Source organism: Actinospineispora acaciae DSM 45401, from assembly GCF_000620785.1.
Taxonomy (GTDB): domain Bacteria; phylum Actinomycetota; class Actinomycetes; order Mycobacteriales; family Pseudonocardiaceae; genus Pseudonocardia; species Pseudonocardia acaciae.
The window spans coordinates 1-55562 of record NZ_JIAI01000023.1 but is presented as its reverse complement, the minus strand read 5'-3'; the positions used below and the strand labels follow the sequence as shown (position 1 = coordinate 55562).

The window sequence follows — 55562 nt, the reverse complement described above, 5'->3', positions numbered from 1 at the left end:
GGCGCGCTCAGGCCTGGCCGTGCTGCCGCTGTTCGTGCTGGCCATGGCGTTGGTGCCGGCGGCGGCGAGCGTGGCCACCCTGTTGCTGTGCTGGGAGCTGATGGCGCTGGCCTCGCTGCTGCTCGTGGTGGTCGAGCATCGGCACCGCGCGGAGGTGGCCTCGGCGGGGCGCTGGTACGCGGTGCTCACGCAGCTGGGGTTCGTGGCGGTGCTGATCGGGCTGTTGGTGTTCGCCGCGCACGCGCGGGACGACTCGTTCGCCGCGCTGCGCGCCGCCGCCTCACAGCTGCCCACCGGGGTCACCGCCACGGTGTTCCTGGCCACGCTCGTCGGGTTCGCGTCCAAGGCGGGCATCGTTCCCCTGCACGCCTGGCTGCCGCGCGCGCACCCGGAGGCGCCGAGTCACGTGTCGGCACTGATGTCGGCGGCGATGGTCAACCTCGGGGTGTACGGGATCGTCCGGGTCGGGTTCGACCTGCTCGGGTTCGGTGCGGGTGGCTCCGGCGGCGGCCCTCGGTGGGGCTGGCTGCTGGTGCTCGGGCTGGGCGCGTGCTCGGCGGTGTACGGCATCCTGCAGGCCGCGATGAGCACCGACCTCAAGCGGCTGCTCGGCCAGTCCACCGTGGAGAACATGGGGTTGGTGCTGGTCGGCGTGGGTGCGGCCGGGCTGTTCGGCGCCCAGGGCGAGCGGACCCTGGCCGGGGTGGCGCTGACCGCCGCGCTGCTGCACGTGGCGAACCACGCGGCGTTCAAGACGCTGCTGTTCCTGGCGGCCGGCTCGGTGCTGCGCGGGTCCGGAACGCGTGATCTGGATCAGCTCGGTGGGTTGCGGGCGGGGATGCCGGTGACGACCTGGGCGTTCGGGCTGGGGGCGCTGGCCGCGTCGGCGTTGCCGCCGGGGACGGCGTTCGTGTCGGAGTGGTTGCTGCTGCAGGCGTTGATCCACGGGCTGCCGGCGTCCGGTTCGGTGACGGTGTCTGCGACGGCCACCGCCGCGGCCATTGCGATGCCCGTCGCGGTGGCCGCGGTGGCGCTGACGGCGGGGCTGTCGGTGGCGACGTTCGTGAAGGCGTTCGGGGTCGGGTTCCTGGCCAAGCCGCGCGGGCCGGGCGCGGCCGGGGCGAGCGAGAGCCCGCCCGGCATGCTCGCCGGCATGGCGCTGGCCGGGTTGGCCTGCGTGCTGTTGGCGCTGCTGCCGGGGTCGGTGCTGCCGGCGGTGGGGGTGGCGGGGGCCGTCGCGCTGGGATCCGGCGAGCGGGCGCTGGTGTTCACCGAGACGGTGGCGCCGTCGCTGCCGGGCTCGCTGTCCCCGCTGCTGCTCGCGACGGCTTTGCTGGCGGCGGTGGTCACGGTGGCCGCCGTCGCGCGGGTGGTCGCCGGGCGCGGGCTGCGACGGCGGCGGGCGCGGTTGTGGGACTGCGGCGGCGGGCCGATGTCCGCGCGGATGGAGTACACGGCCACCTCGTTCGGCGAGCCGTTGCAGCGGGTGTTCGACACCGTGCTGCGCCCGGAGCAGCGGGTGGCGGTGACGTGTGATGAACGGTCGCGGTACCTGGTGCGCGGCGTCGAGTTCCGCCGGCGGGTGCCGGATCGGATCGAGCGGCGGCTGTATGGGCCGGTGTTGGCGGCGGTGGCGGTGTGGGGTCGGGTTGGGCGGCGGTTGGCGACCGGGTCGGTGCATCGGTATTTGGGTTATGGCTTCTACACGGTGTGTGCGGCGTTGGTGGTGTTGGCGGTGTTGCGGTGAGTGTGTTGGGGGTCGCCGGTGGGGTGGTGCAGCCGGTGTTGTTGGTGGTGGGGTCGCCGGTGTTGGCCGGTGTGATGCGGCAGGTGCGGGCTCGGTTGGAGGGCCGGGTGGGTGCCGGGGTGGGGCAGCCGTGGCGGGATTTGCGGAAGTTGTTCGGTAAGGAGGCGATCACGCCGCGGGGGACGGGTGAGGTGTTTCGGGCGGCGCCGGTGGTGTTGGTGGCCACGACGTTGGTGGTGGCGGTGGTGGCGCCGTTTGTGACCGCGGAGTCGGCGGTGGGTTCGGTGGCGGACCTGTTTGCGGTGGTGGCGTTGTTGGCGTTGGGCACTGTGGTGTTGGCGTTGGCGGGGTTGGATACCGGGACGGCGTTCGGGGGGATGGGCGCGAGCCGGGAGATGACGATCGTCGCGTTGGTGGAGCCGACGTTGTTGGTGGCGATCTTTGCGTTGTCGGTGCGGGTGGGGTCGACGAACCTGGCCGACATTGTGGCGGCGACGGTGCGGGATCCGTCGCGGGTGGTTTCGCCGGTGTCGTTGTTGGCGGCGGTGGCGTTGGTGGTTGTGGTGGTCGCGGAGACTGGGCGGTTGCCGGTGGACAACCCGTCGACGCATCTGGAGTTGACGATGGTGCACGAGGCGATGGTGTTGGAGTACGCCGGGCCGGACCTGGCGTTGGTGGAGTTGGCCTCGGCGATGCGCCTGGCGGTGTTCCTGGGCTTGCTGGCGAACCTGTTCCTGCCCTGGGGCATCGCCACCACCGCCACCCCGGCCGCGCTGGGGATCGGCGTGCTCGCCCTGGTCGCCAAGGTCGGCCTGCTCGGCACCGCGCTCGCCGCCGCCGAGGTCTTCCTCGCCAAGCAGCGACTCTTCCGCGTCCCCGAGCTCCTGGCCGCCTCCTTCCTGCTCGCCCTCCTAGCCGCCACAACCTCGTACTTCCTGGACTGACCGAATGCTCACGCAGCGGGTTCGTACGTCGCACACGTGCTGTAGCGCATGTGTGACGGACGGAGTGGGTGTGCGAGCGAGGGGAGAGCGGTGACGCATACGCAGGCGCTGGAGGTGGCGAGCGCGGGGTTGCTGGTGACGGCCGTGCTGGTGTTGTGGCGGCGGGAGCTGCCGGTGACCATCCGGGTGTTCGCCGTGCAGGGGGTGGCGTTGGCGCTGCTGGTCGGTGTGCTGGCGGCCGGGCAGGATTCGCCGGAGCTTCTTGCCGTGGCCGTCGGGCTGCTGGTGCTGCGCGCGGGGGTGCTGCCGGCGTTGCTGCGGCGCGCGCTGGCCGGCGCGGGGCAGGAGCGCGCGGAGACCCGGCCGGTGGTGGCGGGGGCGGAGGCGGAGAAAACAGTCGCTGTAGGGACGTCGCTGCTGGTCGCGGCGGCGTTGACGCTGCTGGCGTACGCGATCTCGCAGCCGCTGGTGGCGCTGAACCCGTCGCCGGCGACCAGGGCCATCCCGGTCGGCGTGGCCGTGCTGTTGATCGGGTTCTTCGTGCTGGTGACCCGGCGGCGGGCGGTGTCGCAGCTGGTCGGCTTCCTGCTGATGGACAACGGGATCACCGCCGTCGGTTTCCTGACCATGTCCGGGCTGAGCCTGATCGTCGAGCTGGGGGTGTCGCTGGACGTGCTGCTGGCGGTGCTGGTGCTGCGCATCCTCACCGCCCGGATGCACGAGACGTTCGGCGACACCGACCTCGGCGAGCTACGGGAGCTGCACGACTGATGACAGTGATGTTGACGGTGCTGGCGCCGGTGCTGGGTGCCGCCGCGTACGCCGCGCTCGGCTGGCGCCGGGCCACCGCCTGGATCGGCGCGCTCACCGCCGCGACAGTGCTGGCCGCCGCGATCCACACCGCCGTGGCGGTGACCGGGGACGGCCCGTACCCGGTCCTGGGCGGGATGGTGCGGGTGGACGCGCTGTCCGCGTTCATGCTGGTCGTGATCGGCGCCGTGGCGCTGCTGGCCGCCGTGGCCACCCCCGCCCACTTCGCCACCGAGATCGCCGCCGCCCGCGCCACCCCCCGCACCGCCCGCCGGCACTGCCTGCTGGTCCAGCTGTTCCTGGCCGCGATGGCGTGCGCGGTGCTGGCCTCGAGCCTGGGCGTGCTGTGGGTGGCGGTGGAGGCGACCACCATCTGCACGGCGTTCCTGGTCGGGCAGCGGCGGGTCCGTTCGGCGGTGGAGGCGGCCTGGAAGTACGTGGTGATCTGCTCGGCGGGCATCGCGCTGGCGCTGCTGGGCACGCTGCTGCTGAACTACGCCGCCTCCTACGCGCCGGGCACCGACGGGCTGGACCTGACGGCGCTGGCCGCCGCCGCGCCGGGCCTGGACCCGGGAGTGACCCGGATCGCGGTGTTGCTGCTGCTGGTCGGGTTCGGGACCAAGGCGGGGCTGGCGCCGCTGCACGCCTGGCTGCCGGACGCGCACTCCCAGGCGCCGGCCCCGGTGTCCGCGCTGATGTCCGGGGTGCTGCTCTCGGTGGCGTTCTACGCGATGCTGCGGGTCAAGATGATCGCCGACGGGGCGCTGGGCGTCGGGTTCGCCCGCACCCTGCTGCTGGTGATGGCGCTGGCCTCGCTGCTGGTCGCGGCGTCGCTGATGCTGGCCCAGCGCGACCTCGAGCGGCTGCTGGCCTACTCCAGCATCGAGCACCTCGGCCTGGTCGCGCTCGGTGCCGCGATCGGCGGGCCGGCGGCGCTGGCGGCGGTGCTGCTGCACATCGTGGGCCATGGGATGACCAAGGCCTCGTTGTTCCTCGGCGCCGGGCGGATCCTGCAGCTCACCGGCACCGCGCGGATCGACGGACGTCGCGCATTGGCCGCGCGGGCGCCAGGGCTGGCCGGGTGCGTCGGGCTCGGGGCACTGGCGCTGGTCGGGCTGCCGCCGTTCAGCCTGTTCGCCAGCGAGCTGGGCATCGCCCGCGCCGGGTTCGCCGCCGGGCTGGGCTGGGTGACGGCGGCCGCTCTGCTGTTGATGCTGGTCATCGCCGCCGCGGTGGTCGGCCACCTGAGCCGGGTGCTGCTCGGTGCGCCGGCGCCCGACGGACCCGGTGCGGCCGCCGCCCCGGCGAGGTTGCCGGTGGCGGTCGCGCTCGCGGTGGGCGGCGGCCTGGCGGCCTGCGCGGTGCTCGGCGTGACGGCGGGCCCGCTGGACGTCCTGCTCCGAACCGCCGCCGAGGTCCTGGGAGGAACACCGTGACAACGATCGCGTCCGCGCCACCGACCGCCGCCCGCGTCCTCGGTCCGGACGAGCTGCCCGTACACGCGGCGGAGCTGTTGGCTGACGGTTTCCGGGTGGCGTTGGTGGCCGGGCACGACGACGGCGATGCCGGGTTGCGCGCGGTGTACGTGTTCACCGGCGGCGGGCGGCGGGTGGAGCTGCACGTGCCGCTGCGCCGCGAGGCGCCGGAGGTGCCGAGCCTGGCGGGGGCGTCGTTCGCGGCCGGCCGGTTCGAGCGGGAGATGCGGGACCTGTTCGGGATCGTGCCGGTGGATCATCCGTTGCCGCGTCGGCTGGTGCGGCATTTCCACTGGCCGAGGGGCTGGTATCCGATGTTGGCCGATGCCGGTGCGCCGCCGGAGTTCGGTGATGTGGACGGGCCGTATCCGTTCCGGACGGTGGAGGGGCCGGGGGTGTACGAGATACCGGTCGGCCCCGTGCACGCCGGGATGATCGGGCCGGGACATTTCCGGTTCTCGGTGGTCGGCGAGACGATCCTGAACCTCAAGGCGCGGCTGTGGTTCACCCACCGGGGGGTGGAGAAGCTGTTCGCCGGCCGCCGCCCGGATCAAGGGGTGGAGCTGGCCGAGCGGGTCAGCGGCGACACCTCGGTGGGGCACACGGTGGCGTTCTGCCAGGCGGTGGAGGACGCGCTCGGGATGGCGGTGCCCCCCAACGCGGCCCGGCTGCGCGGGGTGCTGCTGGAGCTGGAGCGGCTGTACAACCACGTCGCCGACATCGGCGCGCTGTGCAACGACGTCGGCCACGGGGTGCTGAACGCCCACGCCCAACGGATCCGCGAGCGACTGCTGCGGGTCAACGACGCGGTGACCGGGCACCGGCTGCTGCGCTGCGCCGTCCACCCCGGCGGCGCCACCCTCACCGCGCTGCCCAACCTGACCTGGCTGACCTCCATCGGCGCCGACATCGCCGAGATCGTCGCGCTCGCCCTGGACAACAGCGTGGTCACCGACCGCTTCACCGGCACCGCCGTACTCACCACCGCCCAGGCCGCCGACCTGGGCACCCTCGGCTACGTCGCGCGCGCCAGCGGCCTGGCCGTCGACGCCCGCCACGACCATCCCACGCTGCCCGACCCGGTGCCGCGCACCCACCACACCCGCACCGACGGCGACGTGCTGTCCCGGTTCCTGGCCCGCGCCGAGGAGATCACCGCCTCCATCACCCTCATCACCACGCTCGTCGCGGCGCTCAACGGCCAGACCAGCGCGACCACCCCGCCACCGGACCGCCCGCCCGGCGGCGAGGCCGGATCCGGCGTGGGAATCGTGGAGGGCTGGCGGGGCACCATCACCCATCGCGTCGAACTGGCCGCCGACGGCACCCTGACCCGGGTCAAGATCGTCGACCCCAGCTTCTTCAACTGGCCGGCCCTGCCCGTCGCGCTGGCCGACACCATCGTCCCGGACTTCCCGCTGACCAACAAAAGCTTCAACCTGTCCTACCCCGGCAACGACCTCTAGAGCCCCGCCGACGGAGGCCGGCACCCCAGACCAACAGCCCGAGCAGCGAGAACGCACCGCCGAGGATGCACACCCCCTCCCAACCGAAGCGCGGATGCACGAGCACCGCGGACAGGCCGCTGCCGACCGCGCCGGCGACGAAGTAGCTGGTGATGTAGGCGGTGTTGACCCTGCTGTGCGCGTCCGGCCGGAGCCGGTAGATCACGCTCTGGTTGCTGAGGTGCGCGCCCTGGCAGCCGAGGTCCATGACCGCGACGCCGATCGCGAGGGCGACGACGTCGTGCCCGCCCGCCCACAGCGCGAGGTACGACACCACGATCACGAACAGGCACCCGCCGGTGGTTGCCCTGGCGTGGCCCCGGTCGGCGAGTCGCCCGGCCACCATGGCCATCCCCGCGCCGGCCACGCCGAGCAGCGCGAACGCCCCGATCGCGGCGTTGTTCCACGAGTAGGGCGGCCTGGCCAGCAGGAACCCGAGGTTGGTCCACAACACACTGAACGAGGCGGAGACCGTCGCGCCGTAGAACATCCGGATGCGCAGCCCGGGTTCCTCACGGACCAGGGTGAGCACCGATGCGAGCAGCTTCGGGTAGGGCAGCGTCGTGGTGGGCGTGACCCTGGGCAACGCGCGGTAGAGCAGCACCCCGACCAGCGCGGTCGCCGCGCCACCGAGGGCGAACACCGCGCGCCAGCCGGCGACCTCGGCCAGCAGCCCGCCGACCGTGCGGGACACCAGGATGCCGATCAGCAGGCCGCTCATCACGGTGCCGACGACCCTGCCGCGCTCCGGCGGTGCGGCCAGGTGGGCGGCGAACGGCACGATGATCTGGACGACGACCGTCGTGACGCCGACGACCAGCGCGGCGGCCTGGAGCACGGCGGGCCCCGGCGCGGTGGCCAGCCCGATCATGCCCGCCGCACAGATGGTGATCAGGACCGCGAGCAGCCGCCGTCGCTCGACGAGGTCGCCGAGCGGTACCAGGGTGGCCAGGCCGAGTGCGTAGCCCACCTGGAAGAGGGTGAGCACGACCCCCATCGCGCCGGTGGAGAGCCGCAGCTCCCGAGCCATCGTCTCTTCCAGCGGCTGGGCGAAGTACAGGTTGGCGATCACGGTGCCGGTCGCCACCGACATCAGCGCGAGCTCGCCGCGCCGGATGCCTGGTGCTCCCTGCACTGACCTTCCACGGCCTCTCGGGCGGGCGGTGACGGCACGTCGTGGCAGAGCCTAGGTGCCCCGGCGGCGACCCGGTTCAGCGACGGATCAGCGTGCGGGTGTTCTCGGCGAGCAGCGGCACGCCCAGCTCGCGTTCGACGTCACCCTTGACCGCCGCGCAGCACGCCTGCGCCCGCTCGGCATCGGCGGCCACGGTCCGGATCACCCCGAAGGTGTCGAAGTTGCCCCGCATCACGTCGACCCGGTCGCCACCGGCCACCCGCACCCACCCCGAGTGCACGCGCGCTAGGTACGCGTCGAACCAGTGCGGCGGCAGGTCGGGGCGGATGGTCCTCGCCGAGGCGGCGGCGAGCAGCGAGTGGGAGGCAGCGGCGTCGAGCGTGAGCGGACCCGCCGGCGCCGGATGGCCGAGGAACAGGTCGACCAGCAGGCCGAAGATGTCCCGCCGGCTCACCGCGTTGATCGTTTCGGGCAGGCTGCCGCCGGCCATGCGCGGGTTGGCCTCGATCAGCCGAAACCCGTTTTCGGTGTGCATGACCTCGACATGGAACACCCCCAGGCTCAGGCCGAGCACCCGGCACACCCGCGCCGCATACGCCCCGAGCTCGTCCTCCTCGGCCGGCCCCAGCCCGGAGGGCACCGAGCACCCGAGCTCCAGGACCGGGTTGTCCACGCCGGTCTTGCGCGCCGCCGACACCAGCGGCACGAACGAGCGCCCGTCCGACGCGACCTCCACGGAGTACAGGTCGCCCACCGCGAGCTCCTCGACCAGGTAGCGGCCGTCGAAGTGGCCGGACATCCCCACCGGCATGGTCCGCAGCTCCTCGGCCGCCCCGGCGAAGTGCCCTCGGACCGCCGCCGGGCCGTCGGCGATGGACGTGGCCGCCTTCCCGACCCCCAACGCAGGTTTGATGATGACCGGATAGCCGATGTCGGTCGCCGCGTCGAGCGCCTCCCGCTCGGAGCGGACCACCGAGAACGCGAGGCTGGGGATGCCCGCCTCGCGCAGCATGGCCCGGCAGCGGCCCTTGTCCCGGGCGGCCGCAACCCCGTCCACCGGCGTGCCCCGGGTTCCGAGGGCATCGGCCAGCGCCGAGGCCAACGGGGCGCCGAACGCCAGCGTCGAGAGCACGGCGTCGACGTCGCCGGGCCGCGCGCCGGCCGCCCGCACGGCCGTCACCAGGTCCTCGGCCCGACGCTCGCCGTGGATTTCGCCCGTGTGGTCGGCCAGCCGCCGGGCCAGCGCCCGCCGGCCGGGCGGCGCGGTGAAGTCGTAGCGCGGCGAGTAGAGGTAGGTCACCGTGTGGCCGGCACGCTTGGCGCAGGCCAGCGCGTGGACGCCCGAACCCGAGGTCTCCGTGAACACCAGATGGCTCACGACCGGCCTACCGCCCCGCCGGCGAGCGCCCGCTCCCACCGCGCCGCACGGGCGAGGTGAAAGTCCTCCTCGTGGTAGAAGTCGTACTCCGCCGGGTGGACCTCGGGAGACCTCGCCACCCACACCACGAACTCGGCGGCCAGCTCCGGCGAGATGGTGCGCATGTGGTCCTTCGGTGACCGGCCGCTCCACTCGCCTTCCCGGTAGGGCGGCAGACCGGCCGACTTCGCGGCGAACGCCGGATCCAACTCGGGGTTGCGACGCAGCTCCCGCTGCAGGTCGGTGTCGACGATGCCGGGATGCACCCGCGCGACCCCGATGTGGGGTGCCGACAGCTCGAACTCGCGGGCCTGGACGAGGGCCAACCTCCCGACGGCCGCCTTGGTCACGCTGTACAGCCCGAGCCCGGCGAACGAGAGCTCCGGCGCCGGGCGGCCCAACGAGGACGTCACGTACACGACCCGGGCCGCGCGCTCCGAGAAGCGTCCCGCCCCGAACACCGCCGCCGTCACCGCGATCGGTGCCTGCACGTTCACCCGGAAAGCATGTTCGACCCGTGCCGGGGAGAGTCCGTCGAGCCAACCGAGGCACGGAACCGCGGCGTTGTTCACCAGCGTCTCGACGGCATAGCCCGGATGCTCGTCGAACCAGCGGACCACATGCCGCTCGATGTTGTCCACGTCCCGCAGGTCCAGTGACAGGTTGTGAAGTTCGTGCACCTGGTCTCGCGTGTTTCGTGGGGCGCCATGAGCCGGTTCTCTCGAGATGTTCAGCACGTCCGTGTCCGCCAGGAACGACCGCACCAGAAACCGGCCGATCCCTCGGCTGCCGCCCGTGACGAGAGTCAGCCGGCTCATGCCCCCACCATGTGCCGTGCTCATCCGACCGCCACTGGTGCGTCGTTCTCGGTTTCGAGAACCGACGGGATGTCGACGCACGTGGGGTGCAGCTCGATCGAGCGCTGGCTCCACCACGGGTTCTTCGCGGCGATCGAGATCAGGTCGCGGCCTTCCACGTCGGCGAGCTTTCCGAGGTAGTAGGCGACGTACACGGCGAAGAAGTGGGCAAAGAAGAAGTTCCTGAAGAAGCTCCCGTGGTCGAGGTCAATCTTCACGAACTCGATGCGGCGGTTCTGCGCCACCGTCGCGTCGCCGAACAGGCCCTCCAGCGTGCGGATCTTCTCACGCGTGTAGTCGTCGGCCTCGGAGTCGGCGAAGACGACGATGGCCTGCTTCTCCGACGGGTTCGAGTAGGCCGCCACCTCGGTGTGGCTGAACTCGTGCAGGAGGTTTCGGTGGGTGGGGACCATGGCGATCTCGTTGAAGAACATGGTCGTCTGCTTGAGCAGGGTCACGTACCAGTCCGCCGTGCCGAGCAGGACGACCCGGCTGCCCCGCAGGCGCTCGGCGACCGCCCCCGCCCGCGCGCGGGTGCCCTCGTGGAACTCGTCCTTCAGGAACCGGACGGCGTCTTCGAGCTCCGTCCGGTACGTCGACCTGGTGATCTTCAACCTGTGGAAGAGGTCGAGGAAGATCGAGAAGAACTGCTGGACGTGGTACAGCGGGTACTCCCGGTCGGCGTGCCGCAGCTTGTACTGGATCAGCGACGTACCGTCCCGCGCGCAGAGCCCAGCGATCTTGCCGCCCCCGGACAGGACGATCAGGTTGCGGTTCCCGGTCATCTCGCGCATGCGCTCGTAGAACAGGCACGGCTCAACCGACCAACCGCTGTAGCACACGATGATCGTCAGGGTGGCCTCGTCCGCCATGGTCGCCGGGTCCACGAACCACTCCAGGTCGTAGTCGTTCACGACCTCCACCTGGACGGGTATGTTCTCCCTCAGGAAGAAGCCCTTCACGATGTCGGAGACGACCGACGAGCAGCCCATTCCATAGAAGACTATCTTCTTGAACTGTCCCGACTCGATTCTGGTCCGAAGATCCTTGTCCAGCCCGTCGAGGTCGTACTCGTGCCCCCACAGGATGCTCTCGAAAAGAGGGGCGCCCAACATTTTGTCGAGACGTCGAAGTCGCGGTTGCATAGAGTATCTCCTGTCCGGCGAGGGATCGGCCCCGTCGTGATACGAAAGATGTTATCCTTGTGTGATTATTCTTTTTGGTCCGCCATTCGCCGGGTGAGGCACTCGTGGGCGGACGCGGTTCAGGCCCGTGCTCGATGAGTCGGCCGCGGGTCCGAACACCCCAGGTGGTGAGATCGCAATACGGTGGACGCATCGCGCCTACACCTACGACCAGCGATCTCTGGCCCGAGCCTAGGCGCGCACACAACGGTTGTGCTCCGCCAACAGTGTGAACGAGCACATGCGGGATTCAAATGGTGTCCTCATGCCCGAAGTCGGCGCGGATGGACGGCGCGGCAATCTCGCTATATATCTCGAGATCGACCCGAGGCGGACGGTTGGGGGGTGCTGTTATAAGAAAGAAATTGGCACTCTGTTCGGCCTCCCCGGCCAAGTATCCCCGCTTCTCTCACTCGAATGGGTGGGAGCGAGGCCCGGGCTCAGAGCGCCTGAAGGTCCGCGCCGACGACGATCGGCCCGTCGTACTCCGTGGCGGCCTCGCCGGCCCACGCCTCGTCCGGGATGGGCGCGTCACCGGGCACGAGGTGGGACAGGACCAGCATCTTCGCGCCGGCCTCGGCGGCGACGCGGCCGGCGTCGGCGGCGCTGGTGTGGGAGCCGAGCAGGTGCTCGCGCAGCCTGGAGCCGTTGGTCCGCGACAGCGGCAGGTCCAGGCTGGGCAGGTGCATCGCCTCGTGGACCAGGACGTCGACGCCCCTGGCCAGGTCGATGAGCGACCGGCACGGCCGGGTGTCGCCGGAGATGACGATCGAGCGGTCCTCGCTGTCGATCCGGTAGGCGTAGGCGTGCATCGGCGGGTGGTCCACGCGCGCGGCGGTGATCCGCACCCGGTCGTCGGTGTGGACCACGCCGTCCGCCGCGACCTCGCGCGGGCGCATGAGGGGCCGCAGCGGCGGCCGGCCCTCGTCGGCGATCCTGGTGTCGATGTCCGTGCCGGCGAAGGCGAGGAACGCGTCCATCATCGCGGCCAGCGGCGGCGGCCCGTAGATGTCGACGGGCGTGGCGAGGTCGGCGCCCCAGGCGAGCTGCAGCACGGTGCCCAGGTCGGCGTTGTGGTCGGAGTGGTGGTGGGTGATCGCGATCGCGCGCAGGCTGGTGAACGCGATCCCGGCCAGGGCCAGCTGCCTGCCCACGCCGTTGCCGCAGTCGATCAGGTAGGTGGCGTCGCCGACGAGGACGGCCTGGGCGGGCGCGCTCCGGCTGCGTTTGGGGGTGGGGCCGCCTCCGGTGCCGAGCAGGACCAGTCGGGTCGACACGGGTGTCCCTCGATTCCTACAGAGTTCCTACAGGGCGCGCTGGAAGTAGGCGCGGGCGCGTTCGCTGCTCGGCCGGTCGAACACGTCCGAGGGGTGCCCGGACTCCACGATCAGGCCGGCGTCGAGGAAGACCACCCGGTCGGCGACCTCGCGCGCGAAGCGGTGCTCGTGGGTGACCACGATCATGGTCATGCCGTCGGCGGCGAGATCGCGCATCACGGCGAGCACCTCGCCGACCAGCTCCGGGTCCAGCGCGGACGTGGGCTCGTCGAACAGCATGAGCTTCGGCCGCATGGCCAGCGCGCGGGCGATCGCCACCCGCTGTTGTTGCCCGCCGGAGAGCATCGCGGGGTACGCGGCCAGCTTGTCGGCCAGCCCGACACGCTCGAGCAGCACCGTGGCGCGCTCGCGGGCGGCCTCGACGCTCTCGTTGTCCACCAGGCAGGGCGCCATCGTGACGTTGTCCAGCACCGTGCGGTGGGGGAACAGGTTGAACTGCTGGAACACCATGCCGATGGCCCGGCGCTGCCGGTCGATCGTGCGCGGCGGCAGCCGGTGCAGCTTCCCGCGCCGGGGCCGGTAGCCCATCAGCTCGCCGCCGACCCAGATCCGGCCGGCGTCGACCGACTCCAGCTGGTTGACGCAGCGCAGCAGGGTGCTCTTGCCCGAGCCGGAGGGGCCGAGCAGGCACACCACCTCGCTGGGCGCCACCTCGAGGTCGATCCCGCGCAGCACCTCGTGCGACCCGAAGCTCTTGCGCACCCCCTCGATGCGCACCATGTCGGCCGTCACCGGCGCTGCCCCCTGGCCAACCGGCGCTCCAGCAGCGCCTGCCCCGCGCTGGACACCGAGGTGATCAGCAGGTACCAGGCGGAGGCCACCACTAGCAGCTCGATGGTGCGCAGGTTCGACGCGGAGATGTTCTGCGCCTGGGTGAGCAGGTCGCCGCCCGCGATGACGGAGACCAGCGAGGTCATCTTGAGCATGTTGACGAACTGCGTGCCCGACGGCGGGACGATCATGCGCAGCGCCTGCGGCAGGACGACCTTGCGGAAGGCCTGCGCGCGGGACATGCCCAGCGCGCGGGCCGCCTCGGTCTGCCCGTGCGGGACGGACAGTACGCCGGCCCGGACGATCTCGGCCATGTAGCCCGCCTCGTTGAGCGCCAGCGCGAGCAGGGACGCCACGAACCCGGTGATCACCGAGTTGGTCTCCCAGGACACCAGCACGTCGCCGGTGACCGGGTTGCCCAGCCCGATCCTCGGGATGAACAGCGCCAGGTTGCCCCAGATCAGGATCTGCACGAGCAGCGGCACGCCCCGGAACACCCACACGTAGGCCCAGCCGATGGCCCGCGACACGGGGTTGTCCGAGAGCCTGCACAGCGCGACGACCACCGACAGCGCGGACCCGATGACCATCGCGGTCACCGCGAGCACCAGGGTGTTCCCGAGCCCTTCGAGGATGGCGTCGGCGGTGAGGTAGCGGCCGATGGTGGCCCTGTCCAGCGCCGGGCTGTGCCACAGCGAGACGGCGGTCCAGGCGGTGGCCCCGAGCACGGCGGCGCCGAACAGCCACCGGCCGACGTGCGGCTCCGGTGCGATCTCGCTGGGCAGCTCCGCCGGCGGGGCACCGGTCGCCGTGGACGCCGGCATCCGCCTCAGCCCGCCGCCCCGTTGACGGTCGGCCGCTCCAGCGCGAGGTCACGCAGGCCGTACTGGTCGAGCAGCCTGGCGTAGGTCCCGTCGGCCCAGAGCTGGGCGAGCGCGCCGAGGACCGTGTCGCGCAGCTGTGCGTTGCCCTTGGCGAAGATCAGGCCCACCGGCTGCTCCAGGTAGCGCTCCGCCGTGGCGGCCTCGAAGGCGGTGCCGCCGTCGGCGTTCTTCGCCAGGTAGAGCATCACCGGGGTGTTGCCGAGGAACGCGGTGTTCTTGCCGGTCTGCACTTGCAGCCGCGCCTCGGGCGGGTTGGCGTACTGGTTGACCGTGATGGCGGGCCTGCCCTGCGCGGCGCAGGTCGCGGACGCCTTCTCCACCAGCCCGATCTGGACCGACCCCCGCACGGCCGCCACGCTGCGCCCGCACAGGTCGGTGAGCACCCGGACTCCCTCCGGGTTGCCCTTCTTCAGCAGGATGGTGGTGCCGTTGCGCAGGTAGTCGACGAAGTCGACAAGGCCCTGGCGTTCCTTGGTGTCGTTGATGATGTCCATCGCCAGGTCGACCTTGCCGGACTGGACGGCCGGGATGAGCCCGGCGAAGGCGTACTGGGCGAAGGTGACCTTGATGCCGAGCTTCGCGCCGAGCGCCTGGGCCAGCTCGTGGTTCAGGCCCTTGACGGTCTTGCCGTCCGTGTCCAGATAGGTCAGCGGCGGCGTGCTGAGCTCGCTGCCGATCACCAGCTCGCCCTTGTCCTTGACGGTTTGCGGCAGGCCGGCCCCACCCTGCCCGGCGGCCGGCGGGTTGCTCGGGGCCGTGGTGACACAGCCGCCCACCAGCCCGACGGCGACCGCGCAGGCCGCGCCGATCAGGAGCCGCCACGTCGAGTAAGGCGCCATGGCCACTCCCGCTCGCTTCGCTGTGCGAAAATCACTTCGGTCTTCGAAGAAGCAATCTGATGCATCTCCCTCGGGTTGTCAAACGCCGGCGAAGGGTGGGACGGGTATGCGGACCGAGCCCGAGCTGTTCGTCCGCTCGCTGGAACGCGGACTGCGGGTGCTGCGCTGCTTCGACGGCAACCCCGCCGACCTCGGGCTGTCCGAGGTGGCCGAGCGCTCCGGCATGCCCCCCGCGGCGGCCCGGCGCTATCTGCACACGCTCGCGGAGCTCGGCTACCTGGGCAGCCGGGACCGGCGGTACTTCCCGCTGCCCCGCCTGCTGGAGCTGGCCTACCCGTACTTCGCGGGCTCGGGGGTGACCCGGGCGGTGGAGGCCGAGCTCGGAACGCTGGCCACCGGGCTGCGGGCGTCCTGCGCACTGACCGTCCTCGACGGCCACGACGCGATGAACGTGTTCTGCGTCAACGAGCCCGAGGGCCTGTCCATCCAGCTCCGGGTCGGCCGCCGGCTGCCCACCTACTGCACGGCGATGGGCCGCGCCCTGCTCTGCGGGCACACCGACGACGAGCTGCGCGGGCATTTCGCCGACAGCGAGCTGGTCGCGCACACCGAGCACACCGTCCACGAGGTCGCCGACCTCCTCGAGGTCATGCGGGGCATCCGCGAGGACGGCTACGCCGTGGGGAACCAGGAGTACGAGATCGGCGTCCGCACCATCGCGATGCCGGTGCGCGACCACGCCGGGGCGGTCGCGTTCGCGGCCAGCGTCAGCACGCCGACAGCCGTCGTCCCCGAGCAACGGCTCCGCACCGAGATCCGGGACCGGCTCGCCACCACGGTCGCCAGGATCGAGACGCACCTTCGCCTTGTGCCGCCCCGGGCCGGTGGCCGATGATCACGGGCACCGTCGGCCCGAGGAGGACGTGTGGGTGACCTGCGCGCTCGACTGCTGCGGCGCAGGTCCGCCGCCGAGCTGGTCGCGGAGACCGGCGTGGACTCCGGGACCGGCGAGCTGAGCCGCACCATCGGCGTGTTCCAGCTGTCCATGATCGGTGTCGGCGCCACCATCGGCACCGGCATCTTCTTCGTGCTCTCCGAGGCGGTGCCGAAGGCGGGCCCGGCGGTGGTGTGGTCGTTCGTGCTCGCCGCGGTGGTCGCCGGGCTGACCGCCGTGTGCTACGCCGAGCTGGCCAGCGCCGTGCCGGTGTCCGGCTCGGCGTACACCTACGCGTACACCACGCTCGGCGAGCTGGCCGCGATGGTGGTGGCGGCGTGCCTGCTGCTGGAGTACGGGGTGTCCGCGTCGGCGGTCGTGGTGGGCTGGTCGCAGTACCTGAACCAGCTGCTGGACAACGTGTTCGGGGTGCGCATCCCGCAGGCGCTGGCCGCCGCCCCCGAGGCGGGCGGCTGGGTGAACCTGCCGGCCGTGGTGCTGGTGGCGCTGTGCGCGCTGCTGCTGGTCAGGGGCACGGCGGAGTCAGTCCGGACGAACGCGGCGATGGTGCTGGTGAAGCTGGCGGTGCTGGTGCTGTTCGTGGTCGTCGGGGTGCGCGGCTGGGACGCGGACCACCTGGTGCACTTCGCGCCGTACGGCGTTGCGGGCGTCTACGGGGCGGCCGGGGTGATCTTCTTCAGCTTCGTCGGGCTGGACAACGTGGCCACCGCCGGCGAGGAGGTCAAGAACCCGAGGCGGACCATGCCGGTGGCCATCATGATCGCGCTGGGCGTGGTCACGCTGGTCTACGTGGCCGTCGCGCTGGTCGCGGTCGCCGCGCAGGACCGGGCGAGGTTCGAGGGCCAGGAGGCGGGGCTGGCCGCGATCCTGCAGGACATCGTCGGGTCCACCTGGCCGGGCACCGTGCTGGCCGCCGGCGCGATCATCTCGATCGTCAGCGTGACGCTGACCGCGCTGTACTCGCAGACCCGGATCCTGTTCGCGATGAGCCGCGACGGGCTGCTGCCCGCCGTGTTCCACCGGGTCAACCCGCGCACCGTCACGCCGGTGCGCAACACGGTCATCGTGGCCACCGGCGTCGCCGTCCTGGCGGGGCTGCTGCCGATCGAGTTCCTCGCCGAGATGACCAGCATCGGCACCCTGGTGGCGTTCATCGTGGTCTCCGTCGGGGTGATCGTGCTGCGCCGCACCGCGCCCGACCTGCCGAGGGGATTTCGGGTGCCCGGCTATCCGGTGACGCCGGTGCTGTCCGTGGTGGGCTGCGTGGTGCTGATCACCAGCCTGCGACCGGTGACCATCCTGGCCTGTGCGCTGTGGACCGCCGCGGCGCTGGTCTGGTACCTCCTCTGGGGCATCCGGCACTCTCGGCTGGCGCGGGAGGCGCGGTGAGTTTCGAAGAGGCCGAGGCGTACGCCCTGAGCCGCCCTGGATTCGTCGGCGTCGTGGTCCGCGACCGGGAGACCGGCACGGTCTGGCGCAACCCCCACGCCGGCACGCTGATCTGGGCGTGCTCCACGCCCAAGCTGGCCATGGTGGTCGACCTGCTGCTGCGCCACGACGCCGGCGTCGTCGCGCTGACCGCCGAGGACCGGGGCCTGATCCACGCCATGCTGCACACCAGCGACGACGCGGCGGCCACCGCGCTGTGGCAACGGTACGGGGGAGAGGCGGAGTTCGGCCGGCGCTTCCCGAGCTACGGGATGACGGACATGCGGTTCACCGACGAGCACCCGCACACCTGGGGCTGGATCCTCGCCACCGCCAACGACCTGGACCGGCTGATGAACCACGTGCTCGACGAGCTGCCCGCCGCGCACCGGGACTACATCGTCGAGGAGATGCGGTCCGTGCACGCCAACCAGCGGTGGGGCGTGTGGGGCGCCGGCCCGGAGGCACGCCCCGGCACCAAGGGCGGCTGGTCCGACGACAACGACGACGGCTCCTGGCTGATGAACTCCGTCGGGTTCGCCGGGCCGGGGGAGCGCTACACAGTGGCCATCATGAACAACACCCAGGTGGTCGAGGGCGGCTACCAGACCGGCATGGAGACGATCACCCGCTACACCGAGATCCTGTTCCACGGACCCCCGATTCCGTAGAGTCGGGGACACCACGCTCCGGCCGGGACGACGGAGGACCGCGATGACCACGCCCAGCCGTCGGCGGTTCGGCTTCCTCGGCACCCGGCGCCGGCACATCGACCTGCTGCGGACCGCCGGGGCGGCCTGTCGGGGCTGACGCCCACACCCTGCCCGACCCTTCCGTGGGAGAGGTCTGCCCCGATCCTGATTCGAAAGGACGCCCAGATGACCAGCACCCGGTCCGACCGTGACACCGCTCTGTCCGCCATCGTCGACGCCACCGAGCGGGCGATCGCCGAGGACGCCGAGAACGCCAACGCCTTCTTCCGGGCCGTCGGAGCCGGCTCCGACGGGGTACGCACCCAGATCCGGGTCGGCCGCCACGACGTGGTGGTCGACGAACCGCCCGCGCTCGGCGGCGAGGACGCCGCACCCAACCCGGTCGAGGTCGCCCTGGCCAGCCTGCTGTCCTGCCAGGTCGTGACCTACCGGTTCTGGGCGGCCAAGCTCGGCATCCCGGTCGATGACGTCACGGTCGAGGTGGACGGCGATCTCGACCTGCGCGGCTTCTTCGGGATCGACGACGCCGTGCGGCCCGGGTTCACCGGGATCAGGCTCGCGGTCAACCTGAGCGGACCGGCGACCGACGCGGACTACCAGCGCCTGAAGGACGCCGTGGACGAGCACTGCCCGGTGCTCGACCTGCTCCGCAACCCCACCCCGGTCACCACCCGGCTCGCCACGGGGTGAGATCACTGTTGACAATTCTCGACTCGTTTGGTGGATTTTAAGCATGCCTCGGCGCGAGCTCACCCGGCGACGTCATGTCGACTTCGCGCTGGTCAGCTCGCAGGCCTGTCGTCTCTGAACCGGTCGGCCCGTTCCTGGCGGGAAGTTTGCCCACGACACTGGGCTCGGATCGGGAGAATGATCATTGGCTGGCGTTCCGTTGGGCGTGCTCGACCTGGTGCCGATCTCGTCGGGGTCCACCGCCGGGAAGGCGCTGCGTAACAGCATCGATCTCGCGCGGGCGGCCGAGCGGGCCGGGTATGTCCGGTACTGGTTCGCCGAGCATCACCTCAACCCCGGTGTCGCGGGTACGTCCCCGGCCGTGGTGGTGGCGTTGACGGCCGGCGCGACCAGTACGATCCGGCTCGGCTCCGGTGCGGTGCAGCTCGGCCACCGCACCGCGCTGTCCACCGTGGAGGAGTTCGGCCTGCTCGACGCGCTGCATCCGGGGCGGGTGGACCTCGGGCTGGGCCGGTCCGGAGGTCGCCCGCGCGCCCGGTCCTCGGACGGCGGCCCGGCGGACGGTGTGGTGGACGGGCGCGCCCCCAACGGGCTGCTGATCCCGCCCCGTTTCCCGATCGAGGGGCTGGTCGGCTCGCCCCGGTTCGCGCTGCAGGGCCGGCTGCTGCGGCAGCCGAACGCCGAGCCACAGGACTACGGGGAGCAGGTCGGCGACATCCTCGCCCTGCTGCGCGGTACCTACCGATCGGCCGAGGGCGTGGCGCCGAGGGTGGTTCCGGGCGAGGGCGCCGACCTTCAGGTGTGGGTCCTGGGCAGCAGCGGTGGGCAGAGCGCCTCGGTGGCCGGCCGCAACGGGCTGCGGTTCGCGGCGAACTATCACGTCAGCCCGGCCACCGTGCTCGAAGCGGTGCGGGCGTACCGGGTGGCGTTTCGCCGGTCGGCCGAGCTGGCGCGCCCGTACGTGGCCGTCTCGGCCGATGTGGTGGTCGCCGAGGACGCGTGCACCGCGCGCACGCTGGCCGCCGGGTACGCGCCGTGGGTGCGCAGCATCCGGACCGGCGCCGGAGCCATCGAGTTCCCGACCCCCGATGAGGCGCGCGCCCAGGTGCTCACCGAGGAGGACCGGGCGCTGGTCGCCGACCGGGTGGACACCCAGTTCGTCGGCGACCCGGCACAGGCCGCCGACCGGCTCGAGCAGCTTCAGGACGCCACCGGAGCGGACGAGCTGGTCATCACCACCATCACGCACGACCACGCCGATCGGGTCCGGTCCTACGAGCTGCTCGCCGAGGAGTGGCGCCGCCGCCGCGTCGTCCTCGGCGGCGTGCCGAAGGGGGCGTTCCGGTGAGCGCCCGTACCCCGCCGGTGACCGTCACGTTGCGCGGCCTGCGCCGGGCGTTCGGCGGTCACGCCGTCCTCGGCGGCATCGACCTCGACGTCGGGGCGGGCGAGGTGGTGGCGCTGCTCGGTGCGTCGGGGTGCGGCAAGTCGACGCTGCTGCGCCTGGTCGCCGGGCTGGACCGGCCGACCGCCGGGGAGGTGCTGGTGGCCGGGTCCCGGGTCGACGGGGTGGAGCCGCGCGCCGCCGTGGTCTTCCAGGAACCCCGGTTGCTGCCCTGGCGCACGCTGGCCGAGAACGTCGCGTTCGGCCTGCCGGACGGCACCCCGCGCGCGGCCGCGCGCGCCGAGGTCGACGAGGCGCTGGATGCCGTCGGGCTCACCGCGTTCGCCGGGCACCGCCCTCGGCAGGTCTCCGGCGGGATGGCGCAGCGCACCGCGCTGGCCAGGGCGTTGGTTCGCAGGCCGGGGGTGTGGCTGCTCGACGAGCCGTTCGCGGCCCTGGACGCGCTGACCCGGCTGCGCCGAGCTGATCGCGTCCTCGATCGGGCTCGGTTTCCTGCTCATCGACAGCCAGAACACCGGTTGCACCGACATCCTGCTGCTCGCGATAGTGCTGCTCGCCCTGCTCGGGAAGCTCACCGACGGGCTGCTCGGGCTCGCCGAGCGCCGGCTGCTGCGCCGCTGGAGCTGATCGCCACGTCGGTACCGTCCCTGTTATGAGCGATGAGATCGACAGGCCGGCCGTCGCCCGGGTCCGGCAGCTGCGGTTGGTGGTGGAGGCCGAGGACTTCGACGCCGCCGTGCGCTTCTACCGTGACGTCCTCGGCCTGCCCGAGCAGGCGGCGTTCCAGAGCGAGGGTGACGCTCGCGTGGTCATCCTGGAAGCCGGCCGCGCCACCCTGGAGCTGGCCAACCCGGCCCAGCGCCGCATCACCGACCAGATCGAGGTGGGCCACGACACCGGCACGCGCATCCGGGTCGCTTTCGAGGTGGACGACGCGACCACCGCGACACGGGAGCTGACGGCCGCCGGCGCCACCGAGGTCGCGCCGCCGACCGAGACGCCGTGGCGCTCGCTCAACGCCCGCCTGGAAGGACCCGCCGGGCTGCGGCTCACCCTGTTCCAGGAGCTGGAGTCGCTGGACGAGCGATCGCGGCGTGCCGGGTTCGGCACGGGACGCGACGCCGGCTGACACGCCTCAGGGTGCGCCGACCTCGGCGATGTCGAGCTGGTCGTGGTCGCGGCCCATGGTTGCGGCGGCCACCGTGAGTGCGCTGCCGGCCACGATGAGCACGATGGGGGTGTAGGCGTACGGCATGATCTTTCCGAGCCCGAGCATGGACAGGCTGTAGAACGATGGGATGATCACTGCGGTGCTGTAGCCGATGCCGTAGCCGGACGCGCGCACGTCAGAGAGAGTTGCGCAGTTCGCGCGGCACGGTCCGAGGCAGCGACGTGTCCACGAACAGGTCGGCTCGCTCGGCAAGCTCCCGCGTCTCCCGCGCCGCCGCGAAACGGGACCGCCGCAGCGTGTTGCGCAGGGCATCCACTCGTCCCACGAGGCGTTCAGCGCGGTAGCGGGGGTCGAGTTCCAGAACCGGTCGCAGTGCTTCCGCGGCTCCGTCGAGCTCGTTGGTCAGCACCCGGGCGCACGCCAGCTCCAGGAGAGCACGAGACTCGGCGTTGCTCGGCTTCTCCCCTCGGGCGCGGGCACGGTACGTCGCCAATGACTCCGACGCGAGCGCGGCGGCCTTCTCGCCCCGCCCAAGCCGGACGCACGTGGACGCCGACAACAACAACCCGGACGCTGGCCGCCACTCGAACGACGTGCCGCCCCATAGATGGTCGGGCGGTTCCATGTCGGCCGCCGCGTTCGCCGCCCGCAGCGACTCGAGCGCGTCATCGACCCTGCCCAGGTCCGCTAGCGCCCTCGCGTGGTTGAACAACAGCGGGGCGCGTCGTGCCGCCGGAGCGGCGTCAAGCTCCGACTCCACCAACTCCACCGTCTCGGCGGGCCTGTCAGCCCAGTAGACGATGTTCGCCTGCACGTTGCGGGCATGGACCCGCAAGTCGTCGTAACCGGCCAACTTCGCGTAGGCCCAGGCCGAGCGGGCCTGGCTTGCCCCGGCATCGGCGAACCCAAGGTCTTGGCTGGTATAGGCCAGCATCACGCAGACACGGCCGGCCAGGACATACAGGTCGCGGGTGTCGGCGGGCTTTCTGGATCTTTCGAGAAGCCCGAAGAGCAGGTTCCGTGCGCCAACCAACTCGCCGAACCGGACTTGCGCGGGCGTCGCCGTGTACTCGCTCACCAGCCGAGCTACCTCGGCCTTCATCAGGTCTACCGTGCTGTCCGCCATGCTGCTCGCCACCGCCATCGCGTGGTTCCAAGACTCGTGAGCCGCGCCCTGCACGTGCTGCGAAGAGAGGCCGCTGTTCGACCCTCCAGCCGATGTTGGATGCACGGGCAGCATGCCCAGGTCCGGTGTTGATGCGCTCTCTGACATCAGGAGGCGTAGCAGGCCTCCAGCGCCGAGCGACTCGTCCAGCCGCGCCGCGGTTGCCACGTCGACAGCCTGTTTCCCTGACTCGTAGCGGCTCAAGCTCGACGGCGAGACGTGCACCATGTCGGCGAGCTGAGGCTGGGAGAGATGTGCTTCCTTGCGAAGTCTCTTCAGCGCGTCACCGAAGGATTCGCCGGTAGCATCGGGCATGTCGACCCCTCGATGGTCGGCCATGCCCCGGGCCGTGCCACCGGCGCCGGGGCACCGTGCTTATTCGGTCAGGGTACGCGACGCGAACACCCCCACTTGTGTTGATCTCTCTCGAGAGGCTTGCGCATGGCCGTGCGCAAGGCGTGCGGATGCCACGCATTTCCTAGCACCGTTGGGTTTCAGCGAGAATGCTCCGACGCGTGATCGACTATGGGAGCGGGCCGGGGCCGGCCGACCACGACGCGACATCCACGGACAGGCCGGAGTTCGGGATGCTCCTTTCAATGCTCGATTGGCGGGTGCACGCGGTGTATGACGCCTGTGACCCGTTCCCGATACCTGTGTGCGGCGGGGTGAAGGTCATCGCCGCCGGTATCTGGCTGCCCCGCGCCGCCGGGGAGGTCCGCCTGTGCTTTCCCTGCATGGTTGCCGTGCCCGACCCCGAGAACAGCGTGGAGCTACGCCCAAGCGGCGAGATACGGCAGCGGCACCTCGCCATGCTTCCCGGCGACCGACGCTGGTCGGTGCTGGAGCTGGTACGCCGCCGCGCCGCCCGGTGCTACGACCGGCGCATACAAGACGCGATCGACGCCGTGAACGATGCCGTCGAGGCGGAACGGGGGCGTCGTGGCTGAGCGAGTGGGCCTGGCACACCTCGCCGCCGACCTGTGGTTCGTTGGCCACAACAGCCGCGCCACAGTAGGCGAGCGGATCGTGACCGTGCTCGCCGTCCTCAACACCACAGCACCCCAGGAGATGCCCGCGCTGGACATCGCCCGTACCTCCGGGCTGCCCTCCGGGGCGGTCGAGTCGACGCTTCGCCGGTTGGTCGAGCTTGGTTGGGTGGATTGCCGTTGAGAACCTTTCGGCGCCTCGGCATGGCCACGCCCGGCGGTATGTCCACCAGCTCACGGCGGCCGGGGTGCGTCGCGCGACGAGTCTCGATGTCGGAAACCGCAACAACAAAGAGGAAGGTGCACACCATGGGTAAACACGCGAACCACGCTCCAGTGTTCGCCATGCGTGGACCGAACGACCCCAAGCCCCCGCCAGAGCCAGCCGGTCCCGGCACGCCCGAGGGCGACGGGGACCCCAACGGCACGGGCGGCCTGTAAGTGACCTTCGAACAGGAGCGCGCCCGGCTGGTCACCGAGTTGGTGGCCGCCGGGTCGCTCGGCGACGACTGGCGGCGGGCCGCGTTCGAGCAGGTGCCCCGCCATGAGTTCATCCCGGGCACGGTGTGGCAGGTCAGCGAGGCGGCGGGCGGGCGGCTGCTGGCGATGCGCCGCGACACCGACCCCGACACCTGGTCGAAGTTGGCCTACCGGAACGAGCCGGTCCACACGCAGGTCGATGATGGCAACCCACCGGCCGAGGGCGGATGGGAGGTCACCTCGTCCACCTCGGCGCCGAGCGTGGTCGCCAAGATGCTGCACGCCCTAGACGTCGAGCCGGGCATGCGAGCGTTGGAGATCGGAGCCGGAACCGGCTGGAACGCCGCACTCCTGTCCTGGCGGGTGGGCGCTGAGAACGTGGTCACCGTCGAGATAGACCCGACACTTGCGGCGCTAGCTCGCGATGCGCTGGACCGGGCCGGGTTCGACACGGTGACCGTCGTGACCGGGGACGGCATGCTCGGACACTCCGCTGGCGCCCCGTACGACCGGGTAATCGCAACCGTGGGTGTCCGAGAGGTGCCCTACGCATGGGTGGCGCAGACCGCGGCCGGCGGCAGGCTGGTCGTTCCGCTGTACAACAGCTACCACCAGCCCGGCCTGCTCACCTTGACCGCGCACGGCGACGGCACCGCGACCGGGCGGCTGAGCTGGCCGCTGGAGTTCATGGGGACACGCGCCGACCGGGTGCCCCGTGTCGCCCCGGCGAGCATCGTCGGCGAGCCGGAGGTCATCGGCGAGACCGATCTGCACCCGCGGCTATGGGGCAGTGGACGGGACGCGGCGATGGCGATCGGGCAGCGCCTCGGCGATGGGGTGCGGTTGCAGTGGCAGAAGGGCGCCGCGCCAGGGCAGGGGGCGGTGTGGCTGTTCGACCCTGCTAGCCGGTCGTGGGCGTCGGTCGAGGTTGGGGAGGAGCCGCCGTATCGGGTGCGGCAGGGCGGCCCGCGACGGCTGTTCGACGAGGTGGCCGACGCCTACCGGTGGTGGCACGAGGCCGGCGAGCCGGTCGTGACCGACTGGACGGTCACGGTCGGGCCTGGCGGCCAGCGGATGGCGCTGCCGGGCTGAGGTTCCCGCGCCGGTCGTTGACGAACGATCCGACCCGCGCGGCAACACCCGGCCCTCGGCGAGACCTCCGGACCGTGCGGGTCTCCCGGGGCCGGGGTCACTTCTGGCGCCGACACGCCTCAGGGTGCGCCGACCTCGGCGATGTCGAGTTGGTCGTGGTCGCGGCCCATGGTTGCGGCGGCCACTGTGAGCGCGCTGCCGGCCATGATGAGCACGATGGGCGTGTAGGCGTACGGCATGATCTTTCCGAGCCCGAGCATGAACAGGCTGTAGAACGACGGGATGATCACTGCGGTGCTGTAGCCGATGCCGTAGCCGGACGCGCGCACGGAGGTCGGGAACCGTTCGATGACGTAGGTGTGCGCCAGGCCGAACGGGCAGATGCCCACCACGATGGCGATGGTCACGAACGCGAAGACCTGGACCGACGAACCCCGGGCCTCCAGCGTGCGCACCATCGCGAAGAACGCCAGGCTGGTCACGACCGCGATCACCAGGCCCAGCCCGACCAGGGTCCTCCTGCGGCCGATCCGCTGGCCTATGACCGCGACCACGAGGTAGCCGATCGCCATCACCACGTAGGCGACCAGCATCCCGGCGGTCACCGTCGAACTGTCCCGGTCGAAGTAGGACACCAGCAGGCCGGGGATCGTGGACACGGTCGCCTGCGTGATCAGCCAGAGCCCGCTCATCAGCGTGAAGACCTCGACCAGTACCCGGCGGTTGGTTCCGGAGAACAGGTCGCGGAACGGCGTCCGCTCGGAAACGGTGTCGGCCTGGCTGAGCCACGCCTCGGACTCGGAGGTCCGCCGGAAGTAGCCGAACAGCACCACACCGAGGATGCCGCCGACGACGAAGGGAATGCGCCATCCCCATTCGACATACGGCGAGCCGGGGCCCGCCGCCGGCAGGAACGACAACAGGAAGAGCGTGACGGCGGAGATCGCCACATATCCCCACGGGTAGGCCGAGCCGATCACGCCGCCGACGATGCCCCGTTTGGCGGTGGGCACCGATTCCAGCGCCAGCGAGTTTGCGCCCGTGTATTCGCCGCCCATGAAGATTCCGCCGATGAAGCGGCACGCGATGAGCAGGGCCACGCTGAGGTACCCGACCTGCGCATGGCTGGGCAGCACCGCGACGGCGAAGGTGGCGACGGTGAACCCGGCCACCGCGACCAGGGTGGTCCGCCGGCGCCCGTACTTGTCCCCGACGTACCCGAAGATGGTCGAGCCGATCGGCCGGGCCACCAGGGTGACCGCGAAGGTCAGGTAGAAGATGGTGGTGGCCGCCGTTTTGGAGATCGTCGCCGGCTGGAAGTGCGCCATCGCCGGGGCCAGCGCGACGATCGGAAGATAGATGTCGAAGAAGTCGACGAAAAGGCCGACGAACGCGGCCCGTGCCGCGCGCTTGGCCTCGGGCTTCATGGCGGTGGGCTCTTGCGGGGCGCGCAGCCGTTGCGGATGGGATGCCATTGGTCCTCCAGGAGCGGGTGCATCGACGTCGGTGTCGACGTGCGTCTCGTTGTGGCCCCCTTCAGGTGCTGTCGAGAACGCGGAGCTCGTCCTCGGTCGGATCCCCGGCCGCTTCGGGATCGTTGAGCGGCATGCGTGCGACCGTGTCGCGGCGGCGCAGCCGGAACGCGTACGCCGGAGGCAGCAGGTCGTACGGGGCGGGCTCGCCGAGCTCGACGGCGGCCGCGTGCGGCCAGTCGCCGCGAACGAGCAGCTCCCTGGCGAGCCCGACCAGGTCGCAGGCGCCGGAGTCCAGGACGGCCTGCGCCTGCCTCGGCTCGGTGATCAGCCCGACCGCCATGGTCGCCACCCCGGCCCGCCGGCGGACCGCGTGGGCGAACTCGACCTGGTAGCCGGGCACCCGCCGGAGCAGCGGCATCGCGGAGTCCCCTGCGATGCCGCCGGACGAGCAGTCCACCACGTCCACCCCGCGCGAGCGCAGCACCCGCGCCAGCTCGACGGTGTCCTCCAGCGACCACGCACCGCCGCGCCCGTCGACGCAGGACACCCGGAAGAACAGCGGCACGCCCGCCGGCAGGGCGGCCCGCACCGCCTCGGTCACCTCGACCGCCAGCCGCATCCGGGCCGGCCGTGACCCGCCGTACCCGTCCGTGCGCCGGTTGGTCACCGGGGACAGGAACTGATGCAGCAGGTACCCGTGCGCGCCGTGGATCTCCACGATGCGAAAGCCGGCGGCGACGGCCCTGCTCGCGGCGGCGGCCCAGGCCCGGACCAGGTCATCGATGCCCGCCGGGGTGAGGGCCGCCGGGACCGGCCAGCCCGGGTCGACCGGCACCGGGCTCGGCCCGACCGCCCGCCACGGCGGCAGCCCGGCCGCCCGGTCGGAGTCCCGCAGCGGCGCCCAGTCGCGCCGGGCCTCGTGGGTCGACGCCCGCCGCCCGGCGTGTCCGAGCTGGATCGCGGGCACCGCTCCCACGCCGTCCAGCAGGGCGGCCACCCGGCGGAACGAGGGCACCTGGTCGTCGTCCCACAGGCCGGCGCAGGCATGGGTCTTGCGCCCGGTGGCCGCCACGGCGGTCTCCTCGACGAAGACGATCCCGGCGCCCCCGATGCCGAGCCTGCCCAGGTGCGCCAGGTGCCAGTCGGTCAGGCGGCCGTCGACCGAGCCGTACTGGCACATCGGGGAGGCCACGATGCGGTTGCGGGCGCGGACGTCCCGACAGGCGAACGAGGAGAACAGGCGCACGGCTCACCCCTGCTCCGGGCCGGTCGGGAGCTCGACCCCGGGATAGGCCAGGCGTGCCTTCTCCGGGGAGAGCAGCTTCAGCCGCAGGTCGCGCCGCACGGCCTCGGGGTCGCGCTGGCCAGGGTCCCCGTAGCCAGCGCCCCCGGACACCCGGTGCGAGACCAGGTCGCCGGACCGCAGCGGGTAGGTGCCCTTGGACTGGACAGTCCGCCGTTCCCCCGAGGCCGGGAAGACGACGGTCTCGCCGACCGCGCCGGGCCCGCCGCCGAGGACGCCGGGCGGGGCGATCCGCTGCCGCTCCGCGAGGTTGGACAGCCGCAGGTCCTCGCCGTAGACCCGGACGTCCTTGCGCACGCCGTGCCCACCGCGCCAGCGACCGGCGCCGGCCGTGTCCGGCAGCATGTGGTAGCGCTCCACCAGCACCGGGTAGGAATGCTCGTTGATCTCCGTGGGGATGGTGTCGATGTTGAACGAGGCCGACATCGCCTCGGTGCCGTCGCTGCCCGCGCGCCCGCCGAAACCGCCGACGACCACGTCGTAGAACACGAACCGCCGGCCGGTGTCCGGGTCGATGCCGCTGATGATCGGGTTCGCCCAGTGGCTGGACGGCGCGACCACCTGGTCCGGGACCGCCTGCGCGAAGGCCTGCATCAGCACGTCGACGATCCGCTGCTGCATGATCGCCCGTCCGCCGTTGCCGGCCGGGCGGCTGGCGTGCACGATCGTGCCCTCCGGCGCGATCCACCGCAGCGGCCGCAGCGAGCCGGCGTTCTGCGGGATCTGGTGGTCGTGGGTGATCGCCTTGAGGGTGAAGTAGCAGTAGGCGCGGGTGTAGTTCTCCACCGCGTTCAGGCCCGAGCTGGTCTGCGGGTCCGACCCGGTGAAGTCGATGGTCAGGCCTTCGCCGTCGATGGTGACCGCGACCTCGATCCTGATCGGGTCCGTGTCCGGGCCGCAGTCGTCCAGGTGGTCGGCGGCGCGGTAGGTCCCGTCGGGCATCTCGCCGATCGCGGCGCGCAGCGCCCGCTCGCTGTGGTCGAGCAGCGCGTCGCAGCCCGCGTCGAACCCGTCCCGGCCGAACCGGCGCAGCAGCTCCTCCACCCGCCGGGCCAGGATGCGCCCGCAGTTCCGGTTCGCCCGCAGGTCGCCGAGCAGCGTGTCCGGTACCCGCACGTTCGGCTCGAGCATGCGCAGCACCTCGGCGTTGGGCTCGCCGGCGCGCCACAACCTGGTCGGCAGCAGCCGGATGCCCTCCTGGTAGTTCTCCGAGATCCCCACCACCTGCTGGGAGCCGGGGGACGCGCCGCCCACGTCGATCATGTGCACGCAGCTCGCGGCGTACCCGGCGATCCGTCCCTCGTGGAAGAACGGGGCCGCCACCATCCAGTCCGGCAGGTGCCCGGAACCCATCCACGGGTCGTTGAAGGCGTACACGTCCCCGGGGCGCATGTCCTCCTCGGGGTAGTACTCCAGGATCCGCTCGACCATCCCCGGCATCGAGCCGAGGTGCCCGGGGCTGAAGTCGCCCTGCGCGATCATCCGGCGCCGGGCGTCGAACACGGCCACCGAGAAGTCCCTGCCCTCGCGGACGGCGGGGGAGTAGGCGGTGCGCTGCAGGATCAGGCCGCCCTCGTTCGCCGCCGCCGCCAGGCCGCGCCACAGCGCGCCCAGGGCCAGCGGGTCCAGGCCGGGTGTCTCGCTCATCGGCTCGCTCCGTTGACCTCGATGACCAGGTTCGACCGCCGGTCGACGACGGCTCGGTCGCCGGGCAGCAGCAGCGAGGTGGACGCCTCCTCCTCGACGATCGCCGGCCCGGCGAAGGTGGCGCCCTCGCGCAGCTCGGCGCGCCGGTACACCGGCACCTCGACGAGCCCACCGGCCTCCGGGAAGTACGCGGGGCGCCGCGCGTGCGGCCGGACGGTCTCGGCGGCCGCCACACCGTCGGCCACACCGGTCCGGACCTCCGACCCGGGGATCTGGGCGGTCAGCCGGACCGAGGTGATCTCCACCGGCGCCTGGGACTCGGCGAACCCGTACAGCCGTTCGTACCGGGCCTCGAAGGCGGCGAGCACCGAGGCCACGGCGCCCGCCCCGTCCGGGACCGGCACCGTGATCTCGTGGCCCTGGCCGGCGTAGCGCATCTCCAGGGCGCGCTGGTAGGTCCGGTGGCCGGGCAGCCCGCTGGCGTCCAGCCGCGCGTCGGCCTCGGCCCGCAGCTCCGCGACGATCTCGTCGACCTCGGCCAGCGCCGGCGCGGTCAGTGGCCGGTAGGCGGCGCGGGCCAGGTCGAAGCGCGGGTCGGCGGCGAGCAGCCCGACCGCCGAGAGCACCCCGGCGGCCGCCGGGACAACGATCTTCGGGATGCCCAGGGCGCGCGCGATCCGGGAGGCGTGCAGCGGCCCGCCGCCCCCGGAGGGGACCAGCGCGAAGCCCCTCGGGTCGTGGCCGCGCTCCAGCGAGACCGCGCGGATCGCGTTGGCCATGTTCGCGGTGACGGCATCGTGCACCCCCCAGGCGGCCTCCACGGTGTCGAGCCCGAGCGGGCTTCCCACCTGCGCCTTGACCGTCTGCTGGGCGGCGGCCGGGTCGAGGCCCAGCTGGCCACCGTTGAAGAAGTCCGGGTTCAGGTAGCCGAGGACCAGGTTGGCGTCGGTCACCGTGGCGTGCTCGCCGCCGTTGCCGTAGCAGGCCGGGCCCGGCCGCGCCCCCGCGCTCCTCGGCCCGACCGTGACGATCCCGAGGTTCGCCCGCGCGATCGAGCCGCCCCCGGCGCCGATCTCGACCAGGTCGAGGCTGGGGATCAGCACCGGGATCCCGGTCCCCGGCCGCATCAGCGTCCGGTCCACCTCGAACTGGTTGGCCACCGCGATCTCGCCGTCGACGCAGGCGGCGGCCTTGGCCGTGGTGCCGCCCATGTCGAAGCAGAGGACGTTGCGCTCCCCGGCCCGCATGCCGTGCGCGGCGGCCATGATCGCGCCGGCGGTGGGCCCGGACTCCAGCGCCGGGATCGGGACCGCCTTGACCTGCGCCACCGTGGCCAGCCCGCCGTTGGCCTGCATGAGGTAGAAGCCGCCGGCGAACCCGCCGCCGCGCATCGCCCGCTCCATGCGCGTCAGGTACCGCCGGTAGGCGCCCTCGATGTAGGCGTTGGCCACCGTCGTGCTGGCCCGCTCGTACTCCCTCGGCAGCGGCGCGACCTCGCAGGACAGCGACACCGACACCTCGGGCAGCTCGGCGCCGAGGATCTCCCGGATCCGCCGCTCGTCGGCCGGGTCGGCGTAGCTGTGCAGCAGGCAGACGGCCACCGCCGACACCTCGAGCTCCCGGAGCCGGACCGCGATCTCCCGCACGGCCGCCTCGTCGAGCGGCCGGTGCACCGAGCCGTCGGCGCGGGTCCGCTGCGGCACCTGGAAGACCCGCTCCCTCGGCACCAGCGGCTCGTAGCGGCGGTACGAGAGGTCGTACGGGTTGTGCCGGAGCTGGCGCTGCATCTGCAGCAGGTCACCGAAGCCCTCGGTGACCAGGAAGGCGGCCCTGGCCCCGGTGCGCTGAATGATCGTGTTCGGGCCGATGGTCGTCGCGTGGACGACCTGGCGCACGTCCGCCAGCGACCCCGAGGCGCGGTCCAGCACGTCGTCGATTCCGGCGAGCGCGCTGCTCGCCGGGTCCGTCGGGTTGGACAGCCGCTTGGCCGAGGTGAGCCGCCCGTTCCTGGTGTCGAGGAGGACCACATCGACGAACGTGCCGCCGATGTCGACGCCCACCCGATACGGGCGCTCGAGTGATGCGGTCATGATCCACCTTTCGGCAGAAACTATAATTTCTATGTTGATCCTTGCCGGCCATGACCACTCCGGCCTCGCCGGACCGCCGGCTGCAACCAGCCGACCACCGTCCACAAGACACTCGTCTGAGCAGCACTAACACTCAGTTACCCGAAGTTCGTCGCCCGATCCGGGACCGGGACGCCGACGTCCCGACCATCTCATCTCGTCAGGCCGGTGGCAAGAGGTGCGGGATTATTTTATAATTTCAGCCGTCGAGTCCCCGCCGCTCTCTCTGGAGGTTCCGATGCGGGACGCCCACAACGTCTGGCCCCACTTCGGGCCGCTGAGCGCCACCAAGGGCATGCGGACGATGGTCAGGGGCGAAGGCGCACATCTCACCGACGACCAGGGGCGCCGGTTCATCGACCTGCTCTCCGCGCTGTACTGCGTGAACGCCGGCCACGGCCGCGCCGAGATCGGCCGGGCCATGGCGCGGCAGGCCGCCGAGCTCGCCTTCTACCCGACCTGGGGTGCCACCACCACGCCGGTGGTGGCGGAGCTGGCCGAGCGGATCGTCTCGCTGGCGCCCGGCGGGTTCGAGCGGGTGTTCTTCACCAGCGGCGGCGCGGACTCGGTGGACGCCGCCTGGAAGCTGTCCCGGCAGTACCACCGGCTGCGCGGCAAGGACACCAAGTACAAGATCCTCTCGAAGGAGGGCGCCTACCACGGGACGACCCTGGGCGCGCTGTCGGTGACCGGCATCCCGTCGCTGAAGGAGCCGTTCGCGCCGCTCGTGCCCGGGTCGGTCAGCATCCCCAGGGTCAAGTCCTTCCGGGCCTCGCTGCCCGCCCGCGAGCACGCCGCCGAGGCCGCGGCTGCCGTCGCCGACATCATCGAGGCCGAGGGCCCCGACTCGGTCGCCGCGATCATCGTGGAGCCGGTGCAGAACTCGGGCGGCTGCCTGGTCTCCGACCCCGGCTACTTTCGCCGCCTGCGCGAGATCGCCGACCGCTACGACGTGCTGCTGATCTCCGACGAGACGATCTGCTCGTGGGGGCGCACCGGCGCCTGGTTCGGCTCCCGGGCCGTCGGGTGCGAACCGGACATCATCACCACCGCGAAGGGCCTGACCTCCGCATACGCCCCGATGGGGGCCTTGATCGCGCGGAACACGGTGACCAGCGCCTTCGCCGCGCCCGACGTGTACTTCAACCACGGCCTGACCTTCGGCGGCCACCCGGTGAGCGCGGCGGCGGCGATGGCGAACATCGCCATCCTGGAACGGGAGGACCTCGTCGAGCGCGCCCGCCGCGTCGGCGAGCACTTCCGCGCCGGGCTGGAGACGCTCACCGAGCTGGGCATCGTCGGCGACGTGCGCGGGCAGGCGATGTTCCAGGCCATCGAGCTGGTCGCGGACGACCGGACGAACCAGCCCTTCACCGAGGAGCAGACCAGGCGCCTGGTCGAGTTCCTCCCCGGCGCGCTGTTCGACGGCGGGATCATCTGCCGGGCCATGCACCGAGGCGCGCCGGTCATCCAGTTCGCCCCGCCGCTGGTCATCGGCGAGGACGACCTGGACGAGGCGGTCGAGATCATCCGCGCCGCGCTCATCCGCGCTCGGGATCTCCTCTGAGGGTACCGTTCGACCGTGCCAGCCACCAGGACACCCCGATGACCGACCAGGTCAGGCAGACCGCGCGGGACGTCGCGGCGGCCCGGGTGCGCGCGCTGATCCTGGACGGGACGTTCGCGCCGGGCCACAAGCTCAACGCCGCCGACCTCGCGGTCGAGCTGGGGGTGAGCCAGACCCCGGCCAGGGAGGCGCTGCAGCTGCTGGCCAGCGAGGGCCTCGTCAAGATCAGCGCGTACCGGGGCGCCTTCGTCGCCGACCTCTCCGCCGGGGAGTACGAGGAGATCTTCCTGATGCGGATCGGCCTCGAACAGCTTGCGGCGAAGCTCGGCGCCGAGCTCATCGACGACGACGGCATCATGGAGGCGCGCAGGTTCTTCAAGGAGCTGGAGTCCGCCGCCAGCAGCGGTGACACCGACCGTTTCGTGCAGGCCGACCGCGCCTTCCACAAGGTCCACTACCTCGCCTCGCAACGAACCAGCCTGTGGGAACGGATCGCCAGCCTGCGCGCGGCGGCGGAACGCTACATCAGGATCGGGTACAACCTCCCGAGCGTGGACATGAAGGACACCGTCCGGCGCCATCGCGGCCTGCTCCTCGCCATCGAGGAGCGCGACGGCGACCTGGCGAAGGCGATCATCGGGACGGACCTCACCCGGACGTTCAACGCCGTCCACCAGGAACTGCTCGACCGGAACTGTGCCGATCAGAGCGGGCGGCGCGCCACGACGTAGAGGCGGTCGGTGGCGACCTCGACGTCGGGGAGCGGGGAACGCAGGTACCACTCGACGTCCACCAGCCCGGCGGCGGTGACGGCGTCGACCACGTCGGACGGGTTGTGCAGCACGAAGTCCAGGTCGACGGGGGTGCCGGCGAGCTCGTCGACGTGGCGCACCTCCTCGCCGGCGTGCAGGGCGAACGCCAACCGCCCGCCGGGGACCAGCACCCGGGCCAGCCCGGCGATCACGGCCGGAAGCTCGGAGGCGGCCAGGTGCACGAACGCGTACCACGCGGTGATGGCCGACCATCCCGCCGCGGCGCGCGGGCGCAGCAGCTTCGTCAGGTCACCCACCTCGAACTCCACGTCCGGGAACAGGTTCCTGGCCTCGTCGATCATCGCGGGGGACAGGTCGACGCCGACCACCGATGCCCCGGACGCCGCGAGCCGGGCGGCGACGTGCCCCGGCCCGGTGCCGACGTCCGCGACCGGTCCGCCGTCCGCCTCGCCGGCGACGCGGTCGAGCAGCCAGCCGTCGAACGGCTTGTGCGCCAGCTCGCCCGAGAACTCCCGCGCGTAGCCGGCCGCGGCGGCGTCGTACCCGGCGAGCACCCGGGCGTCGCGGGCGTCGGTGCCCTCGGCGATGACCACGTCCCGGTCGACCGGCGCGGGCGGGGGTGTCGCCTCCGGCGGCGGGCCGAGCAGATGAGCCCACCGGTGATCCTGCTGGCCCGGCCTGCGTTCCAGCTCGACGACCAGGGGCTCGGACAGCTCGGCGAGCCCCCGCAGGGTGGCCTCCACCTCGGCGCGGTCGTCGAACGGATGCAGCCGCGCGGTCCGGGTCCGCAGCTCGCCGGGGGCCTGCGGCCCACGCAGCAACAGCACGGTCAGCACCGCCAGCTCGGGCTCACCGACCCCGAGGTGCTCCTCGAGCCGCTGGTGGAACTTCATGACCCGCGATCCGGCGCCGGTCCACACCGGCCTGACCAGCTCGCGGTCCCTGAGCTCCTTGAGCGTCGCCTGCAGCAGCGGGTCGTCGTAGTCGGTGATCGGATCCCGGCTGCTCGCCTGGTTGCACGCGGTGCGCAGGGAGTTGAGGGTGAGCGGATAGCTCGCCGGGACCGTGCGCTGCTTCTCCAACAGCGCACCGAGTACTCGCTGCTCGACGGCGGACAACCGCGGACGCGATGCTGCCACGCCGGCAGCGTATCGTTTCGCCCGCCGAGGACGGGGTAGCCGCCCGACATGAACGCACGTGGCATCCCTCCCGAGGACAACGAGCTGCCCGATCAGGTCGAACGCGACCCCGCGGCGCTCAGCAGCGCGGAGGACCTCGACGAGGACCGGCTGGCGGCCGACCCGCTGGAGTCCGGTATGGACCCGACGGAGAGGTGGGCGGCGGCCGACAGGCACGGCATGACCGCCGGTGAACAGGCCGAGGACCGGCCGCTGGACGAGCGGCTGGCCGAGGAGCGGCCCGACGACGACCGGGACGCGGCCCTCGACGAGCGGGTCAGGTCCGAGGCCGAGGCCCGGGGGCAGAGCGCCGACGAGGCCGGTGGGTCGATGGCGAGCAGCTATCGCACGCCGCGCCGGGCCGACTGACAACGACGCGGCGCGCCGGTCAGCGAGAGGACCGGCCTCCGGTCGAGCCCGCTGAGGCCGGTTTCTTGGCCCTCCGCGCGGTCTCGGGCTTCTTCGCCGGAGCGGGCGCCTCGGTGGCCCGAGGGGGCTCGTGGTCCTGGGTGAGCCAGGCCACCGCCGCCACGGCGGCCGCGATCGGCCACTCCACGACGCCGACCAGCCCCAACAGGCCGGTACCCGCGTAGACGGCCATCCGTCGGGTCCGTGGCGATGCCGCGCCGACGAACCCCTCGATCCCGCCGAGCAACCCGGCCGCCGCCTCGACGGGCCTGGTGAACGGTGACGGCTGCTTGGCGTCCCGACCGTGCTCGCTCATGTCGTCTCCAGAGCTCGTGGTGCACTGGCCCGAGCCATACCCGCTTGCGGTGCGCCAAAACCGGCGCGTGGTTTGCCGGGGGCGACGACGGGTAGGACCGTCGACGTGGCAGCGACGTCCAAGCCCCGCCGAGACCGGGACCCGGCGGACATCGACGACCTGGCCGGCCTGCGTGCGGCGGCGGCGGACTGCACCCGGTGCGGGCTGTACCGGGACGCGACGCGGACCGTGTGCGGCGCCGGGCCGGCCGGCGCGTCGGCGATGTTCGTGGGCGAGCAGCCGGGCGACCGGGAGGACCTGGCGGGCGAACCGTTCGTCGGCCCGGCCGGCAAGCTGCTGGACCGCGCGCTGCGCGACGCGGGCATCCCGCGCGACGAGGTGTACCTGACCAACGCGGTGAAGCACTTCAAGTTCGAACAGCGCGGCAAGCGGCGCATCCACCAGCGCCCGAGCGTCGACGAGATCAGGGCCTGCCGGCCATGGCTGGACGCCGAGCTGCGGCTGGTGCGCCCGAACGTGCTGGTCACCCTCGGGGCGACCGCCGCGCGGGCGCTGCTCGGCGCGTCCTTCCGGGTGACCAGGCACCGGGGCGAGGTGCTGGACTGGGAGGACGGCCTGCCGCTGGTGCCGACGGTGCACCCGTCCTCGGTGCTGCGCACCCCGGGCGACGGCAGGTCCGAGGCGTTCGATGCGCTGGTCGCCGACCTCGAGTCGGTCGCCGGTGCGCTGCGCCGGCACGCGCCCTCCTGATCGCCCGGGCGCCGCGGCTGGGGTTTACACCGCCCGGTCGGGGGTAACTCGTTCGAGTTCAAATCTTTTCTGAGAGGGGCCGTGGGATGAACAGTTCGCCGGCGCCGCTCAAGGCCGGGCGCAAAGACGACGGGTGGAACGCCGAGCATCGTGGGGAGGAGCCTCTCCAGCGGGCGGACCGCAACTTCGCCGAGTTGCTCCAGGAGCTCCGGGTGACCCAGACCGGGGTGCAGATTCTGTTTGCGTTCCTGTTGGGTCTGTCGTTCGCGCCCAGGTTCAACGAGCTCAACGAGTTCCAACTCGGCGTCTATGTGATGACCCTGGTCGGCTCGGCGCTGACGGTCGCGCTGTTGATCGCCCCGGTCGCCGCGCATCGGCTGCACTTCCAGCACGGGAGGAAGGTGCAGCTGGTGCGGTTGGTGCACGGCTGCACCCTGGCCGGGCTGGTCGCGCTGCTCCTGACCATGGTGGGGGCGCTCCTGCTGGTCCTCACCGTGGTGGTGGACGAGGACGTCTGGCTGCCGCTGACGGTGGCGGTGGCCGCCTGCTTCGTCGGCCTGTGGTTCATGTTGCCTTTCCTGTTGCGCCCGCGGCGGCACCCTCGGGGCTGATGCGCGGCCGGACGAGGTTCTCGGAACTCCCCTCGGTAGGAGGCGTCTTCGGAGTCGTGCATCGTGTCGGTCAGCCAGACCGCCGCCGCCTGCCGCCGCCAGGTGTGGGCCAGGCAGGTGTCGGAGTAGCCGGCCAGCAGGCTCGGGTCGTTCTCCTCGACCTGATGGACGACAGCGCGGGCGAGCACCTCGGCGTCGTGCAGCGCCAGGCTCATGCCCTCCGCGCTCATCGGGGAGATCAGGTGCGCCGCGTCGCCGAGGAGGTGAAGCCTGCCGTAGCTCATGGGGCTGAACACCACACCGCGCAGCGGCACGACCTGCTTGGTGGTGATCCGTCCCCTCGGCACCGGTGTGCGGAACCGGGCGCCGAGCTCGCTCCAGATGCGGTCGTCGGGCCAGTCGTCGACGGTGTCGGTGAGCGGGCACTGCAGGTAGACGCGGCTCGCCTGCGGTCCCCGGGTGATCCGTGCGGCGAAGCCGCGCGAGTGCACCGCCATCACGGCCGGCGGGTCGGCCGGCACGTCGGTCATGACCGTCAGCCAGGCGTACCCGAACTCGTGGGTGTGGCAGGTGAGGTGGCGTGCCGGTTCTCGACATGCTCGCGGGCGTGCTTTTCCACGATGACGCAGCGGACTCCGCCGCGCAGGAGAAATGTGCCGAGCGCGAGCCCGGCGACACCAGCGCCCACGATGACCACCGTGGTGTTCTCGTCTGCCTGAGTCATGGGCTCACCTTCGCCCTCACCGACGATTGCTGTCCACCGGTAACCGGGCGGTCGATAACGGAAACCCGCCAAGATCGGCCTGGTAGCGGCCCGGGGTCTGGCCGACGACGGCGGTGAACGCCTCGATGAAGGTCGACGGGTTGGACCACCCGCAGGCGATCGCGGTGTCGGTGACGGAACCGCCGTCGGTGAGCTGGAACAGCGCGTGGTGGATGCGCAGGATGGTGCGCCAGCGGTGGAAGCTCATGCCCAGGTTGGCCCGAAACAGGCGGCTGAGGGTGCGTTCGCTGGTCCCGGCGGCCCGCCCCAGCTCGGCCAGCGTCGTGTTCCGGCCGGGATCGGCGTGCAGGAGATCGGTGACGGCGCGCAGCCGGTCGTCGCCCGGTTCGGGCAGATGCAGCGGCCGCTCGGGCACCTCGCCGAGCTCGTCGATCACCACCGCGCGCAACCGCCGCTCGGCGTCGGCGGACCTCGCCTTCTGGCCGGTCAGCGCGAGAATGCCCTCGCGCAGCAACGGCGACACCGCGAACACGCAGGGATGCCCCACCAGTGCGCCGCACTCGTCGGACGGGACGGCGAGGATGCGGGCGTCGGTGCGGCCGTAGAAGCGGTGCGAGTGCTCGAAACCCGGCGGCGTCCAGGTGACCCGGTTGGCGGGCGCCACCCACGTGCCGTACCCGGTGGTGGTGGCGAAGGCCCCGGCCGCCGCGTACACCAGCTGTCCGTCGGGGTGGGAGTGGCTTTCGAGGTGATACCCGCGCGGCAGCCAGCCCGCACCCCGCGGCGTCATCCCTGTCACGGGCGGCTGGCGGTCTTCCTGCATCGGTAGCGATATTACCGGCGACACGCCGGCGAAAGACTCAGCGCAAACGATCTGTAACGCTGCGTGGCGGCGGCTCGTTAGCCCATACGTGGACGTCAGCGGCCGCGGAGATGCGTCTCCCGCCATGCGGCCCGTCGTGGCGCCGTCGGTGCCGGACGGTGTGCGCGAGCTGCTCGCGGTGTCGCCCGGCGACCTCAGCTCGCTGCCGATCCTGCTGGGCGGCGTGCTGACCGTGCTGCTCGGAACCGCCGGCGGCACGGTGCTGGCCAGCGGCGCGCACCCGAGGGACATCGACCCCGGGACCTTCCAGCTCATCGGCGCCGGGCTGCTGCTGGTCGCGCTGTTCGCGGTGGCCGCCACCGCGCGAACGGTCATCCGCCAGCGGTCGGTCCGCGCGGCGCACGCCCGCTGGGGCGACCAGGTCGTCTCGGCGGACGAGCTGGCCGCCGCGTCGGCACTGCCCGAGGTCGGCGAGCGGCTCGACGCGGCCCGGCGCGCGATCGCCGACATCCGGGGCACCGTGCCCTACCAGCAGGGCTGGCTGGCCGGCACGTGCGACGAGGCCAGCCTGAACGCCGCCGAATGGCGCGTCGCCGTCGCCGCCCAGGCGGCCTGTCGCCACAACGCCGAAGTCCCGCCGGCGGTCCGGAAACTCCTGACCGAGCAGGTCGAACGGGTGCTGGAGCTGCGCACCGCGGTGTTCGGCCTTGCCGACCGGCTCGACGAGCGGCGGATCGACGACCTGCTCGCCAAGACGCGGCTGGCACCCGACGATGCGGGCACCACGGCCGTCGTCGACGAGCTCGCCGAGCTGGTCCGGCGCCCCACGATCCATCCCGACGAACCGAACAAGTAGGGGATTCGATGCGGAAGCTCGCGAGCGACCTGCTGGTCATCGAACGGATTCTGCGAGACCGTGCCGGGCTCTGGCAGCAGATCCACGACCAGCGCGGCCTCCCCGCGCTGATCGTCCAGATGCTCACCAGCTCGGTGCTCGCGCTGGCCTGTTACGGCGCGGTGCTCGGCGCGTCGCACAGCGGGTTGCAGTCGATCTCCTCGGCGGTCAAGCTGCCGCTGCTGTTCCTGATCACGATCGCGATCTGCCTGCCCACGCTGTACCTGTTCAACCTCGTCTTCGGCGCCCGGCTGTCGCCGTCCCAGGCGCTGGCGCTGGTGCTGGTGACCGTCACGGTCACCTCCGCGCTGTGCGTGGCGTTCACCCCGATCAGCCTGTTCTTCCTGATCACCGCGCCGTCCTACTCGTTCTACAAGCTGCTCACGGTGGCCATCCTGGCGGTCAGCGCGCTGGTCGGCCTGAGGTTCATGGTGGCCGGGACGAAGGAGCTGGAGCGGCTGTCCTCGCGGTCACCGATCCCGCCGGCGCTCCCGGGCGTCCCCGCTCGGCAACCGGCACGGGTCGGCGCCGAGAACCAGCCCGGCGACCCGGTGGGGACGAACGAGCACGCCGGCCCTGGCGAGGTCGCGACCATGAACGGCCAGGCCCAGGCCGCCGAGGAGCGCAAGCCGACGAACACCCCGCTGCTGCGCGTGTGGGGCCTGGTGTTCGCGCTGGTCGGGACCCAACTGAGCTGGACGCTGCGGCCCTTCGTCGGCAGCCCGGAAGAACCGTTCCAGCTCTTCCGTGCGATCAACGGCAACTTCTACGTCGACCTCATCCGCACGGTTCTCAGCTGGTAGATCGCCCGGTAGATCGCCTGGCAGATCACGGCGGAACGGAATCCTATATTCTTTTCGCGTACACGTGGTGCCGACGAGTGGCGGTGGTGGTGGCGTCAGCGATGGGGAAGGCGGAGACGCCTGGAACCATTACCGACTTCGTGGCCGAGCAGCTCCGGAACCGGATAGTCCTGGGTGAGCTCCAACCGGGCCGCAAGGTGCCGGTGTACGCGCTGGCCGACGAGCTGAAGGTCAGCCGGGTGCCGCTGCGCGAGGCGGTGCGCCAGCTCGAGGCCGAGTCGCTGGTGGACAACCTGCCCCGGAGGGGGACGGTGGTGCGGGAGCTGAGCGTCGACGACCTGCGCGACTCGTTCACGATCCTGCAGGCCATCGAGCCGATAGCGGCCCGGCGCGCGGCTGTCGGGGACGTGGCGATCGTGGACACCATGTCGTACTGGCTGGAGCGGATGCGGGAGCTGTCGCAGCGCCGGGTGCCGCAGGTGTCGGAGGAGATGTTGCACGCGCACCGCGAGTTCCACTTCGCGCTGTTCGGCGCCGCCGGGGACGGGGTGTTGCGGCGTCACCTGTGCATGCTGTGGAACACCTGCGAGCGGTACGTGATGAACAGCCTGCCCAACTCGACGCGGCAGGCGGCGGCCGCGCGCGAGCACGCCAGGCTGGTGCGGCGGATCCGGGCGCGCGACCCGGACGGCACCGCCGAGGTGCTGCGCGAGCACCTCGAGGCCAGCCTGGAGAGCTCGCTGCGCTACCTGGAGGCCACCACCGGGGCGGCCGCCGGCTGAGCGAGCGCGGCGCCGGCGCCCGGCACCACGGGCGGCAGGCCGACGGCGCGCAGCAGCTCACGGGTGGTGGCGGTGGCGGCCGTGACCACGGGCATGCCGACCTCGCGCTCGACCAGGTCGACGGCGGGCAGCGACGGCATCTGCACGCACGCGGAGAGCACCAGCCCGTCCGCGCGGCGCAGGTCGAGCCGCCGCGCGTGCCCGGGCAGCGCGACGGGGTCGAGGCAGCCCACCTCGTGGTTGTCCGGCACGCCGAGGCTCACCGAGTCGACCACCTCGATGTCGTAGGCGGCCAGATAGCCCACCACGAGGTCGGTGAGCGCCGGCAGGTACGGGGTCACGATCGCCACCCGCCGCAGGCCCAGCTCCAGCAGCGTGCGCACCAGCGCGCCGGCGCTGCTGGTCACCCGCGTGCCGCCGGCCACCTCTTGTAGCCGGGGTTCGATGTGTTCGTGCGCCTTCGGTCCCTCGGCCATCAGCGCGATCAGGCAGGCGTAGCCGATCGCGGCCACCCGGGCGTCGGCGAGCTCGGCGGCGCAGCGGTCACCCTCGCCGACCATGCGGTGCAGCGACTCGGGGTCGACGGTGTGCAGCACGGCGCGGCTGGAGTGGGTGGTGAACGCGGCGTCCGAGTGCCGGCGCAGCAGCTCGGGGACCTCGGTCTCCATGGTCGTGTTGGAGCTGGGCACGATCAGCCCGATGCGGTGGGTGGGCATTGCGTCTCCTTCGTTGTCGATAGGCTCAGGTCGTGACGGACGCGGCGGACTTCCAGCCGGAGTCGTCGGCGGCCCAGCGGGCGTACGTGGCGATCGCGGACCGGATGGCGTCCGGCGAGCTGGCGCCGGGTGCCTGGCTGCGGGAGGAGTCGCTCGCGGCGTCGCTGGGCATCAGCCGCACCCCCGTGCGCGAGGCGCTGCGCAAGCTGAACTCCGAAGGGCTGGTGCGGCTGGAGCGCAACCGGGGCGCCCAGGTGGTGGCCTGGAACCGGGAGCAGGTGCTGGAGATCTACGGGCTGCGCGCCGTCGTGGAGGGCTACGTCGCGTCGATCGCCGCGCGGAAGGTCGGCGAGGAGGACCTGCGCAAGCTGGCGGCGAACCTGGCCGAGTACGAGCGGGTGATCGCCGTCGGCGGGCAGGGCTCGATCCAGCAGGCCGCGGTGCTGAACAACGAGTTCCACTCGATCATCCTGGACGCGACCGGAAACGACAGCTTGCGGTTCCTGCTGACCGGGGTGCTGGGGCTGCCGCTGGTGCGGCGGACGTTCCTCCGGTACACCGGGCGCGACCTGGCGCGCAGCATCGAGCACCACCGCGAGCTGCTCGAGGCGTTCCGCCGCCGCGACGCCGACACCGCCGAGATGATCATGAAGGTGCACATTCGGACGGCGCAGCACGCGATGCTCCGGCAGGAGGAGCTGCAGGCGGACTGACCCCCGGCCGGTCAGGCCTCGGCCTCGATGCCCTCGGCGATGGCGGCGCCGACCGCGCGCACGATGCCGAGGTACCCGGTGCAGCGGCAGACGTTGCCGGCCAGCGCCAGGCAGAGCTCGTCCCTGTCCAGCACCGTCCGGCGGCGCACCAGGTCGTGCGCGGACACCAGCATGCCGGGGGTGCAGAAGCCGCACTGCAGTCCACCTTCCCGGGAGAAACAGGCCCGCAGCCGGTCGGCGTCCGGGTCGTCGAGCCCCTCGACGGTCACCACCTCGCTGCCGTCGCAGGCGGCGGCCAGGGTCAGGCAGGCCCGCACCGGCAGCTCGTCGAGCCGTACCGTGCACGCCCCGCAGACGCCCTGCTCGCAGCCCAGGTGGGTGCCGGTGAGGTGCAGGTGGTCGCGGAGCAGGTCGGCCAGCGAGGTGCGGGCGGGCACGGTGGCGGTGCGCGGGCGGCCGTTCACCGTGAGCCGGATCGTGACGTCAGGCATCGGGCGTCCCTTCGGTTGCGCGCAGCGCGCGGTGCACGGCGACGGCGTGCAGTTGGCCGGGATGCCCGCCGACGCCGGTGTCGGCGAGCACGGCGTCGGCCAGGTCGGGCAGTTCCGGTAGTCCGCCGCCGGTGAGGAGGCTCTCGGCGTGGATCAGCCGGGTGGGGGTGGCTCGGGCGGCGCCCAGCCACAGCTCGGTGCCGGCCGGGCGGGCCAGCGCGACGGCCAGGGACTCGGCGAACTCGCCGGGCTTGCGGGCCAGCTTGTACAGCCCGCACCGGGTGTCCGGCCCGAGCCGGGGCACGTCGACGGCGACGATCAGCTCGTCGGGCTCCAGCGCGGTGGAGAAGAAGCCGAGCAGCAGCTCGCGCACGGGGATCCGCCGCGCGCCCCGCACCGACACGACGTGCACCACCGCGTCCAGCGCGGACAGCACCGTCGGCCACTCCGCGCTGGAGTCGGAGTGCGCGAGGCTGCCGCCGACCGTGCCCCTGGTGCGGATCGCCCGGTAGCCGATGCCCGCCGCCGCGCGGCCGAGCAGCCCGTCGGTCACGTCAGGGACCAGCTCGTCCTCGAACATCATGTGCGTGGTCGTGGCGCCGTACCGGGCGCACGACGAGTCCGTGTCGCAGGCCCGCAGCGCCGCCACGGCGGTGATGTCCACGACGTGCGCCGGCTCGGCCAGCCGCATGTTCATGATCGGCAGCAGGCTCTGGCCGCCCGCCATGACCTTGGCGTCGTCCAGCTCGTGCAGCAGCTGCACTGCCTCGTCGACCTCGCGCGGGCGGTGGTAGCAGAAGTCGGCGGGTTTCACCTGGCCATCACCGCGGTCCGCGCGCGGTCGAGCGTCTCCCACACCCTGGCCGGGGTCATCGGCGTCTCGGTGACGGCGGCGCCGAACTCGCGCAGCGCGTCGGTGACCGCGTTGCCGATGGCGGCCGGTGGGGCGATCGCGCCGCCCTCGCCGGCGCCCTTCACGCCGAACTCGGTGTACGGCGACGGCGTCGCCAGGTGCGCGATCCTGATCTCCGGGACCTCCCCGGGCCCGGGCAGCAGGTAGTCCAGGAAGCTGGTGGACGTGGGCTGGCCGTCGGGGTCGTAGCGCAGCTCCTCCAGCAGCGCGGTGCCGATGCCCTGGGCCACGCCGCCGACGATCTGGCCGTGCACGATGCCGGGGTTGACCACCGTGCCGCAGTCCTCGGCGACCGCGTAGTCCAGCAGCCGCACCTGGCCGGTGTCCAGGTCCACCTCGACGACCGCGGCGTGCGTGGCGTAGGTGAACGCGCCGGTCTGCACCTCCGGCCGGTAGTGGTGGGTGGCCTCCAGCCCGGGCTCTACCTCGGGCACGTGGTCCGGGGTGAACAGGAACTCCTTGGCCAGCTCGGGGAAGCCGACGCAGCCCCGCCGCCCGTGCACCGCCCCGCCGCGCAACGACAGGTCACCGACCGGCTCGCCGAGCAGCACCGCGCCGATGCGCAGCACCTTGTCCGCGAGCGCCCGCGCCGCGCCGGCCGTGGCGCCGCCGGCCATCACCATGGACCGGGACGCGAACGTGCCGTCGCCCCTCGGGGTCAGCGCGGTGTCGCCATGCAGCACGGTGACCTTCTCCGGCACGACGTCGAACACCTCGCTCACCACCTGCGCGAGCGTGGTCTCCGAGCCCTGGCCGTGGCTCTTGATGCCCACCGCGAGGGTGAAGCTGCCGGTGGCGTCCATGGCCAGCCGGGCGCCCTCGATCCCGATCGTGATCGCCAGGCCCCGCGACGCCCACTCGATGCAGCCGTGCGCGGTCTGCTCGGTGAACGAGCCGTACCCGATGCCGATCCGCCGCCGCTCGTCGCGCGGCACGGCGGCCTGCCGCTGCCGCCACCGCTCGTGGCCGATCAGCGCGGCGACCCGGCGCACCGCCTCCGGGTAGTCCCCGCTGTCGTAGACCTTGTTCGCGACCGAGGTGTACGGCATGTCCGCCGGGGCCACCATGTTCCGGATCCGCATCAGGTGCGGCTCGATGCCCAGCTCGTGGGCCAGCTCGTCGAGGGTGCGCTCGATGGCGAAGCAGGCGGCCGGTCGCGCCACGCCCCGGTACGGCCCGGACGGCGTCTTGTTGCTGACCACGCTGCGGGTCCGGAACCGGTAGTTCCGCAGGCGGTACGGGCCGGGGACCATCGCCGAGGCCATGGTCGCGTCCATCGTGGCCGTCCACGGGTGCACCGAGTAGGCGCCGCCGTCCACCACGATGTCCGCCTCGACCCCCAGCAGCTCACCGTCCGCGGCGGCGTGCGCGGTGATCCGGTAGTGGTGGTCGCGGGCCTGGGTGGAGGCCACCATGCCCTCCCACCTGTCCTCCACCCAGCGGATCGGATGGTCCAGCCGCATCGCGACGGCGGCCACCGTGATCTCCTCGGGGTAGACCGAGCACTTCGCGCCGAAGCCGCCGCCCATGTCCGGGGCGACCACCCGCACCCGCCGGCCCTCGATGCCGAGCTGCAGCGCGATCATGTCGCGGATCATGTGCGGGGTCTGGGTGGACGACCACACGGTGAGCTGGTCGGCCGACCGGTCGTAGTGGGCGGCGACCGCGCGGGTCTCCAGCGGGACCACCGCCTGGCGGTTCAGCCGGTACTCGCGGGTGATCGTCACCGCCGCGTGCCCGGCCGCCGCGTCCACGTCGCCGATGTCGCCGGCGGTGGTGGCCACCACGTTGTCCGGCCAGTCGTCGTGCACCAGGGTGGCGCCGTCCAGGGCGGCCCGGAAGTCGGCGACGGCGGGCAGCGGGTCGACGTCCACCACGACCGAGCCGGCCAGGTCCTCGGCCTGTGCCCGGGTGTCGGCGATGGCCAGCGCGATCGGCTCGCCGACGTAGCGGACCTTGCCGGTCGCCAGGTTCGGCAGCGGCGCGGCGCGGAACCCGGGCAGCGTCGACGTGGCGGTCAGCGGCTCGGCCAGCCCGCGCAGGTCGGCGGCCGTCCACACCTCGCCGGGCTCGGCGTCCGGCGGGCCGGTCACCGAGACCAGCCGGCCGTGCGCGACCTGGCTGCGCACGAACGCCACCTCGCGCAGCCCGGGCAGGCGCAGGTCGGCGGTGAACGAGCCGCGCCCGGCCAGGTGCCGCGCGTCCTCGCGGCGCGGAACGTGGGCGCCGATGCCGTACTGCCGTGTCACGTGCCCTCCCTGGGCGGTCATCCGGCCAGCCAGCCGCCGTCGAGCGGGATGGACGTGCCGGTGGTGTGCCGGGCGGCCGGCGAGCACAGGTGCAGCGCCAGCTCGGCGACCTCGTCGGCGTCGATCAGCTCCTTGATCGCCGCGCCGCCGAGCATCACGTCGCGCACGATCCGTTCGGGTGTGGAGCCGTGGATGTCCGCCTGGCGCCTGGCCAGGTCGTCGGTCAGCGGGGTACGGACCCAGGCCGGGCTGATGCAGTTCGAGGTGACGCCGTGCTCGGCGCCCTCCAGCGCGATCGTCTTGGACAGGCCCTCCACGCCGTGCTTGGCCACCACGTACCCGGCCTTGCGGCGGTCGCCGCGCACCCCCCGGATCGAGGTGACGTGCACGAACCGGCCCCATCCCCGGGCGTACATGCCGGGCAGCAGCGCCCGCGCGATCCGGAACGGCGCCTGCACCATCACGTCCAGCAGCCGGCCGAACTCCTCGGGCGGGAACTCGTGCACCAGCGCGAGGTGCTGGATGCCGGCGTTGTTCACCACGATGTCCGCGTCCAGGCCGGCCATCGCGTCGTCCACCGAGGCCAGGTCCGCCAGGTCGACGACCAGCGCCCGGCCACCGACCTCGGCGGCGACCTTCCCGGCGTCCTCGGCGCGCACGTCGAGCACCACCACCTCGGCGCCCCGCTCGGCCAGCCGGCGCGCGCAGGCGGCGCCGATGCCGCTCGCCGCCCCGGTGACCAGTGCCGTCCGCCCGGCCAGTGTCATGGCGCCTCCTCGCGTCCCTGCGGTCGCAGAACTGTATACAACGGTCGTCGTTCGATCCAGCGTGTGCCGCCCGGCCGGTGAGTGGTCGATCGAGCCTTACCTGTTGACACGAGCTGTGCCTGCGGTCACGATAACCGAATATAGAATTCTGTTTGGCTCGCCGCAAGACGTTCGGACTGCCTTGTAGAAGTGGCAAGTTGTATACGAAACGGGAGCGAAGTGTGATGCCAGTTACTGCCGCCGAGCTGTATCGGGAGCGTGGCATCGGGGCGCGCCAGGCCCCGATCCGGCGCCCGGCGCTCGTCGTGGTGGACCTGACCTACGGCTTCACCGACACCGACTGTGCGCTCGGCTGCGAGGCGGGCCAGGTCGACCAGGCGGTCGAGCAGGTCGCCCGGCTGCTCGCCGCCGCGCGCGCCGCCGGGGTGCCGAGGGCGTTCACCAGGATCGAGTACGACGAGGCGTCGACGGCCATCGCGGCGCCGTTCCTGGAGAAGATGCCGGCGCTGCGGGAGTGCGCCGCCGGCAGCCGGTGGGCCGAGATCGACAAGCGGGTCGCGCCGGAGCCGGGCGAACCGGTGCTGCGCAAGCTGTTCGCCTCCGGGTTCTTCGGCACCGACCTGGCCGCGTTCCTGGCCGTGCACGGCCGAGACGGCGTGGTCGTCACCGGCGCGACCACGTCCGGGTGCGTGCGCGCGACGGTGGTGGACGCGCTGCAGCACGGCTACCGGGTGCTGGTGCCGCGCGATGCCGTGGTGGACAGGGCGTCCGGCCCGCACGAGGCGGCCCTGTTCGACATCCAGGCCAAGTACGGCCAGGTGGTGGACGTCTCCGAGGCCGAGGCGGTGCTCCGCGCATGACCGGGACCAGCAGGGGCGCGGTGTTGCACGAGACCGGCCGGCTGACCATCGAGGAGTTCGGGCTGCCGGTCATCGGCGCGGACGACGGCCTGCTCAGGATCGAGGCCACCGGGGTGTGCGGCACGGACGTGGCGGCTTACCACGGCGTGAACCCGTTCTACGAGCTGCCGTGCGTGCTCGGGCACGAGCTGGTCGGCACCGTGGTGGAGATCGGGGCGCAGGCGAGCGCGCGCTGGGGCGTGTCCGAGGGCGACCGGATCGTCGTCGAGGAGTACCTGCCGTGCGGCACCTGCCGGTCCTGCCTGGCGGGGGCGTACCAGATGTGCCGGGTGTTCCGGTACGGCGGCAAGTCCATCCACAGCGGGTCGGGCCTCTACGGCGGCTACGCCGACTACCTGTACCTGCACCCGCAGGCGATCGTGCACAAGGTCGCCCCGGACGCGCCCGCCGAGCTGGTGCAGCTCTACATCCCGCTGTCCAACGGCCTGGACTGGGTGGCCTCGGTCGGCGGGCTGCGCCCGGGCGGGACCGCCGTCATCATCGGGCCGGGCTCGCACGGGCTGGCCTGCGTGATCGGCGCCAGGGAGGCCGGCGCCGGCACCGTGGTGGTGATCGGCCGCCCGGAGGACGGACCCCGGCTGGAGCTGGCCAAAGCCCTCGGCGCGGACCACGTCCTGACCACCGACGCGGTCGAGCAGCTCGAAGAGCTGACCGACGGCCGACTGGCCGACACGGTGATCAACGCCGCCGACTCGGCCGCCGCGCTGGACACCGCGCTGGCCGCCGCCGGCGACCGGGCCACCGTGGTCCAGGTCGGGCTGGCCAAGGGCGGCGGCGGGGGAGCCGAGGCCCTGGTGGACACGCTGAACCGCAAGGTCCTGACCCTGCGCGGGGTCCGAGGCCGCCCGAGCAGCGCCGTCCCGCCCGCGCTGCGGCTGATCGAGTCGGGCCGCTACCCGCTGGAGCGGCTGTGCACCGGCCGCTACCCGATCGAGCGGACCGAGGAGGCGCTGCACGCCAACGCCGCCGACCCGACGTCCATCCGATCCATCGTCCTGCCGGACCTGAGCTGACCCTGGAGGGGCGTGACGTGACCACCGCGAAAGAGCCGCTGATCACCGACGACTGGCACGTCAGCGGCCGGATCTACCGCGACCCGGACATCTTCGCCCGTGAGCTGGCCCAAGTGTTCGCCCACACGTGGGTGTACCTGGCGCACGAGACGGAGCTCCCGGCCGGCGGCGACTACAAGACCGCCTACCTCGGCCGCCAGCCGGTGATCGTCAACCGGGGCGCGGACGGCGGCGAGATCAACGTGATGTTCAACAGGTGCCGGCACCGGGGCTCGGCGGTGTGCCAGCGCGAGGTGGGCAACGCCAAGTACTTCCGCTGCGCCTACCACGGCTGGACGTACGGCTCGTCCGGCGAGTTGGTCGGGGTGCCGTTCGACGACGGCTACGGCGACGGCTTCGACAAGCGCGCCATGGGACTGGTCCACGTGCCGCGCGTGGAGTCGTACCGGGGGTTCGTGTTCGCCAGCCTGGATCCCGGCATCGAGCCGCTGCCGGCCTACCTCGGCAACGCGCGGCGCTACCTGGACTTCATCGCGTCGGTCGGCGACGGCGGCCCCGAGCTGGTCTCCGGCGCGCACAAGCTGGTCTACCGGGGCAACTGGAAGCTGCAGATCGAGAACACCATCGACCCGTACCACTTCTCGTTCACCCACAAGAGCTGGCTGGACATCCTCAAGGACCGCACCGGCCGGAGCAGCCCGTGGGTCAAGAACGTCCGCACCAACCCGGACTGGCGCGGCATCGACCTGGGCCGGGGGCACGCGGTGCACGAGTACGGGCGGCTGGAGGACGCCGGGCAGAACGCGCACGCCATCGCGATCGGCGAGCTGATCCCGTTCAACCTCAACGTGTTCCCCAGCCTGGCCTTCGTCGGGGCGCACCTGCGGCTGGTGGTGCCCCGCGCGGTGGACGAGACCTGGGTCTACCTCTACCCGCTGCTGCCCAAGGACGCCGACGACGCCACCCGCGCCCGCATCCTGCGCGACCACGAGGTGTTCTACGGGCCGTCCGGGTTCGGCTCCACCGACGACATCGAGGTCGGCTTCGACCGGGTCACCCGGGGCATCGAGTGCTCGGCCAGCTCGGCGGACTGGGCGCTGATGGCCCGGGGGCTGCACCGCGAGGTGGTCGACGAGGAGGCCGGCATCCGCATCGGCCGCTCCTCCGACGAGGTGCCGCAGCGCGCCTACCTGCGCCGGTGGCTGGAGCTGATGGAGGCCGGGGATGAGTGAGGTTGAGCGGTTCCTCTACACCGAGGCCGCGCTGCTGGACGCCCGCGACTACTCGGGCTGGCGCAAGCTGTTCACCCCGGACGCCCTCTACTGGATCCCCTCCGGCGCGGACGACACGGACCCGAACCGCGAGGTGTCGATCGTCCACGACAACGCGCAGTTCCTCGCCGAGCGGGTGTGGCGGCTGGACAGCGGCCTGGCCTACGCGCAGGAACCCCGCTCGCGCACCGCGCACCTGGTGACCAACATCCAGGTGGTCGCCGAGCACCGGTCCGAGCTCGAGGTCCACGCCGCCTTCCTGGTCGCCGAGTACCGCTCCGGCCGCCAGCACCAGCACGCCGGGCACTACCGCTATCGGCTGCGCCGCGACGGCGGCGAGCTGCTGATCGCGCTGAAGAAGGTCGAGCTGATCAACAACGACGGCCTCCTGGGCAACCTCAGCCTCCTGATCTGAAGGGAACGACCATGCTCGTCACCAGGCGCGGCGGGGACCTCGTCCTCGTCGACCAGAACGAACACGGCCGGCTGGCCGGCGAGTTCACCCTGCGCTGGGGCAACGCCGACTTCGCCGCGCCGACCATGCGCGAGCACGTCCGGCTCGGCACCGCGCGCCACGACGACGGCTGGCGCGAGGCCGACGCTGAGCCGCTGTTCAACGCCGACGCCGCGCGCCCGCTGCACTTCCTGGAGATCCCGCTGGAGGAGCACCTGCCGCTCTACCAGCGCGGCGTGGACCGGATCTACCGCGAGGACGCCTACGCCGGGCTGCTGGTCAGCATGCACTGGACCGGCCTGTACCGGAACCGGTGGGGCATGCAGTCCGGCGGCGTCGGGATCAAGCCGATGACCACCCCTTTGGACGAGATCAGGGAGAAGCACGTCGCCGAGGAGGAGCGGCGCTGGGCCGAGACCAAGAAGTCGCTGGTCAAGGACGGTATCCGGAGCGACTTCGAGGCGCGGTTGTGGTACCACTACGACCTGCTGCAGGTGTGGGACCTGTTCTCGCTGTACGTCTCGCTGGCCGACATCACCCCGGCGGACACCCCCTCGGTGCCGCTGGCGGGCACGCTGAAGAGCATCGACCAGGCGCCCGGCCCTCGGGTGATCCAGCTCGTGCCGTCCCGGATCGCCGGGTCCCGGGTCGAGATGCGGCTCACCCCCGTCCGGCCCGGAGTGGTCGCGGTGGACCCGTTCCCGTTCGACGGCGAGGTGACCGTGAGCCTGGCCGCGCGGGCCATCCCGGACCGGGCGTATCCCGACCGGGAGCGGGTGGTCGAGGCGCTGGCCGGCGCGCGGCGGGTGGACCTGGAATGCCGGTTCACGAAGGCGTGAGCGGCGCCGAGGGGATGCCGCTGGACGACATCCTCGCCGCGCTGGAGCCCGACCCGGACCGGCTGGTGGTCCGCAACGAGTTCGCCGTCGTCGCGGTCAGCGTCCGCGCCTCCGGCCCCGGCCGCGCCGCGCTGCGGGTGGAGGACCTGCGCACCCGCCAGGCCGTCGAGCTGGACGCGCTCGAACTGGAGTCGCTGGCCTGGGCCCGGCACCGCGACCTCGCCCCGCTGCTCGACCCCAGCCGCACCCGCTGGGCGGGCGGCAGTACCGACGACCAGGAGGGTTGTTCACGCTCCTGACGCGAGGGCGGGCCGTAGGTCCGTCCGAGCGGCTGGATCGGCGGTTTGATCGCCGAAGGCGATTCGTTAACAACCCTCCGATCAAGACGATCCGGAGGGTTGTTTACGCTCCTGACGCGAGGGCGGGCCGTAGGTCCGTCCGAGCGGCTGGATCGGCGGTTTGATCGCCGAAGGCGATTCGTGAACAACCCTCCGATCAAGACGATACGGAGGAGTGAGATGAAGACGGCGTCGCTGACCCAGAAGTGGATCTGCGTCTCGTGCGGGGAGATCTACGACCCGGCCGAGGGCGACCCGGAGGGTGGCATCGCGCCGGGCACCGCGTTCGCGGACATCCCGGACGACTGGGTGTGCCCGGTGTGCGGGGCCGCGAAGTCCGACTTCGAGCCCTACGACGAGGCCTGACGTGACAGACACCCACGTCGACGTCCTGCTCATCGGCGGGGGAGTGGCCGCCGCGTCCGCCGCCGCCGAGCTGCGCCGGCGGGGCTTCGACGGCTCGATGGCGCTCGCCACCCGCGAGCTGGACCCGCCGTACCACCGGCCGCCGATTACCAAACAACTGCTCGGCCCGGACGCGGAGGCGTATGACCTCGCCGTGCACCCCGCTGACTGGTGGGCCGACAACGACGTCCGGCTGCACACCCGCTCGGCCGTGCTGTCCCTGGACACCGCCGCGCACACCGCCACCCTGGCGAACGGGACGGTGCTGCGCTACGGCCGGGCGCTGCTGGCCACCGGCGCGATGGTGCGCCGGCTGCCGGCCGGCTCGCTCTCCGGCGGCATCCACTACCTGCGCGTCCCCGCCAACGCGCACAAGCTGCGCGCGGAAGCCAAGGACGCGGACCGGGCGGTGCTGGTGGGCGGGTCGTTCCTGGCCACCGAGGTCGCGGCGTCGCTGGCCGCGCTCGGCACCCGGGTCACCATGGTGATGCCGGAGCGGGCGCCGCTGGCCGAGGCGTTCGGCGCGGGCGTCGGCGACCACCTGGCCGGGCTGCTGGCCGCGCGGGACGTCGAGCTGCTGTGCGGTGAGCAGGTGGCGGGGTTCACCGGCAACGGCCGGGTGGACGGCGTGGGGCTGGTGTCCGGGCGCCGGCTGCCGGCGGACCTGGTGGTGGTCGGCATCGGCGCGGTCCCGGACACCAAGCTCGCCGCCAAGGCCGGCCTGCGGATCGGCCCCACCGGCGGCATCGCCTGCGACGAGACCCTGCGCACCAGCGAACCCGACGTGTTCGCGGCCGGTGACGTCTGCGAGTACCACAGCGTGGTGCACGGCCGCCGGCTGCGCGTCGAGCACGAACACCACGCCGCGGCCCAGGGCGCGACCGCCGCGCGCGGGCTGCTCGGCGACCCGACCCCGCACCGGGAGATCCCCTACTTCTGGACCGACCTGGCGGACTGGGCGCGGCTGGAGTACGTCGGCCCGGCCGTCGACTGGGACGCCGAGCGCGTCACCGGTTCGCTCGCCGCCGGCCGGTTCACCGTCTGGTACCTGCGCCAGGGCCGCCTGGTAGCCGCGCTGACCTCCGGCCGCCCCTCGGACCTCGCCACCGCGCGGGACCTGATCGCTTCGCGGCGCACCGACCTGGACGCCGCGCTCGCCACCACCTGACCCCCCGAACAGGAGCCTCACTGCAATGGAGCACACACAGGCCCCCGCGCGCGTTCCTACCGCCGCCGAACCCATGCCCCCGAAGTCCAAGAAGGCCGCGCGCGCCGCGTTCCTCGGGTTCGCCGTGGACTACTTCGACATCTACCTGCCGGTGGTGGCCCTCGCCCCGGCCATCCACTACTTCCAGCCGGCGGACATCTCCGGCGCGCTGAAGACCACCCTGTTCTACCTCACGTTCGCGGTGACCCTGATCGGCCGGCCGATCGGCTCGACCATCTTCGGCGTGCTCAGCGACAAGATCGGCCGGCGCACGTCCACGCTGATCGCGGTCGCCGGCTTCACCGTCGCCACCTTCCTGATGGCCGCGCTGCCCGGCTACCAGGCGTGGGGGTACGGCGCCCTGGCCTGCCTGATGGTCCTGCGGCTGGTCGGCGGGATCTTCATGGGCGGCGAGTACACCAGCGCCAACCCGCTCGCCCTGGAGTCCTGCCCGAAGCCGAGGCGCGGCATCGTCGGCGCCGTCATCGCCGCCGCGTACCCGATCGGCTACATCGCGATCTCGCTGGTCACCCTGCCGCTGCTGGCGCTGCTGCCCGCCGCCGGGCTGGACTCGCCGTACACCCAGTGGGGCTGGCGCATCCCGTTCCTCGTCGGCGGCCTGCTCGGGGTGGCGTTCTTCTGGTACTTCTACCGGTCGATCGAGGAGTCCGAGGTGTGGCGCGCGGAGTCGGCCGCCCGGACGGAGGCGACGCCGTTGCGGCAGCTGTTCGCCGGGCCCAACGCGCGGCGGCTGGCGCAGGTGTTCGTGCTGATGAGCGGCCTCTGGTTCGCCGTGCAGGCGATCATCTCGCCGATGTCCGGGCTGCTCATCACGCACCTGCGCCAGGACCCGGACGCGGTGACCGCCGCGCTGCTGGTCTCCAACGTGGCGCTGTTCGCCGGCTACCTCGTGTTCGGCCACCTCGGGCAACGCCACGGCCGGCGGCGGGTGCTGTTCCTGTCCGGCGTGGCCACCGCGACCGCGTCCGCGATCGGCTTCCTCGCCGCCATCGCCCTGCTGCGCGCCGGCGACCAGTTCGTCCTGGCCATGGCCGTCTACACGGCCTGCCTGGTGATCTCGGTGTCGCCATACGGGGTGGCCACCGTCTACCTGCTGGAGGCCTTCCCGACCAGGGTGCGCGCCTCCGGCTACGGCGTGGCCTTCAGCTACTCGCTGATCATCCCGTCCTGCTACAGCTTCTACATGCTCGGGCTCTCCTCGATCATGCCGTACGTCTACACCCCGGTCGTGCTCATCGTCCTCAGCGGCGTGCTCACCGCGATCGGCGCCCGCCTCGGCCCCGAGACCAGAGACGCGGATCTCGCCCCCACGCCGTCCTCGTAGAATCGCGCGCCTCGGGCGTGCCGAACACCGCCGCGATCCTGTACGACCTCGACGGCATCGAAGCCCTCCGGACCGAGGGTTACCTCGGCATATCGGGGTGTCACCTGTCGCCGTGGTCCAGGAGGATCGTCGGGAAAAGTGCATCCGTCCGGCTGTACGAAGCGCGATCTCCCCGACGAACGCGAACGCCCTCTACCTCATCGGAATGAACATCGACGACGCGATCGAGGACGAGTTCAACGCCTGGTGCGACGAGGAGCACCTTCCCCGCCTGGCCGCGCTGACGGGCGTCGTGTGCGCACGCAGGTTCGAGGCGGTCGAGGGCCCGCACAGGGTACTTCGCGGTGTACCACCTCGACGACCCGTCCCTGGTGGGCTCACCGGGGTAGCCGGTCGCGCTCCAGCCCATCGGGTAGGTCGAGTCGACGAAGGCGCGGGCCATGTCGACGACCACGACTGCCGGACGCGCACCCGCGGCCAGCGGCCTGTCCTGCCGGTCGAAACCACGCCCGAAGCTGGCGAGGTCGTGCTCGGGGATGACGTCGGCCCATGGTTTGGCGCGCTGGTCGTTCATGGCATCACGTCTCCGCCGTTGGGTGAGAGGGTTTGGCCGGTGTAGTAGGAGCCGTCGTCGCCGAGCAGGAACAGGTAGGTTCGCGTCACGTCCCTCGGGGTGCTGAACCTCCCGAGCGGAATGCGTTCGAGCTGCAGGTCGAGGTGCTCCTTGGGCATGCGCCGCACGCG

The 55562-nt window shown here is 72.0% G+C and carries 59 protein-coding genes and 1 pseudogene (1 of these 60 running past the window's edge); 34 read left to right on the top strand and 26 right to left on the bottom strand.

Annotated features, from left to right (window positions below):
* From N912_RS0145100 to N912_RS0145080, 5 genes are all read left to right on the top strand, one after another.
* Window positions 1–1747 carry the 3' portion of a proton-conducting transporter transmembrane domain-containing protein gene (locus tag N912_RS0145100; protein ID WP_028927621.1) on the top strand. It extends 326 nt beyond the left edge of the window, so 1747 of the gene's 2073 nt are visible here — the last part of the coding sequence; the start codon falls outside the window, past its left edge; the stop codon is at window positions 1745–1747.
* Window positions 1744–2691: a respiratory chain complex I subunit 1 family protein gene (locus N912_RS0145095; RefSeq protein ID WP_028927620.1), complete on the top strand. Its 948-nt coding sequence runs from the start codon at window positions 1744–1746 to the stop codon at window positions 2689–2691. Before N912_RS0145100 ends, N912_RS0145095 begins: the two co-directional genes overlap by 4 nt.
* 90 nt (window positions 2692–2781) lie before the next feature.
* A complete protein-coding gene (locus N912_RS0145090; protein WP_028926858.1) occupies window positions 2782–3462 on the top strand; it encodes a hypothetical protein in 681 nt (226 codons plus the stop codon).
* Complete coding sequence (locus tag N912_RS0145085; RefSeq protein ID WP_028926857.1) at window positions 3462–4937, top strand: proton-conducting transporter transmembrane domain-containing protein; 1476 nt, start codon at window positions 3462–3464, stop codon at window positions 4935–4937. The genes N912_RS0145090 and N912_RS0145085 overlap by 1 nt, the downstream gene beginning before the upstream one ends.
* Complete coding sequence (locus N912_RS0145080; protein ID WP_211261622.1) at window positions 4934–6442, top strand: hydrogenase large subunit; 1509 nt, start codon at window positions 4934–4936, stop codon at window positions 6440–6442. Before N912_RS0145085 ends, N912_RS0145080 begins: the two co-directional genes overlap by 4 nt.
* On the opposite strand, the gene N912_RS58735 is transcribed toward N912_RS0145080, so the two are convergent.
* From N912_RS58735 to N912_RS58720, 8 genes are all read right to left on the bottom strand, one after another.
* Window positions 6411–7616 carry an MFS transporter gene (locus N912_RS58735; protein ID WP_211261621.1) on the bottom strand — a complete coding sequence of 402 codons (1206 nt, stop codon included), beginning with the start codon at window positions 7614–7616 and terminating at the stop codon, window positions 6411–6413. The two genes, N912_RS0145080 and N912_RS58735, sit on opposite strands and share 32 nt — an antisense overlap.
* Window positions 7617–7692: 76 nt before the next feature.
* Window positions 7693–8994, bottom strand: coding sequence for an ATP-grasp domain-containing protein (locus N912_RS0145070; protein WP_028927618.1), 1302 nt, complete (start codon window positions 8992–8994; stop codon window positions 7693–7695).
* Complete coding sequence (locus tag N912_RS0145065; RefSeq protein ID WP_028927617.1) at window positions 8991–9851, bottom strand: SDR family NAD(P)-dependent oxidoreductase; 861 nt, start codon at window positions 9849–9851, stop codon at window positions 8991–8993. The genes N912_RS0145070 and N912_RS0145065 overlap by 4 nt, the downstream gene beginning before the upstream one ends.
* A 20-nt stretch (window positions 9852–9871) precedes the next feature.
* Complete coding sequence (locus tag N912_RS0145060; protein ID WP_169748067.1) at window positions 9872–11005, bottom strand: SIS domain-containing protein; 1134 nt, start codon at window positions 11003–11005, stop codon at window positions 9872–9874.
* A 509-nt stretch (window positions 11006–11514) separates the two neighbouring features.
* Entirely contained in the window at window positions 11515–12351 is an 837-nt protein-coding gene (locus N912_RS58730) for an MBL fold metallo-hydrolase (RefSeq protein WP_037070033.1), read from the bottom strand.
* Between the two features lie 27 nt (window positions 12352–12378).
* Complete coding sequence (locus tag N912_RS0145050) at window positions 12379–13131, bottom strand: amino acid ABC transporter ATP-binding protein (protein ID WP_037070054.1); 753 nt, start codon at window positions 13129–13131, stop codon at window positions 12379–12381.
* Window positions 13132–13139: 8 nt separating this feature from the next.
* Window positions 13140–14006, bottom strand: a complete 867-nt coding sequence (locus N912_RS58725) for an amino acid ABC transporter permease (protein ID WP_051581689.1) — start codon at window positions 14004–14006, stop codon at window positions 13140–13142.
* A 5-nt stretch (window positions 14007–14011) separates the two neighbouring features.
* Window positions 14012–14905, bottom strand: a complete 894-nt coding sequence (locus N912_RS58720; protein WP_084211943.1) for an ABC transporter substrate-binding protein — start codon at window positions 14903–14905, stop codon at window positions 14012–14014.
* 106 nt (window positions 14906–15011) lie between these two features.
* Between N912_RS58720 and N912_RS58715 the strand changes: the two genes are divergently transcribed.
* From N912_RS58715 to N912_RS0145000, 8 genes are all read left to right on the top strand, one after another.
* Window positions 15012–15800: an IclR family transcriptional regulator domain-containing protein gene (locus N912_RS58715; protein ID WP_051581687.1), complete on the top strand. Its 789-nt coding sequence runs from the start codon at window positions 15012–15014 to the stop codon at window positions 15798–15800.
* A gap of 30 nt (window positions 15801–15830) precedes the next feature.
* Window positions 15831–17249 (top strand): amino acid permease, encoded by a 1419-nt coding sequence (locus tag N912_RS0145030; protein ID WP_028927614.1) that lies wholly within the window; start codon window positions 15831–15833, stop codon window positions 17247–17249.
* On the top strand, window positions 17246–17959 hold the full coding sequence (locus tag N912_RS58710; protein WP_037070031.1) for a serine hydrolase: 714 nt from the start codon (window positions 17246–17248) through the stop codon (window positions 17957–17959). Before N912_RS0145030 ends, N912_RS58710 begins: the two co-directional genes overlap by 4 nt.
* Window positions 17960–18002: 43 nt before the next feature.
* On the top strand, window positions 18003–18098 hold the full coding sequence (locus N912_RS66865; RefSeq protein ID WP_342670906.1) for a putative leader peptide: 96 nt from the start codon (window positions 18003–18005) through the stop codon (window positions 18096–18098).
* A gap of 68 nt (window positions 18099–18166) precedes the next feature.
* A complete protein-coding gene (locus N912_RS0145015) occupies window positions 18167–18691 on the top strand; it encodes an OsmC family protein (protein ID WP_028927613.1) in 525 nt (174 codons plus the stop codon).
* A gap of 184 nt (window positions 18692–18875) precedes the next feature.
* On the top strand, window positions 18876–20039 hold the full coding sequence (locus N912_RS58705; RefSeq protein ID WP_051581686.1) for an LLM class flavin-dependent oxidoreductase: 1164 nt from the start codon (window positions 18876–18878) through the stop codon (window positions 20037–20039).
* Window positions 20036–20752, top strand: coding sequence for an ABC transporter ATP-binding protein (locus tag N912_RS58700; RefSeq protein ID WP_156994395.1), 717 nt, complete (start codon window positions 20036–20038; stop codon window positions 20750–20752). The genes N912_RS58705 and N912_RS58700 overlap by 4 nt, the downstream gene beginning before the upstream one ends.
* A complete protein-coding gene (locus N912_RS0145000; RefSeq protein ID WP_028927612.1) occupies window positions 20749–21225 on the top strand; it encodes a VOC family protein in 477 nt (158 codons plus the stop codon). Before N912_RS58700 ends, N912_RS0145000 begins: the two co-directional genes overlap by 4 nt.
* A gap of 6 nt (window positions 21226–21231) precedes the next feature.
* Here the strand turns inward: N912_RS0145000 and N912_RS0144995 are convergent, their stop codons facing one another.
* On the bottom strand, window positions 21232–21441 hold the full coding sequence (locus N912_RS0144995) for a hypothetical protein (RefSeq protein ID WP_028927611.1): 210 nt from the start codon (window positions 21439–21441) through the stop codon (window positions 21232–21234).
* A gap of 1 nt (window position 21442) precedes the next feature.
* Window positions 21443–22747: a helix-turn-helix transcriptional regulator gene (locus tag N912_RS0144990; RefSeq protein WP_028927610.1), complete on the bottom strand. Its 1305-nt coding sequence runs from the start codon at window positions 22745–22747 to the stop codon at window positions 21443–21445.
* A 284-nt stretch (window positions 22748–23031) separates the two neighbouring features.
* On the opposite strand from N912_RS0144990, the gene N912_RS0144985 reads away from it, so the two are divergent.
* The 3 genes from N912_RS0144985 (at window position 23032) to N912_RS58695 (ending at window position 24993) form a co-directional block, all read left to right on the top strand.
* Window positions 23032–23382: a hypothetical protein gene (locus tag N912_RS0144985; protein WP_156994394.1), complete on the top strand. Its 351-nt coding sequence runs from the start codon at window positions 23032–23034 to the stop codon at window positions 23380–23382.
* On the top strand, window positions 23375–23605 hold the full coding sequence (locus N912_RS0144980) for a helix-turn-helix domain-containing protein (protein WP_028927608.1): 231 nt from the start codon (window positions 23375–23377) through the stop codon (window positions 23603–23605). Before N912_RS0144985 ends, N912_RS0144980 begins: the two co-directional genes overlap by 8 nt.
* Before the next feature lie 257 nt (window positions 23606–23862).
* Window positions 23863–24993, top strand: a complete 1131-nt coding sequence (locus N912_RS58695; protein WP_037070028.1) for a methyltransferase domain-containing protein — start codon at window positions 23863–23865, stop codon at window positions 24991–24993.
* Window positions 24994–25112: 119 nt separating this feature from the next.
* Here the strand turns inward: N912_RS58695 and N912_RS58690 are convergent, their stop codons facing one another.
* The 4 genes from N912_RS58690 to N912_RS0144955 form a co-directional block, all read right to left on the bottom strand.
* A complete protein-coding gene (locus N912_RS58690; RefSeq protein ID WP_084211935.1) occupies window positions 25113–26468 on the bottom strand; it encodes an MFS transporter in 1356 nt (451 codons plus the stop codon).
* A 61-nt stretch (window positions 26469–26529) separates the two neighbouring features.
* Window positions 26530–27714, bottom strand: coding sequence for an NADH:flavin oxidoreductase/NADH oxidase (locus tag N912_RS58685; protein ID WP_064745574.1), 1185 nt, complete (start codon window positions 27712–27714; stop codon window positions 26530–26532).
* A gap of 3 nt (window positions 27715–27717) precedes the next feature.
* A complete protein-coding gene (locus tag N912_RS58680) occupies window positions 27718–29418 on the bottom strand; it encodes a hydantoinase B/oxoprolinase family protein (RefSeq protein ID WP_051581684.1) in 1701 nt (566 codons plus the stop codon).
* Window positions 29415–31508, bottom strand: a complete 2094-nt coding sequence (locus N912_RS0144955) for a hydantoinase/oxoprolinase family protein (protein WP_028927607.1) — start codon at window positions 31506–31508, stop codon at window positions 29415–29417. Before N912_RS0144955 ends, N912_RS58680 begins: the two co-directional genes overlap by 4 nt.
* Window positions 31509–31785: 277 nt before the next feature.
* Between N912_RS0144955 and N912_RS0144950 the strand changes: the two genes are divergently transcribed.
* Together N912_RS0144950 and N912_RS58675 are read left to right on the top strand one after the other, a co-directional pair.
* Window positions 31786–33114 (top strand): aspartate aminotransferase family protein, encoded by a 1329-nt coding sequence (locus tag N912_RS0144950; protein WP_028927606.1) that lies wholly within the window; start codon window positions 31786–31788, stop codon window positions 33112–33114.
* 38 nt (window positions 33115–33152) lie between these two features.
* Window positions 33153–33845 carry a GntR family transcriptional regulator gene (locus N912_RS58675; RefSeq protein ID WP_051581682.1) on the top strand — a complete coding sequence of 231 codons (693 nt, stop codon included), beginning with the start codon at window positions 33153–33155 and terminating at the stop codon, window positions 33843–33845.
* Here the strand turns inward: N912_RS58675 and N912_RS0144940 are convergent.
* Window positions 33818–35026: a DUF480 domain-containing protein gene (locus N912_RS0144940; RefSeq protein WP_028927605.1), complete on the bottom strand. Its 1209-nt coding sequence runs from the start codon at window positions 35024–35026 to the stop codon at window positions 33818–33820. The genes N912_RS58675 and N912_RS0144940 overlap by 28 nt on opposite strands.
* Before the next feature lie 48 nt (window positions 35027–35074).
* Between N912_RS0144940 and N912_RS0144935 the strand changes: the two genes are divergently transcribed.
* Window positions 35075–35434, top strand: a complete 360-nt coding sequence (locus tag N912_RS0144935; protein ID WP_028927604.1) for a hypothetical protein — start codon at window positions 35075–35077, stop codon at window positions 35432–35434.
* 19 nt (window positions 35435–35453) lie between these two features.
* Here N912_RS0144935 and N912_RS61320 read toward each other — a convergent pair whose 3' ends face one another.
* Window positions 35454–35789 carry a hypothetical protein gene (locus N912_RS61320; RefSeq protein WP_028927603.1) on the bottom strand — a complete coding sequence of 112 codons (336 nt, stop codon included), beginning with the start codon at window positions 35787–35789 and terminating at the stop codon, window positions 35454–35456.
* Between the two features lie 105 nt (window positions 35790–35894).
* Here N912_RS61320 and N912_RS58665 point away from each other — a divergent pair, with 105 nt between their 5' ends.
* Together N912_RS58665 and N912_RS66255 are read left to right on the top strand one after the other, a co-directional pair.
* On the top strand, window positions 35895–36539 hold the full coding sequence (locus N912_RS58665) for a UdgX family uracil-DNA binding protein (RefSeq protein ID WP_037070021.1): 645 nt from the start codon (window positions 35895–35897) through the stop codon (window positions 36537–36539).
* 86 nt (window positions 36540–36625) lie between these two features.
* The gene (locus N912_RS66255; RefSeq protein ID WP_084211933.1) at window positions 36626–37150 is read left to right on the top strand and encodes a DUF6328 family protein; all 525 of its coding nucleotides are present in this window, start codon (window positions 36626–36628) and stop codon (window positions 37148–37150) included.
* Window positions 37151–37305: 155 nt separating this feature from the next.
* On the opposite strand, the pseudogene N912_RS66250 reads toward N912_RS66255, so the two are convergent.
* From N912_RS66250 to N912_RS58655, 3 genes and pseudogenes are all read right to left on the bottom strand, one after another.
* Window positions 37306–37647 (bottom strand): annotated as a pseudogene (locus N912_RS66250) (FAD-dependent monooxygenase); the annotation flags it as partial.
* A 38-nt stretch (window positions 37648–37685) separates the two neighbouring features.
* Window positions 37686–37874 carry an FAD-dependent monooxygenase gene (locus tag N912_RS66245; protein ID WP_245645929.1) on the bottom strand — a complete coding sequence of 63 codons (189 nt, stop codon included), beginning with the start codon at window positions 37872–37874 and terminating at the stop codon, window positions 37686–37688.
* A 16-nt stretch (window positions 37875–37890) separates the two neighbouring features.
* On the bottom strand, window positions 37891–38697 hold the full coding sequence (locus N912_RS58655; RefSeq protein ID WP_051581680.1) for a helix-turn-helix transcriptional regulator: 807 nt from the start codon (window positions 38695–38697) through the stop codon (window positions 37891–37893).
* Window positions 38698–38821: 124 nt separating this feature from the next.
* On the opposite strand from N912_RS58655, the gene N912_RS0144910 reads away from it, so the two are divergent.
* The 3 genes from N912_RS0144910 (at window position 38822) to N912_RS0144900 (ending at window position 41177) form a co-directional block, all read left to right on the top strand.
* A complete protein-coding gene (locus N912_RS0144910) occupies window positions 38822–39553 on the top strand; it encodes a hypothetical protein (protein WP_028927602.1) in 732 nt (243 codons plus the stop codon).
* 8 nt (window positions 39554–39561) lie between these two features.
* Window positions 39562–40395, top strand: a complete 834-nt coding sequence (locus N912_RS0144905; RefSeq protein ID WP_028927601.1) for a hypothetical protein — start codon at window positions 39562–39564, stop codon at window positions 40393–40395.
* A gap of 83 nt (window positions 40396–40478) precedes the next feature.
* Window positions 40479–41177 carry a GntR family transcriptional regulator gene (locus tag N912_RS0144900; protein WP_156994393.1) on the top strand — a complete coding sequence of 233 codons (699 nt, stop codon included), beginning with the start codon at window positions 40479–40481 and terminating at the stop codon, window positions 41175–41177.
* Here the strand turns inward: N912_RS0144900 and N912_RS0144895 are convergent.
* Window positions 41141–41893: a maleate cis-trans isomerase family protein gene (locus N912_RS0144895; protein WP_028927599.1), complete on the bottom strand. Its 753-nt coding sequence runs from the start codon at window positions 41891–41893 to the stop codon at window positions 41141–41143. The two genes, N912_RS0144900 and N912_RS0144895, sit on opposite strands and share 37 nt — an antisense overlap.
* A 32-nt stretch (window positions 41894–41925) precedes the next feature.
* On the opposite strand from N912_RS0144895, the gene N912_RS0144890 reads away from it, so the two are divergent.
* Complete coding sequence (locus N912_RS0144890; RefSeq protein ID WP_028927598.1) at window positions 41926–42606, top strand: GntR family transcriptional regulator; 681 nt, start codon at window positions 41926–41928, stop codon at window positions 42604–42606.
* Between the two features lie 11 nt (window positions 42607–42617).
* Here N912_RS0144890 and N912_RS0144885 read toward each other — a convergent pair whose 3' ends face one another.
* Genes N912_RS0144885 through N912_RS0144870 form a run of 4 tightly spaced genes read right to left on the bottom strand, consistent with a single transcriptional unit; the run spans window position 42618 to window position 47026 of the window.
* Window positions 42618–43097: a (2Fe-2S)-binding protein gene (locus tag N912_RS0144885; protein WP_028927597.1), complete on the bottom strand. Its 480-nt coding sequence runs from the start codon at window positions 43095–43097 to the stop codon at window positions 42618–42620.
* Entirely contained in the window at window positions 43090–43911 is an 822-nt protein-coding gene (locus N912_RS0144880) for an FAD binding domain-containing protein (RefSeq protein ID WP_028927596.1), read from the bottom strand. The genes N912_RS0144885 and N912_RS0144880 overlap by 8 nt, the downstream gene beginning before the upstream one ends.
* On the bottom strand, window positions 43908–46259 hold the full coding sequence (locus N912_RS0144875) for a xanthine dehydrogenase family protein molybdopterin-binding subunit (RefSeq protein ID WP_028927595.1): 2352 nt from the start codon (window positions 46257–46259) through the stop codon (window positions 43908–43910). The genes N912_RS0144880 and N912_RS0144875 overlap by 4 nt, the downstream gene beginning before the upstream one ends.
* A gap of 17 nt (window positions 46260–46276) precedes the next feature.
* Window positions 46277–47026 (bottom strand): SDR family oxidoreductase, encoded by a 750-nt coding sequence (locus tag N912_RS0144870; RefSeq protein ID WP_028927594.1) that lies wholly within the window; start codon window positions 47024–47026, stop codon window positions 46277–46279.
* Between the two features lie 224 nt (window positions 47027–47250).
* Here N912_RS0144870 and N912_RS58650 point away from each other — a divergent pair, with 224 nt between their 5' ends.
* The 9 genes from N912_RS58650 (at window position 47251) to N912_RS0144825 (ending at window position 54818) form a co-directional block, all read left to right on the top strand.
* The gene (locus tag N912_RS58650; protein WP_037070016.1) at window positions 47251–47886 is read left to right on the top strand and encodes an isochorismatase family protein; all 636 of its coding nucleotides are present in this window, start codon (window positions 47251–47253) and stop codon (window positions 47884–47886) included.
* Window positions 47883–48959, top strand: a complete 1077-nt coding sequence (locus N912_RS58645; protein WP_051581678.1) for a zinc-dependent alcohol dehydrogenase — start codon at window positions 47883–47885, stop codon at window positions 48957–48959. Before N912_RS58650 ends, N912_RS58645 begins: the two co-directional genes overlap by 4 nt.
* Window positions 48960–48976: 17 nt before the next feature.
* On the top strand, window positions 48977–50191 hold the full coding sequence (locus N912_RS0144855) for an aromatic ring-hydroxylating oxygenase subunit alpha (protein WP_028927593.1): 1215 nt from the start codon (window positions 48977–48979) through the stop codon (window positions 50189–50191).
* On the top strand, window positions 50184–50645 hold the full coding sequence (locus tag N912_RS0144850; protein ID WP_028927592.1) for an aromatic-ring-hydroxylating dioxygenase subunit beta: 462 nt from the start codon (window positions 50184–50186) through the stop codon (window positions 50643–50645). Before N912_RS0144855 ends, N912_RS0144850 begins: the two co-directional genes overlap by 8 nt.
* Before the next feature lie 11 nt (window positions 50646–50656).
* Window positions 50657–51523, top strand: a complete 867-nt coding sequence (locus tag N912_RS0144845) for a DUF3891 family protein (protein ID WP_028927591.1) — start codon at window positions 50657–50659, stop codon at window positions 51521–51523.
* Window positions 51502–51822, top strand: a complete 321-nt coding sequence (locus N912_RS0144840; protein ID WP_211261620.1) for a hypothetical protein — start codon at window positions 51502–51504, stop codon at window positions 51820–51822. The genes N912_RS0144845 and N912_RS0144840 overlap by 22 nt, the downstream gene beginning before the upstream one ends.
* A 219-nt stretch (window positions 51823–52041) precedes the next feature.
* Window positions 52042–52227 carry a rubredoxin gene (gene rd / locus N912_RS58640; protein WP_037070013.1) on the top strand — a complete coding sequence of 62 codons (186 nt, stop codon included), beginning with the start codon at window positions 52042–52044 and terminating at the stop codon, window positions 52225–52227.
* A gap of 1 nt (window position 52228) precedes the next feature.
* The gene (locus N912_RS58635; protein WP_051581677.1) at window positions 52229–53434 is read left to right on the top strand and encodes an NAD(P)/FAD-dependent oxidoreductase; all 1206 of its coding nucleotides are present in this window, start codon (window positions 52229–52231) and stop codon (window positions 53432–53434) included.
* A 25-nt stretch (window positions 53435–53459) separates the two neighbouring features.
* Window positions 53460–54818 carry an MFS transporter gene (locus N912_RS0144825; RefSeq protein ID WP_028927589.1) on the top strand — a complete coding sequence of 453 codons (1359 nt, stop codon included), beginning with the start codon at window positions 53460–53462 and terminating at the stop codon, window positions 54816–54818.
* A gap of 100 nt (window positions 54819–54918) precedes the next feature.
* On the opposite strand, the gene N912_RS0144820 is transcribed toward N912_RS0144825, so the two are convergent.
* Complete coding sequence (locus N912_RS0144820; RefSeq protein WP_028927588.1) at window positions 54919–55392, bottom strand: hypothetical protein; 474 nt, start codon at window positions 55390–55392, stop codon at window positions 54919–54921.
* On the bottom strand, window positions 55389–55550 hold the full coding sequence (locus N912_RS67180; protein WP_084211951.1) for an SDR family oxidoreductase: 162 nt from the start codon (window positions 55548–55550) through the stop codon (window positions 55389–55391). The genes N912_RS0144820 and N912_RS67180 overlap by 4 nt, the downstream gene beginning before the upstream one ends.
* Window positions 55551–55562: the final 12 nt, after the last annotated feature.

Excerpts from the sequence above, each read along its gene's own strand:
- N912_RS0145085 (WP_028926857.1), top strand. The coding sequence starts at position 3,462 with ATGACAGTGATGTTGACGGTGCTGGCGCCGGTGCTGGGTGCCGCCGCG.
- N912_RS0145065 (WP_028927617.1), bottom strand. The coding sequence starts at position 9,851 with ATGAGCCGGCTGACTCTCGTCACGGGCGGCAGCCGAGGGATCGGCCGG.
- N912_RS0145060 (WP_169748067.1), bottom strand. The coding sequence starts at position 11,005 with ATGTTGGGCGCCCCTCTTTTCGAGAGCATCCTGTGGGGGCACGAGTAC.
- N912_RS0145050 (WP_037070054.1), bottom strand. The coding sequence starts at position 13,131 with ATGGTGCGCATCGAGGGGGTGCGCAAGAGCTTCGGGTCGCACGAGGTG.
- N912_RS58725 (WP_051581689.1), bottom strand. The coding sequence starts at position 14,006 with ATGCCGGCGTCCACGGCGACCGGTGCCCCGCCGGCGGAGCTGCCCAGC.
- N912_RS58720 (WP_084211943.1), bottom strand. The coding sequence starts at position 14,905 with ATGGCGCCTTACTCGACGTGGCGGCTCCTGATCGGCGCGGCCTGCGCG.
- N912_RS58715 (WP_051581687.1), top strand. The coding sequence starts at position 15,012 with ATGCGGACCGAGCCCGAGCTGTTCGTCCGCTCGCTGGAACGCGGACTG.
- N912_RS66865 (WP_342670906.1), top strand. The coding sequence starts at position 18,003 with ATGACCACGCCCAGCCGTCGGCGGTTCGGCTTCCTCGGCACCCGGCGC.
- N912_RS0145015 (WP_028927613.1), top strand. The coding sequence starts at position 18,167 with ATGACCAGCACCCGGTCCGACCGTGACACCGCTCTGTCCGCCATCGTC.
- N912_RS0145000 (WP_028927612.1), top strand. The coding sequence starts at position 20,749 with ATGAGCGATGAGATCGACAGGCCGGCCGTCGCCCGGGTCCGGCAGCTG.
- N912_RS0144990 (WP_028927610.1), bottom strand. The coding sequence starts at position 22,747 with ATGCCCGATGCTACCGGCGAATCCTTCGGTGACGCGCTGAAGAGACTT.
- N912_RS0144985 (WP_156994394.1), top strand. The coding sequence starts at position 23,032 with ATGCTCGATTGGCGGGTGCACGCGGTGTATGACGCCTGTGACCCGTTC.
- N912_RS58690 (WP_084211935.1), bottom strand. The coding sequence starts at position 26,468 with ATGGCATCCCATCCGCAACGGCTGCGCGCCCCGCAAGAGCCCACCGCC.
- N912_RS58680 (WP_051581684.1), bottom strand. The coding sequence starts at position 29,418 with ATGAGCGAGACACCCGGCCTGGACCCGCTGGCCCTGGGCGCGCTGTGG.
- N912_RS0144955 (WP_028927607.1), bottom strand. The coding sequence starts at position 31,508 with ATGACCGCATCACTCGAGCGCCCGTATCGGGTGGGCGTCGACATCGGC.
- N912_RS0144950 (WP_028927606.1), top strand. The coding sequence starts at position 31,786 with ATGCGGGACGCCCACAACGTCTGGCCCCACTTCGGGCCGCTGAGCGCC.
- N912_RS58675 (WP_051581682.1), top strand. The coding sequence starts at position 33,153 with ATGACCGACCAGGTCAGGCAGACCGCGCGGGACGTCGCGGCGGCCCGG.
- N912_RS0144935 (WP_028927604.1), top strand. The coding sequence starts at position 35,075 with ATGAACGCACGTGGCATCCCTCCCGAGGACAACGAGCTGCCCGATCAG.
- N912_RS61320 (WP_028927603.1), bottom strand. The coding sequence starts at position 35,789 with ATGAGCGAGCACGGTCGGGACGCCAAGCAGCCGTCACCGTTCACCAGG.
- N912_RS66255 (WP_084211933.1), top strand. The coding sequence starts at position 36,626 with ATGAACAGTTCGCCGGCGCCGCTCAAGGCCGGGCGCAAAGACGACGGG.
- N912_RS66245 (WP_245645929.1), bottom strand. The coding sequence starts at position 37,874 with ATGACTCAGGCAGACGAGAACACCACGGTGGTCATCGTGGGCGCTGGT.
- N912_RS58655 (WP_051581680.1), bottom strand. The coding sequence starts at position 38,697 with ATGCAGGAAGACCGCCAGCCGCCCGTGACAGGGATGACGCCGCGGGGT.
- N912_RS0144910 (WP_028927602.1), top strand. The coding sequence starts at position 38,822 with ATGCGGCCCGTCGTGGCGCCGTCGGTGCCGGACGGTGTGCGCGAGCTG.
- N912_RS0144905 (WP_028927601.1), top strand. The coding sequence starts at position 39,562 with ATGCGGAAGCTCGCGAGCGACCTGCTGGTCATCGAACGGATTCTGCGA.
- N912_RS0144895 (WP_028927599.1), bottom strand. The coding sequence starts at position 41,893 with ATGCCCACCCACCGCATCGGGCTGATCGTGCCCAGCTCCAACACGACC.
- N912_RS0144885 (WP_028927597.1), bottom strand. The coding sequence starts at position 43,097 with ATGCCTGACGTCACGATCCGGCTCACGGTGAACGGCCGCCCGCGCACC.
- N912_RS0144870 (WP_028927594.1), bottom strand. The coding sequence starts at position 47,026 with ATGACACTGGCCGGGCGGACGGCACTGGTCACCGGGGCGGCGAGCGGC.
- N912_RS58650 (WP_037070016.1), top strand. The coding sequence starts at position 47,251 with ATGCCAGTTACTGCCGCCGAGCTGTATCGGGAGCGTGGCATCGGGGCG.
- N912_RS58645 (WP_051581678.1), top strand. The coding sequence starts at position 47,883 with ATGACCGGGACCAGCAGGGGCGCGGTGTTGCACGAGACCGGCCGGCTG.
- N912_RS0144850 (WP_028927592.1), top strand. The coding sequence starts at position 50,184 with ATGAGTGAGGTTGAGCGGTTCCTCTACACCGAGGCCGCGCTGCTGGAC.
- N912_RS0144845 (WP_028927591.1), top strand. The coding sequence starts at position 50,657 with ATGCTCGTCACCAGGCGCGGCGGGGACCTCGTCCTCGTCGACCAGAAC.
- N912_RS0144840 (WP_211261620.1), top strand. The coding sequence starts at position 51,502 with ATGCCGGTTCACGAAGGCGTGAGCGGCGCCGAGGGGATGCCGCTGGAC.
- rd (WP_037070013.1), top strand. The coding sequence starts at position 52,042 with ATGAAGACGGCGTCGCTGACCCAGAAGTGGATCTGCGTCTCGTGCGGG.
- N912_RS0144825 (WP_028927589.1), top strand. The coding sequence starts at position 53,460 with ATGGAGCACACACAGGCCCCCGCGCGCGTTCCTACCGCCGCCGAACCC.
- N912_RS0144820 (WP_028927588.1), bottom strand. The coding sequence starts at position 55,392 with ATGAACGACCAGCGCGCCAAACCATGGGCCGACGTCATCCCCGAGCAC.
- N912_RS67180 (WP_084211951.1), bottom strand. The coding sequence starts at position 55,550 with ATGCCCAAGGAGCACCTCGACCTGCAGCTCGAACGCATTCCGCTCGGG.